The sequence below is a fragment of the Arsenicibacter sp. R0_47 genome (assembly GCF_057652235.1).
Genome location: NZ_JBYFCJ010000006.1, coordinates 1 through 42,146, shown reverse-complemented (window position 1 = coordinate 42,146; position 42,146 = coordinate 1). Strand labels below are relative to the sequence as shown.

Annotated in this window: 19 protein-coding genes; 6 read left to right on the top strand and 13 right to left on the bottom strand. The window is 53.5% G+C overall.

What is annotated here, in order from left to right; genetic code table 11:
- Positions 1–311 precede the first annotated feature (311 nt).
- The 7 genes from AC23NW_RS13235 to AC23NW_RS13205 all read right to left on the bottom strand — a co-directional run bounded on the left by AC23NW_RS13235 (position 312) and on the right by AC23NW_RS13205 (position 19,365).
- Positions 312–3,221 carry a T9SS type B sorting domain-containing protein gene (locus AC23NW_RS13235; RefSeq protein ID WP_487450072.1) on the bottom strand — a complete coding sequence of 970 codons (2,910 nt, stop codon included), beginning with the start codon at positions 3,219–3,221 and terminating at the stop codon, positions 312–314.
- Between the two features lie 61 nt (positions 3,222–3,282).
- Positions 3,283–4,263 (bottom strand): glycosyltransferase family 2 protein, encoded by a 981-nt coding sequence (locus tag AC23NW_RS13230; protein ID WP_487450071.1) that lies wholly within the window; start codon positions 4,261–4,263, stop codon positions 3,283–3,285.
- Positions 4,264–4,589: 326 nt separating this feature from the next.
- Positions 4,590–12,809: an SdrD B-like domain-containing protein gene (locus AC23NW_RS13225; RefSeq protein WP_487450069.1), complete on the bottom strand. Its 8,220-nt coding sequence runs from the start codon at positions 12,807–12,809 to the stop codon at positions 4,590–4,592.
- A 331-nt stretch (positions 12,810–13,140) separates the two neighbouring features.
- Positions 13,141–14,214, bottom strand: coding sequence for a hypothetical protein (locus tag AC23NW_RS13220; protein WP_487450068.1), 1,074 nt, complete (start codon positions 14,212–14,214; stop codon positions 13,141–13,143).
- A gap of 111 nt (positions 14,215–14,325) precedes the next feature.
- A complete protein-coding gene (locus tag AC23NW_RS13215; RefSeq protein WP_487450066.1) occupies positions 14,326–16,233 on the bottom strand; it encodes a glycoside hydrolase family 2 protein in 1,908 nt (635 codons plus the stop codon).
- A gap of 86 nt (positions 16,234–16,319) precedes the next feature.
- Positions 16,320–18,800, bottom strand: a complete 2,481-nt coding sequence (locus AC23NW_RS13210; protein WP_487450064.1) for a glutaminase family protein — start codon at positions 18,798–18,800, stop codon at positions 16,320–16,322.
- 52 nt (positions 18,801–18,852) lie between these two features.
- Positions 18,853–19,365, bottom strand: a complete 513-nt coding sequence (locus tag AC23NW_RS13205; protein ID WP_487450063.1) for an RICIN domain-containing protein — start codon at positions 19,363–19,365, stop codon at positions 18,853–18,855.
- Between the two features lie 540 nt (positions 19,366–19,905).
- Between AC23NW_RS13205 and AC23NW_RS13200 the strand changes: the two genes are divergently transcribed.
- Complete coding sequence (locus AC23NW_RS13200; RefSeq protein ID WP_487450062.1) at positions 19,906–20,556, top strand: RNA polymerase sigma factor; 651 nt, start codon at positions 19,906–19,908, stop codon at positions 20,554–20,556.
- Positions 20,557–20,599: 43 nt separating this feature from the next.
- Here the strand turns inward: AC23NW_RS13200 and AC23NW_RS13195 are convergent, their stop codons facing one another.
- Together AC23NW_RS13195 and AC23NW_RS13190 are read right to left on the bottom strand one after the other, a co-directional pair.
- Positions 20,600–23,890 carry a S41 family peptidase gene (locus AC23NW_RS13195; RefSeq protein ID WP_487450060.1) on the bottom strand — a complete coding sequence of 1,097 codons (3,291 nt, stop codon included), beginning with the start codon at positions 23,888–23,890 and terminating at the stop codon, positions 20,600–20,602.
- 273 nt (positions 23,891–24,163) lie between these two features.
- The gene (locus tag AC23NW_RS13190) at positions 24,164–24,655 is read right to left on the bottom strand and encodes an Lrp/AsnC family transcriptional regulator (protein ID WP_487450059.1); all 492 of its coding nucleotides are present in this window, start codon (positions 24,653–24,655) and stop codon (positions 24,164–24,166) included.
- A 497-nt stretch (positions 24,656–25,152) separates the two neighbouring features.
- Here AC23NW_RS13190 and AC23NW_RS13185 point away from each other — a divergent pair, with 497 nt between their 5' ends.
- From AC23NW_RS13185 to AC23NW_RS13175, 3 genes are all read left to right on the top strand, one after another.
- Complete coding sequence (locus AC23NW_RS13185; protein ID WP_487450057.1) at positions 25,153–31,356, top strand: hypothetical protein; 6,204 nt, start codon at positions 25,153–25,155, stop codon at positions 31,354–31,356.
- A 241-nt stretch (positions 31,357–31,597) separates the two neighbouring features.
- Positions 31,598–34,666 (top strand): amidohydrolase family protein, encoded by a 3,069-nt coding sequence (locus AC23NW_RS13180; RefSeq protein ID WP_487450055.1) that lies wholly within the window; start codon positions 31,598–31,600, stop codon positions 34,664–34,666.
- 42 nt (positions 34,667–34,708) lie between these two features.
- A complete protein-coding gene (locus AC23NW_RS13175) occupies positions 34,709–36,025 on the top strand; it encodes an amidohydrolase family protein (protein WP_487450053.1) in 1,317 nt (438 codons plus the stop codon).
- Between the two features lie 203 nt (positions 36,026–36,228).
- On the opposite strand, the gene AC23NW_RS13170 is transcribed toward AC23NW_RS13175, so the two are convergent.
- The 3 genes from AC23NW_RS13170 to AC23NW_RS13160 form a co-directional block, all read right to left on the bottom strand.
- Complete coding sequence (locus AC23NW_RS13170; protein WP_487450051.1) at positions 36,229–37,155, bottom strand: helix-turn-helix domain-containing protein; 927 nt, start codon at positions 37,153–37,155, stop codon at positions 36,229–36,231.
- A gap of 106 nt (positions 37,156–37,261) precedes the next feature.
- Positions 37,262–39,451 carry a xanthine dehydrogenase family protein molybdopterin-binding subunit gene (locus AC23NW_RS13165; RefSeq protein WP_487450049.1) on the bottom strand — a complete coding sequence of 730 codons (2,190 nt, stop codon included), beginning with the start codon at positions 39,449–39,451 and terminating at the stop codon, positions 37,262–37,264.
- A complete protein-coding gene (locus tag AC23NW_RS13160; protein ID WP_487450047.1) occupies positions 39,435–39,911 on the bottom strand; it encodes a (2Fe-2S)-binding protein in 477 nt (158 codons plus the stop codon). Before AC23NW_RS13160 ends, AC23NW_RS13165 begins: the two co-directional genes overlap by 17 nt.
- Positions 39,912–40,584: 673 nt before the next feature.
- On the opposite strand from AC23NW_RS13160, the gene AC23NW_RS13155 reads away from it, so the two are divergent.
- Both AC23NW_RS13155 and AC23NW_RS13150 read left to right on the top strand, forming a co-directional pair.
- Positions 40,585–41,286, top strand: a complete 702-nt coding sequence (locus tag AC23NW_RS13155; protein ID WP_487450046.1) for a deaminase domain-containing protein — start codon at positions 40,585–40,587, stop codon at positions 41,284–41,286.
- A complete protein-coding gene (locus AC23NW_RS13150) occupies positions 41,270–41,920 on the top strand; it encodes a hypothetical protein (protein ID WP_487450045.1) in 651 nt (216 codons plus the stop codon). The genes AC23NW_RS13155 and AC23NW_RS13150 overlap by 17 nt, the downstream gene beginning before the upstream one ends.
- 13 nt (positions 41,921–41,933) lie before the next feature.
- On the opposite strand, the gene AC23NW_RS13145 is transcribed toward AC23NW_RS13150, so the two are convergent.
- The coding region (locus tag AC23NW_RS13145; protein WP_487450043.1) for a hypothetical protein at positions 41,934–42,146 on the bottom strand (213 nt) is incomplete at its 5' end.

The window sequence follows — 42,146 nt, the reverse complement described above, 5'->3', positions numbered from 1 at the left end:
GATTATAGAATTATCCAATGTCCCGCAGGGACACAACAGCGCAGCGTCGGTAGACGTCGCACAGGGCAGGATTATAGAATTATCCAATGTCCCGTAGGGACACAACAGCGCAGCGTCGGTAGACGTCGCACAGGGCAGGATTAGAGAATTATCCATTGTCCCGTAGGGACATAACAGCAGAGCGTCGGTAGACGTCGGTAGACATCGATTGGGTTTGCCAGAAAATTCGTGCCGTAGGTATGAAACCGGCGAAACAAAAAAGAGCTGCCGGTAAAACCAACAGCTCCTGTAAATGCCACGTTGACAGTTTATTAACCCCCGTTAACCCCCGTTTCGCGGATGATCTCAACCCAGCCACGGATGACAACCGGTGGCGAGTTTGGATCGAGGGTGGCAAACCGGACAGTCACGACGTAATAATAGATACCCGATGGCAGCTGCTGACCGGCATTGGTGCTGCCGTTCCAGTTGATATTGGGATCACTGGTTTCGTATACTTTCGCACCCCACCGGTTAAACGCCTGAAAATCAACCGTTGATACGAAAGCGGGGCATGGCATTGGCGTCAATACGTCGTTTTTGCCGTCACCGTTTGGTGTAAAGACGTTCGGCATCTGGAAGGCCGGACACACATCCTTACACACCCTATTACTTGGCGTACTCTCAAAGCCGGCCCGGTTAACCGCCGTCACATAATAGCAGCCTGCCACCGTAGTCAGGTTCATGTGCTGGTAGGTTGTTGTCGGCGCAATCACATTAGCGATCTTCTGTAGCGGCTGGCTGTCGTTGAACCGGCTGTAGTAAATGTTGTACGAAGCAATGCGCGGATCACACGTGCCACGGCTATCCCGCTCCGGATTTGTCCAGGACAGGTTGTTGGTAAAGGTCGTCTGATTGCAGAACGCCTTAGCATCCAGCGTCGCACAATCGAGCAGATCCAGCGTCAGATTCGGGGCACACGGCCGGGTTGTATCGCCGGCACTGGCACAAACCCCCTGCGAGAAGTTATTCAGCAGGCCAACCTTGATGGACGTTGTCGCCGCATAGGTACCGACGGTTTCAACGCGGTAGCAATAGCTGCTGTCCGGACTCAGCACCGACAGACTCGTATTGCCATCGGCCAGAATGTTGTCGGCACCGCGGTCAATATAGGTGTATGTCGAAGCCCCCTGCACCGGCACATCGGCAATGCGGTTAAACGGACCGTTCGGGCCTGTTTTGCTTCGATAAACACGATGTGTCTGATTGTCGTTCGTCCACGGCGTTGTCGCCTGCCATGTCAGCGTCATCTGGCGGTTACCGGGAGTCGCTGTCAGCCGCACGCTGCTGGCCGGGTCCGAAATATCGGAGCGCACCAGCTGACCCGATGCATCCGTGAAATAAAATTCCAGCTGATAGCGGTATGCATTCTGAACCGTATTCAGGTTACGGTCGCGGAAAACCGTATCGGCTGCCGTAGGGGACAGGTTAGTCGTAATGGCGGCTACCTGCGAATAGCTGCTGCCGTTCTGCCCCGTTGCACGGAACAGGCGGTATTGGAACGGCGCACCGCCGTCGGCCGGATTCAGGCCCAGTGGCCGGGTCCAGCGAACAGTAATAACACCTTTCGTGTCATAAGTAGAGTCAACCGTTACGTTGGTCAGTACCGGTGAGAGCAGCGGAAGATCCAGACAGAATTCGTTGGATGCCACACTGTAGCCACCGGTCGGCAGCGGATACTGGGCAACAACCCTGTAGCTGTATTTCACCCCGCGCTGAATGCTGGTCGTGTCTGTAAAGGTCGAAATCGTTGACGGAACACGGCCAATCTCAACGTACCCCTGATTGGCTGGTATGCCGGTCGTACAGGCAGGAATCGGACCGGATGGACAGCCGACTTTCCGGTAAACAATGATTTTAGTGTCAGGCTGAACGCTGCCCGACGGGAAGCAGACATACGGGTTCCAGGTCAGCTGAATGGCGCGTTTTGAGCCAAACGTCGTCGGCCGCCCGGTCAGGTTCTGCGGACGCGGGCCGATGACCTTAATATCAAAGGTTTCCAGCGTAGCTAACTGAGTGATGTTGCGTGCCGGAAAGTCAATAACGCGCACCAGCACTTGATAAGGGTCTTCACGGATATGCGCGCAGGCCGGTGTCCAGGAAAGCGTACCGGTTGCCGTGCCGCTTTGCGGTTGAGTGGGTGTTGTAAAGGTGGCATATGGCGTTGCAATAATCGGTGGATCATATTGTTTACCATCGGGCTGCCGGTTAAACATCCCCCCATAAACCGAAATTTCAACGCGGTTATTGTCCGGATCCCAGGCCCGGATAATCTGATTTACGGCCTGGCCGGCTTCAACGCAGAGATTGTTAGGGGTCAGCAGCTGAGGACGCTTGTTCGGGTTGTCGACAACGATGACCTGCATATCGCGGACAATTTCCCCGATCAGGACACCGTCCCGCCACTCTTCAATTACAAAAGCGATATTATACTGGCCGGCCACAGCGGGGGCATCCCAGCACAGACTACCGGTGTACGGGTCAATAGACAACGTGGCCGGTCCGTTTTTCAGCTCATTTTGCGCATTCGGATCAATGCCCCGTGCAGGATCACGATAGGCTGTCACATCGATACCCCGGCAGTGGTTGTTCCGTGGGCCTTGCTGCGGAATGGCCATCCGGTAGGCAAGACTGTCACCATCCGAATCAAAGGCGGCGGGGTTGTGGCAGAACTTCTGACCAACGCGGGCCGAGTCAAGCGGCGGATTCAGCAACACCGGCGAGCTGTTGAGGCCAAGGCCGGCATTTACGGTCAGGATGGTTCTGATCCAGAACGTAATGTTATCTGAGTTACCGTTATTAATGTTGATGGTTTGTCCGTTCCGGTTTTCGATGTAGGCTGAAATCTGGTACGTTCCCGGACCCGGATAGGTATAGGTTGTCCGGTAAATATTTATGGATGAAGTACCGCCGTTGATTTTTGTCTGAGAAGTACGTGGTACCAACCGTGAATTACCATCGCCGAAACAGATTTCCACTTCGGTGGTCTGACGGCTGGCTTCGGCTCCCCGGACTTCGTCAAAATAGGTAATCAGGGTGATTTCATACGTAAGCGGGTTGGTGCCGACACGCCGGGTTGTAATTTCACCGGCCCGTACGTGGGTAGCGTGGGATAGAGTCGGCCATAAGGCACCCAACAGAAGCAGGGTAACAGCCAACCATGAGGTATATTTCGATTTCATATAAATGTACGTCAGTAACCTATCAACGTGGAACAGGCCAAAAACTGTATTACGATTTAACTCAAACTTTATAAAATCCCTTTCGGTTTAATAAAGTTCTGGGCAGGAACCGGAGAAAAACGCCGACCTGACCGGCAAACTCTTTCTGGTTCTCTAAGCCTGAAAATATCGAATCCCTATTTCGCAGATTTACGGTGATTTTCCAAATAAAAACGACCGGTACCATTGACAAGTAATGCAGAATCAGGAAAAGGTAAGCTCCGATACCATATTGTTTCCGTATCCAGAGCAGGTTGGATACCTGTGCCTGCGTTTTAAACCGGTTAATATGCGTCACAACATGCTGGCGGTACTCTTCGCTGCTGCCAAATTCAAGGTGTACGACAAAGGCATCGCGTAACATCAGCAAACGACCCTGCTTGCCCAGCCGGTATCCCCATTCCACATCCTCACCGTACATGAAAAAACTTTCGTCGAGCTTACCGGCTTTGGCAATGGTCGAAGGACGGGTCATGATACAGGCTCCCGACAGCCAGTCGACCTGGTTAGGATCTGTATACACATTGTCCGGCACGAATTTATAGAGGAGCTTACGGAAAAAAGGATGCTGTGGAACGATGTAAAAATACCGGCGTATCTTTCCGAACGTGTCAAAAATATCGTAGTGAACCTGTCCTTCCCTGTTGATCTGCATGGCACCGACAGCGGCTACGTCTGGCTGATTATCCAGAACGTCAACAAAGCGGGCCAGCAAGTTTTCGACCATCAGCGTATCTGAATTTAGCAGCAACAGATAACGCCCTTTGGCATAATCCATTCCCAGATTATTCGCCCGCGAAAAACCGGCATTGTAGCCCATGTCAAGCCATTGGACGTCAGGGAATTGACTTAGAACAGTTTCGCGGCTTTGGTCCTTAGAGTCGTTATCGACAACTATAACGTCAAAGGTAATGCCCCTGGTGTGGGTATAGACAGACTGCAGGCAGTTATTAATTAAGTGGGGGGTTTTATAATTGACAATAATAATGCTGACGTCGATCAAAATACAATCAATTTTGTAAGGATAGGGGGCAAAGATAGGAATAACCGCGTTTTCTGGCTTACTCTCATTTTGAGAATTTAGCAATCAACGGTACTATCGGAATGCTGGCAGTGTGGTCTTTATATGGCTAATGAAGTAAATGACGGCAGATGGTAAGAAAGCAAAAAAAGATTCAGTGCCGGTCTTAAGCCTGCATACGAATGTCGCTTTATGTGAGATTCTGTAGCTAATGCGCTTACTGTCAGGTTTATTGTTGTTATGATGCAGCAGTAAGGCATGCCTTACTGCTGCATCATAACAACGTATTTATTTATAGCCTGATCCTGTTATGGTCTGACAATGCGTTTAATCGAAATCGGTACACAGGTAGCTGGCGGGCAGACACAGTTAGCCGTTAGAGTTACCGTACGGTCGGCGTAGCAGCCCAACTGATCGTACACCCGCACGGTGTAGGTCTTCGGTGCTGTCAGCGTCGTGGCAATCACTCCGTTGGCCGGTACCGGCTGCGTTGCCGGGTTGGTGGCCGTGAAGCTGCTGCCCTCGCTGATAGCGTAGCGGTAGCCGCTCAGGTCATTACCCAGTCCGCTCACCGTCAGTACACCGTTATTCTGCGGCGTGAGCGCGATACAGCTCGGGTTGGTGCCCGTTACGGTGAAGGTAGCCGGAATGGCAACTTCTTCGATGATAACCGGACAGCAACTGCCGTCAGGGCAGGTACCGGCTCCGTTGTCAACCACTACCTTATACTCACCGGCGGCGGTGGCGGTGTAGCTGTTGGTCGTGGTTTCGGCGATGAGCTGCGTGCCGTTGTACCACTGGTAGCGGCTGTAACCCGTCGGCCCCAGAATGCGGATCGCATAGCCCGATCCCTGGCAGACGCGGTAGGCCACGCTGACACAAGTCGTTGTGGTATCGCCCGGAATCCGTGCCGTGTTGTAATGCACGCCTTCGGCCAGAATGCTGGCTGAGAGCACCAGTGTGGCGGTCTGACCGGCGGCCAGTGAGGCAATGCTCCAGCTGCTGACCGGTGAGCCGGTGGCGTAGGTGCCGAGGCTGACAGAGGCCGAGTTAGGTACATAAGCCAGTCCTGCCGAGAGGAGATCTTCGACGACCACGTTGGTGGCCGGTGCATTACCGGTGTTGCTCAGGGTGACGGTATAGCTGATGACTTCGCCCAGGTTCGCGCGGTTCCTGCTGACCACTTTAGTAAGTGCCAGATCCGGCAGAAGCGGGATGACGGTTACTGTTACCGACTTAGTATCCAGACAGGTTGGTGTCAGGGCACAGGTGACGGAGTAGGTACTGGTCATCAGGTTAGCGGTTGTGCTGAGGATATTTCCGGTTACGCCGGTGAGGCTCCATGTCAGCTGACCGATGTCACAGCCCAGGGCGGTGATGCTCAGGGGGTCGCCTTCGGTAACAGTGAGGCTGCTGACGGAAAGTGTCAGGCTCGGGGCCGGAACGACGGTAACCTGCGCAACAAGCTCAGTAACGTCGGTGCCGTTGGTACAGGCGACGGTATATGAGGTCGTCTGAGCCGGATTGACGACGATGCTGGTTGTCGTCTGGCCATTGACGCCAGCGCCTGTCCAGTTAAGCGTACCCTGACAGCCGACGGTCGTAAGGGTAGCAGATTGCCCCTGACAGGTAATGGCATCACCGACGGTAAAGTCATTCGGATTGAGATTGCCGATGGTGAGTTTAGCCGACGAAGTACAGCCCAGCGGTGAGGTACAGGTCACGCTGTAGGTTGCGTTCAGATTTGCTGGTACGACAATGAATGAGCTGCCTGTAACACCGGTTGACCAGCTGGTATTGCCATTGCAGCCGCGAACGGACACGGTTACCGACTGCGCATCGGTGATGACGGTACGGCTGATGGTCAGGCTGGCTGGTGTTTCAACGAACGCGGTAGCGACCACGCTGCTGACCGAGCCGGTCGGTGTCGAGCAGGTAGCGGTATAGCTGGTGGTGGCCGTCAGGCTGGCGATGGCCAGTGTAGCGCCGGTGGTGCCGTTAGACCAGGCGATGGAGCCGTTGTTACAGCCCAGCGCAACCAGTGTCGCCGATGAACCCAGACAGACGGTCGTTGTGGTGGCTGTCAGGCTGGCCGGTGGCAGTGCATTGATGGCAATACTTGCCGTGGTAAAGCAGTTGAGTCCCGTGGTACAGGTCGCCGAATAAGTCTGTGTACTGTTGACCGGCGTCACCGAAATGACCGGTGTTGTCTCGGTGGTGTTCCACAGGACATTGCCCACACAACCAATGGCCGACAGGCTGACGGTTGAACCGGCGGTGACGAAGGTCGAGCTGGCGTTGATGTCCAGCACCGGCTGCGGATAGACGGTGACCGTGCCGACCGAAGCGGCGGTTGAGCCGGTTGGCGTCGAGCAGGTGGCCGTATAGCTGGTAGTAGCGGTCAGGCTGGCAAGGGCCAGCGTGGCGCCGGTGGTGCCGTTAGACCAGGCTATGGTACCGCTGCTGCAACCCGAAGCGACGAGCGTGGCTGACGAGCCGTAGCAGATCGTCGCCGACGAAGCGGTGATACTGGCCGGTGGCAGGGTGTTCACGGTGATCGAAGCCGTAGTGAGACAGTTCACGCCCGTGGTACAGGTCGCTGAATAAGTCTGCGTACTGTTGACCGGCGTCACCGAAATGACCGGTGTTGTCTCGGTGGTGCTCCACAGGATATTGCCCACACACCCGATGGCCGACAGGCTGACGGTTGAACCGGCGGTGACGAAAGTCGAGCTGGCGTTGATCGACAATAGGGGTCTTGGATAAACCGTGACAGTACCCACCGACGCGGCGGTCGAGCCGGTTGGCGTCGAGCAGGTGGCGGTATAGCTGGTAGTCGCCGTCAGACTGGCGATGGCCAGCGTGGCGCCGGTGGTGCCGTTAGACCAGCCGATGGTCCCGCTGCTGCAACCCGAAGCGACGAGCGTAGCCGACGACCCGTAGCAGATCGTCGCCGACGAAGCGGTGACGCTGGCCGGTGGCAGGGTATTCACGGTGATCGACGCGGTAGTGAAGCAGCCCGGACCTGTGGTACAGGTGGCTGAGTAGGTCTGGGAGGCGTTCATCGGCGTAACGGAAATGACCGGTGTTGTCTCGGTGGTGCTCCACAGGACATTGCCCACACAACCGATGGCCGAGAGGCTGACGGTTGAACCGGCGGTGACGAAGGTCGAGCTGGCGTTGATGTCCAGCACCGGCTGCGGATAGACGGTGACCGTGCCGACCGAAGCGGCCGTCGAGCCGGTCGGCGTCGAGCAGGTGGCGGTGTAGCTGGTAGTAGCGGTCAGGCTGGCGATGGCCAGTGTGGCGCCGGTGGTACCGTTAGACCATCCGATGGTCCCGCTGCTGCAACCCGACGCGACGAGCGTAGCCGACGACCCGTAGCAGATCGTGGCTGACGAAGCGGTGATACTGGCCGGCGGCAGGGTGTTCACGGTGATCGAAGCCGTAGTGAGACAGTTCACGCCCGTGGTACAGGTCGCTGAATAAGTCTGCGTACTGTTGACCGGCGTCACCGAAATGACCGGTGTTGTCTCGGTGGTGCTCCACAGGATATTGCCCACACACCCGATGGCCGACAGGCTGACGGTTGAACCGGCGGTGACGAAAGTCGAGCTGGCGTTGATCGACAATAGGGGTCTTGGATAAACCGTGACAGTACCCACCGACGCGGCGGTTGAGCCTGTCGGCGTCGAGCAGGTAGCGGTATAGCTGGTGGTGGCCGTCAGACTGGCGATGGCCAGCGTGGCGCCGGTGGTGCCGTTAGACCAGGCTATGGTACCGCTGCTGCAACCCGACGCGACCAGCGTGGCCGATGAGCCGTAGCAGATCGTCGCTGACGAAGCGGTGATACTGGCCGGCGGCAGGGTGTTCACGGTGATCGACGCGGTAGTGAAGCAGCCCGGACCTGTGGTACAGGTGGCTGAGTAGGTCTGGGAGGCGTTCATCGGCGTAACGGAAATGACCGGTGTTGTCTCGGTGGTGCTCCACAGGACATTGCCCACACAACCGATGGCCGAGAGGCTGACGGTTGAACCGGCGGTGACGAAGGTCGAGCTGGCGTTGATGTCCAGCACCGGCTGCGGATAGACGGTGACCGTGCCGACCGAAGCGGCCGTCGAGCCGGTCGGCGTCGAGCAGGTGGCGGTGTAGCTGGTAGTAGCGGTCAGGCTGGCGATGGCCAGTGTGGCGCCGGTGGTACCGTTAGACCAGCCGATGGTCCCGCTGCTGCAACCCGACGCGACGAGCGTAGCCGACGACCCGTAGCAGATCGTGGCTGACGAAGCGGTGATACTGGCCGGCGGCAGGGTGTTCACGGTGATCGAAGCCGTAGTGAGACAGTTCACGCCCGTGGTACAGGTCGCTGAATAAGTCTGCGTACTGTTGACCGGCGTCACCGAAATGACCGGTGTTGTCTCGGTGGTGCTCCACAGGATATTGCCCACACACCCGATGGCCGACAGGCTGACGGTTGAACCGGCGGTGACGAAAGTCGAGCTGGCGTTGATCGACAATAGGGGTCTTGGATAAACCGTGACAGTACCCACCGACGCGGCGGTCGAGCCGGTTGGCGTCGAGCAGGTGGCGGTATAGCTGGTAGTCGCCGTCAGACTGGCGATGGCCAGCGTGGCGCCGGTGGTGCCGTTAGACCAGGCGATGGTACCGCTGCTGCAACCCGAAGCGACGAGCGTAGCCGATGAGCCGTAGCAGATCGTGGCTGACGAAGCGGTGATACTGGCCGGCGGCAGGGTGTTCACGGTGATCGACGCGGTAGTGAAGCAGCCCGGACCCGTGGTACAGGTCGCCGAATAAGTCTGGGAGGCGTTAACCGGCGTGACGGAAATGATTGGCGTGGTCTGACTGGTGCTCCACAGGACATTGCCCACACAACCGATGGCCGAGAGGCTGACGGTTGAACCGGCAGTGACAAAGGTCGAGCTGGCGTTGATAATCAGTACCGGCTGCGGATAGACAGTGACGGTGCCGACCGCAAACGTCGTCTGGGTAACGGTTGTACAGGTCGCCGTATAATTCGTGGTTTGTGTCAGGGCAGGCGTTACCAGGCTGGTGCCCGTTGTCCCGTTTGACCAGCTGACCGTACCGTTACAGCCTGAAGCCGTCAGCGTGGCGCTGCTGCCGTAGCACACCGTTGCCGATGATACCACAATGGTTGCTGCCACCGTACAGGAAGCCGGAGCCAGATACGTCAGCGATGTCGATCCGCAGGCAGTGCCCGAGGAGACAATGGACACCGTATGGGTAATGCCATTGCTGGTCAGTCCGGTAACCGAGAAGGCGACTGACGGCTGTCCGGCGGTGACGCTGACCACCGAGGAGCGGGTACCGTCGGTGACGGTGAAGCTACCGGCCGGCGTATTGGTCAGTGAAATTGTCCCCGAGATTGAATATTGGTTGTTGACCGGATTACACGCACCCGCGGCTACTGTTGCTGCCAGATCGCACGTACAATCAGTGCGGGGGAGGAGGGAGGTTACAACAGCTGTGCAACACGGACCGTTATAGATGATAATGCTGTAGGATGTACCGGTAGTCGCCGTCGGGTTGGCCAGACCGGAGAACGAAGCAACACCGCCGGATACAGTTACGTTGGTAGTGGTGGTATACGAAGGTACAGTACCGCCAAAGGCCACAATAGCAGCCTTGTCGCCGTTAACGATGCCGCTTACGGTGATGCGTCCGTTGCTGTTAGCTGTATTGTTGGTCAGGTTACAGGTCGCCTGGGTGACGCTTATGGTGCCCGAGGTGATGGTCTGGCAGAAGAAGCCGACATCGAAAGTATGATCGGAGGTACCGATGGCATCAGTAGTGAGCGAGATAACCGGCGCGGTAATACCGGCTACGGTGGCCACGGCCGCATCGGAGTCGTTGAGGTCATTGCGGTTACCGCCGGTTGCGTTGGCCGTGGTCAGCAGGTACTTGCCGTTGCTGACGGTGAGCGTACCGCTGGTATACTGGCTGTTGGTGCCGAACACGAGCTGATAGGCCGTATTGGCTGTGAGTGCAGTTTGTGAACCGGCAAAGGTGACACTCGACGGGCTGGCGTAATTCGGGAAATAATACTCGCCGTTGGCATCGGTCAGCGTGCGGGCAATGAGTGTGCTGCCCTGATAGAGGGAAACGAATACGCCGCTGAGGCCTTTTTCGCAGGCATCCTGCTCGCCGTCCTTGTCGTCGTCGAGCCAGACACGGTTGCCGATCTGGAGCAGTTCGATGGTGTTACAGCTCAGTTCGATATCCCCCAGACCGGTGGCTTTGGCAAACGTACCGGGGTTTCCTGGATTACTACTGGTAACATCCGGCCCACGGGTAATGTAAACTGTATAGGCACCCGTCAGTTTGCCGGTGCTGTTATTCATGTACCGGACACCGCCCGCGAAAGGGTGTAAGTCGTTAGGGTCAATGGTTGTAACCACTACTTCGCCTGAACCCGGGCGGAGAGCCAGCCCCCCCATGATATTTTCCGCATGATACAAGGTCGTCCCGTTTTCCTGCACCCAGTTATCATTATAGAACTCCCCGAAGCCCGGGCCTTGGGAGTTGTTTTGTCCATAACCACTTGCCGGACCAGCTTTTGCATTATTTTCCAGCACAAATACACCATTGGCGTAAAACGCACGGAGCAGGTCACCGGCCTGTGAGTTGACTTCGTAGGTAGTGGTATTGTTTGTGGCGGCACCATCCGGGCGATAATTATAGTCACCACCCTGGAAACCGGTCCGGTCGCCGAACGCTAACACCATAGAACCGTCAATGTCGAACTCAATGTCGGTAAAAATCGGTACGGGGTGACGGAGAATGGTTTGCCCGCTTTGTCGTAACTCATCAAAGTTATCGGTCCAGGGATACCAGCCGGTATTGTTGACATCAGCAAATGCCGGGTATCCTTTTGGATAGGTCAGCGGGAAATCAAAAATCTGGGTAAAGGTAGAGCCATTGAACTCATACACAGATGCGCGCAGGTTGGATTTGCTTGCTGACGACTGCGCATCACAGACACCGCCGACATATACTTTCCCATTGTATACTTTAAGCGCCCAGGGACGATAAGCACCGCCTGAACAACTGGCAGGGATTGTGAATGATGCTACATTGGCAGTTGTCGGCGTTGTGCCGGTCAGGTTATACTGGGATATATCAATAGAATACAGCTTTTTGTCGTTCATATTGATAAGCCATAATTTATCCCCGTCTTCCGAAATATCCAGATCGCCGATACCGGTTTTGGCAATCTGTGCAAATGACTGCTGGTCATAACTTGGCAGGGTCTTGTCGCCTGACAGGCCACGGGCCGAGTTAGTGGCCATGGTACCCACATTGATCCCGATCGTCGTTACATTCAGAAACGTACTGGTAACGGGTGCCGCCGGGTTGGAGTAGTTTGTTACGTAAATACCTCCGAGACCCGCAGGACCAAGGCCGGCATGGCGCTTCAACACGGCGCTCTGAAATAAGCGCTTGGTATTTTTGTTGTAGGCTAACCCCCAGACGGTCCCGATTTGAGCAGCGGTAGCAATCGGCTGCTCACCTGTGAAGGTAGTGGCGGCTGTAACCCCGTAAGGGATGGTTACAAGCGCATCCGACAGGGCAGATGAACTGCCGCTGACGAGTGGGTCGCCATATACATAGCAAGGAACGAAGATCTGCGGAGTACTGGAACAGTAATCGATCGGATTATTAACACCTAGATTTACGTCACAGTTTGGTGCGTCAATAATCTGTACACTCGTACGGGAGTCTGAACCATTGATACCAAGATTATAAACGCCCGGAATACTACTGAACTCAACACGAACCGGATATTTAGTAACGGCTACCGGAAGGGTATAGCGTCCATACTGATCGGTTGTTGCTGTATACACCGTACCATCGCAGGCGATGGCTTTCACTACGACGGAGGATATGCCGACACTTTCGCCCGTCTGTTGTAAACCATCATCATTAAAATCCTTAAACACGATACCACCAATGTTGTTCCCTGAACAGCTGGTGGGTAAACAACCCACAGGAGCAGTATATGAGGCAGTGGCTGAGCAGGTTGGCGAGTTAGAAAATGCAGCTGTAATAGTGCCCGTAGTACCGGTCGCATTAATTTCAAACGCCACAACCTGAGGTGACACAATTGTCTGTGTACCGGTAACTGTGTAGCTGACCTGGGGATATACTACAGTAATCGCTCCGGGAGTTATTGTTTTACTCTGGGCGGCTGTCGTAACAACAATGTATCCGTTTGCCGGTGCATTACTCCAGGCAACCTCAACACTTATGGTTGCTTTACTGACTCCGCTGACGGAATAACAGCCAGAGGTAGTTACCTTGTTGATGTTAAGTGTACATTGAGCATAGCTGCCGGCTGCGCCGGCAAGCAGCAAAACGATGGTAAACCACCAGAAGCGGAAGTTCTTTATCCATTCATAAGAATATTGAATTCCGGCGTTCCTGTCAGGACATATCTGACGTTCGTCGGGGACGTCCGTTCCCGAATGGAGACAACAGTATAGTTTTTTCATAACCAGTAAAGGCTACATGCGCTAGAGAGAATAAGCAAGTATGCCTTCATTGGTGGCAAAAAATACGCCATTTATCAATATGTATCCTAATTTGATGAAAAAGTAAGTTGATGTTGTATTTTTTTGCGTTATAGTTGCTTTTGCTACGTTTTAAAAGCAGTAAACAGGTTGTTTTTGGTTTTACTGGTAAATAAGTTTGTTTGCTTATCAATTATTATGCCATAAACGTTAAATTATAGTAAATGCCACGATTTGTTTCCTGAAGTGAATAGAAGGCAGGACCGTATGGCTTGTTTCACTATAAAAAACCGTTTATCAGGCCCGGCCGAAATCATCGCGTTTGGGAATGGTACGACTTTAGAAATGCCTTCATTTGTGCGGGGTTCTTCAGCGCGTTCAGGTCGCTTTTGAGGGTTTTTGTCAGATTTTTGAGGGCCTTGAGGTCGGTGTTAAACCGGAATTCCAGCCCGATTGCCTGACCTGCGGGTCTGTCAGCCTGGCCCGAAATGGCTGACAGATACTGGTGGAGCCCTGACAGTTCCTGCCGGAGTTCATCAACCTGTTGCCGCAGAATGGTGTTGTAATAGGTCAGGGGTTCGTCGGCAAGGTTTTTCAGGTCGGCCTGGCCGATACGTTCAAACTCCAGCTGGAGCCGGAGCAGGGCCAAGAGATCGCTTTTTTCGTAGGCTTCGGTAACACGCTGCATGATGCCGGTTTTACGGACTTTCTCCGCCTCGTCGGGTTCGCGGTCGGGATGAAACGCTTTAACGAGATCCATGTACAGTGTCCGGACCGCCTTTGTGATGTTGCGTGCGGTCAGCTCCTTTCGGGCATCACGCGCCTGTTGCCTGGCCGTTTTGGGCTTTACCTGCCGTTTCCTGGCAGTGCTTTTGTTAACGGAACGTTCCTGCGTTGCCGGCATCAGCTCACCGGGTGCCGGTATAGGGTCGGTTGTGGCCGCTTCCGGTAACCGCTCCGGATCGTCTGCCGGATCAGACTGCTCCGGTTGATGCTGTTCAGTCAGAGCGTCAAATCCGTCGCTGTCGTATTTGTCATAAATGGCCTTTAATTCATCGAGGCCGTGCTGGTCGATAAGGTCAAAGGCAATCGACAGAATCAGGTCCGCCAGTTTTTTACGCTCGGCGGTAGTCGTATCCGGCCGGTCGTATGCCCGGTCAAATGTCCTGACCAGCTCGGCCCTGGCCTGATTATATTTTTGTAAGAGGGGGAGGTAGTCAGCGACGATACGCTGCCGGATCCGGGCGGTTGCCGCGCGGAAAGCCATTATCTCCGCCTCCAGTTCTGCAATTGTTTCCGTAAGCCGGTTAAACTCCTTCTGAGGCTTTGACAATGGCCGGCCAGTGGTTTCGGCAATGCTGATCCGGACAAGTTGTTGTGTCGACATGCTTTGTTACGTCTTGGAAGCGACAAAGATAACAACCTTCCGGACAGCCACCGGACAAACAGGCGTGGGGTGCTGTCCGTCCGGTGGTGTTCGCACTAGTGGTTGCTGCCGCTACTTAAACAGCGGGGCGTGAATCTCCTTCAGGGTTTCGACCGGAATTTTAATAACCTCGCGGTCGTAGGTCAGCAGTCCGTTCACTTCGCCTTCGACATCGGTCGTCTGCGTATAGACCGCCGCCGACAAGCCCAGCTTTTTGTACATCTCTGCAATCTTCGCGTATTTGGTGCGGTAGGCTTTGATGACCGTTTCCTGATCCTGATAGGTCTGGTAGCCCCAGTTGCGTTTGTTGACATCCCACAGGTGGTCTTTTACCGGCCAGCCGATACCGCCGAATTCGCCGACGACGATGACGTGGTTTTTCTTCGCCGCCGGTTCGCGGGGAACTTCTTCGTAGGTGTGAATGTCAAAGAAATCGCCGCCGCCGAGATCGGTCCAGCCGCTGACCGCATTCACCAGCCGGCTCGGGTCAAGGGCTTTCACCCAGTTGCCCATCCGCACGTTGTCGTACTGGCCCCATCCTTCGTTATGAACTACCCACGTTACAATGCTCGGGTGGTTATGCAGGCGGTTCATCATCCGGCGCAGTTCCAGTTCAAACTGTTCTTTGGCCTGTGATCGGCGCGGGGGCTCAATGTACTCGCTCGGCGACAGGTTCTGGCCGTTGAGGAAGCCCGACGGCATATCCTGCCAGACCAGCATGCCCATGCGGTCGCAGAGGTAGTAGTAGCGGTCCGGCTCCACCTTGATGTGTTTCCGCAGCATATTGAAGCCTGATTTTTTCAGGAAATCAATTTCAAACGCCATGCCTTCGTCCGACGGCGGGGTCAGCAAACCGCCCGGCCACCAGCCCTGATCGAGCGGGCCGTTCTGAAACACCGGCTTGTTGTTGAGCAGCATGACCGGCTGGCCCGCTACCGGCCCAGGGCCCATCGAGATTTTCCGCATGGCGAAGTAGCTCGTTACCTGATCAATCGGTGTGCCCGTAACTTCGGCTTTGGCATAGGCAGCCTGTTCGGTGGCATTGTTGCGCGGCCGGTTCCGGTTTTCCACGTTCGGGAACGGATCGGCTACCGTGACGAGTTCAACCTTGAGATTATACAGGAACGGGCTGTCGGGCGTCCAGAGTTTTGGGTTATTCACCGGCAGCGAGGCATGACGACCGGCTTTTACGAGTGTGCTGGCAATGACATTGGTGCCGTCCAGGGCAGTAATCCGGATGCCGGTAGTATTGTTTGTCACCGGTTTGTTCAGCAGCACATCGACGTAGAGGCGGCTGGAATCAAGATTGGGGGTCAGCTTTACCTCATCGATATAGGCAGGGTTCGCGACCGGCTCCAGCCAGACCGTTTGCCAGATGCCCGATACCGGCGTATACCAGATACCGTTCGGGTTCAGGAGCTGCTTGCCGCGCGGCTGTTCGCCTTCTGAGGTAGGGTCGGTAACGCCCAGCACAATTTCGTTCTGACCCGGTTTCAGGTAGTCGGTCAGGTCGAAACTGAACGGATCGTTGCCGCCGGTATGTGAGCCAACCAGGCCACCGTTGACCCACAGGTTCGATTCAAAATCGACGGCCCCGAAGTGAATCAGTACCCGCTGGCCCTGCCACTGCTGTGGGACGGATACCGTCCGGTGGTACCATAGCCGTTCCGAAGGCTTCAGACCCTTGTTGACCTGCGACAGGGTAGATTCGACGCAGAACGGCACCAGAATTTTGCCGTCATAGCTGGCGGGTGCTCCTTCCGTTTTCGGGCGGATGGCGTAGTCCCAGAGGCCGTTGAGGTTTTGCCAGCTGGTCCGGACCAGTTGCGGGCGCGGGTAGTTTTGCCAGGCATTTTCGGGTGTTACGGCTTTTTCCCACTTGCTGAGGATCGTTGCCTTCAGCGGGGTCTGGGCATTGCCCATGGTCAGGCTCAGTACGGCGAGGCTGCCGCTAAGCCAGGAAAAGAGTTGTTTTTTCATGGGAATAGGAATAAATGAAAACCACATAAACCGGCAGCTTACACAGTCTGGCTATGTATACCCGCGGCTTATGTGGTTCGAAAGACTTATTTTTTCAGTTTCTGCTCAAGCACTTTAATGAAATAACCGCCGACAACGCTGCGGGCCTGGAAACCGACCATGCGTCCGTTGGTGGTTTCGTGCCAGTCGTTGAGCGGAACCCGCGACGGGGTTTCGGTAGCGAACTTGTAGATCGGGTTCACCAGCGCATCAAAATCGTTCCGGTTGTCGGCCAGGGTAGCGGTCCACATAATCCAGTCGGATTTAGTGTACGTTTTCCGGCTGTCGAGCGGCAGACCGTACGGTTGCTGTTTGGTCAGGTAGTACTTGATTTCCTTGTCGTAAACAGCTTTCGGAAACAGGTTCAGGCCCAGCAGTTTGTCCCACACAAGGTTGTATTTCTGGCTCCAGGTGCCTTTTTTGTCAAACGTGAGGGCATAGTGGTCGCCGTCCTGAGCCATCTCCATCCAGCGTTTGGCCATATCGGAAGCCATCGCGCGGTACTTTTGGGCGGTAGCTTTTTCGCCGAGCTGATCGGCCAGCATCGCGTAACAGCCGAGGCCGACAATCGCCTTCACCGACAGGTTTGCGTTCCGGGCGAGGTGACCGGCAAAGTCATCCGTGCAGAGCTGGTTGGCCGGATCAAAACCATCCTTGCTCAGGTATTCGGCCCAGGTTGTCAGGGTCTGCCAGTGTTTTTTAGCATAGCCGGCATTGCCTTCTGCTTTGGCAATAGCCCCGGTCAGAATCAGCATGTTGCCCGATTCTTCTACCGGCATATCTTCGCCGTAGGTCTGGCCGTTGGCCAGCGGATACGTACCTAAATCATGGGCCGCAAACGGTTTTTTCCACTTGCCGCTTTCGCTGTAGTAGAAAATGCCGTTCAGCATGCCTTTCAGCAGCTCAGGATTGTAGGCGAGGTACAGCGGCGCCGACGGATAGGTTACGTCGACGGTATTAATCGACCCGTTGCTGTAATTTTCTTTCGACAGATACAGCAGGTCACCCTGCGGGCTTTTCACCAGTTTGTGGGCAGCATTGGCCTGGCGGTAGGCCAGCACACACAGATCCGCGTAGTTTTTGCCACCGGCCTTGAGGGCGTCGTTGTAAAGCTTCTGGTTAAACGCAGCACATTGGGCCAGAACCGATTTATACTCAGTAGCGGCCTGAGCCAGTTGTTTCTCAATGGTTTGTGCCGCATCCAGCCGCCACCATGGTTTCAGGTTGTCGCCGAAATACTGGACCGAATACTGATCGTCGTAGCCCAGCATAAACACCTGCTCTTTCGGGGTGCTGCTGACCTTACCCAGCGAAACGGACGTGTTCAGCACCAGGTGCTTGCCGGTTGTGGTTGCCGCCGGTTTTACATCGGCCGAGAACGATGACAGGGCCTGGTCGTCGCTCGTGGTGTATTGCTGAACACCGGCCTGTTTCGGAACGGCTACGTACATATACCCCCAGTCGATACGCAGGTCATCGCCTTTTTTCCGGAGTACAGGCTGGGCCTGCGAACCGGCTTTCAGAATCGACAGCTGGCCGTTGGTGTATTGTTCGGTTTTCACCGGCTGAACGGCGGTGTTCACCGACAGATCGGTTGAGGCGCCGAGATAGACCGATACGTCGTGGGCGGCACCGTCGGCAGACGTTACTTTATAGGAAACATACGAAACCGGCCGTGCGTAGAGGGCAAGGTTCTGAATCAGCAGCGGTGAGGTAAAGGTCACCGCCAGATTTACCTTACCGGCGGCAAACTGATACGTCGTCTGGGTGGCGTTCAGGTCAACGCTTTTCTGAGTAGCCGACCGGATGCTGGCCACCTCTCCGGCGACCTTTTCAATGGCAAGGCCCGCATCGAGCCAGGCACCGCCGGCGGTGTTGGCGCAGTGAATGGCCAGTACGTTTTCTCCTTTTTTCAGCTTTGCCTTTGCCGCTGCCGGAATAGCATGGTACCGGAACTTGTTCGTCCAGCCAACGTGGCTGTAGACTTTTTCCCCGTTCAGATATACCTCCACATTATCGTCGTGGTGCAGTTTCAGCAGCAGGTTATCAAGGTTGGTATCAGAGAGGGTAAAGGTCCGGCGTACCCAGAGGTTTTTGCTGTTCCACTGCGTTTTTGCGCCACTATTATCGCCGAACGGCGCTGTGGTGGTTTTCCACTGGCTGTCGTTAAAGCCTGGATTTTCCCAGCCGGCGGCCGGTTCTGATTCGGTAAATTTACATTGGTAGTTTTCTTCATCACCGGCGGCCAGAATACTCCGGAAACTTTTGCCGGGCTGGCCCAGAAACCGGTATGTGGTGCCATCGACCTTGATCAGGCCAATCAGGGAGTTGTCGGTGCCGGTCCAGTGTTTAGTGGGCGAGCTATTCAGTGAATCAGAAAATGACCAGACACTGAAATAGGGATCGTGGGTTACGAGCGGGTAAGCCGGAGCAATCCTGCCGGAGGTCTTTTGGGCAACAGAATCGATGGCCGGTGTCAGTAAGGATAAACCAGGCAGTAAAGCAGCGAACAGTCGTTTGCGCAGCATAGATGTTGAAAAACAGGTTAGAAAAAGGGGGTGTAAACGTGAATAAAAAAGGTTAGCCGTCGAAACGATCCGGCTTCGGTAACAGTTTCCAGAGCTGATGATCTGAGTTGGTCCATTTACTGAGCACTACCTTTGCGTTGGTCTGATCGCCGGAGACGGTCAGCACCAGATCGGTACCCGTTGGCTGAATACGGTAATAGCCGCCGGAAACCTTGACGAATTTCCAGGTCTGGGCGCTCAGGTTTTGCTGAATGGTCTGCTGCGAGATAGCATCCCCGTCTTTGGGTTCGGCCGGGGCCTGAATGGTCTTGTTGGAAAAGTAATTCCGGAGCTGAAATTCATCGGCGGCTGTGGCCGGCATCAAATCCCAGGTCAGGCATTTCCAGCGGTACTGATCGTAGGCCACAACCGGAGCATTATCCTGCCGGCTGGCGTTGTAGGGACGTAACAGTAAACCGGTTGCTTTATTCTGAATCTGGTGCGCTTCGGTTGGCTTCGGGTCAGTAAAGCCGGCAAGCAACAACGACACACTACACCAGAGGAGAGAAATGAACAGAGTTCTCATGACTGTAAGGGTTAGTTTAAAACGCGTTATTACCAAGAGAAATTTAAGGAGGCAAACAACTCATTCGTAGCAAAAAAAGTCACTGCCAGTTAAAACTAACTAGCGTGTGACGGACTTTCTACTCCATTATCCTTTTGCACAGGGATAAAGATCTTCTTCTTTATAGCGTGTTAAAATCACTTGCTCCGGGTTCAGAACACCGATGATCGTGACAGGCCCGGGTAACTATCTTTTCCATATAACAGCCCCGTGTAGCATACGCCTGTTTACGGACTGTTGAGCTTTTTTATTTGTAAGTAACTGTATGTCTTGTGATATCTGATTTGAGTAAATAAAAAGTAGTTAATTGATTTTTATGGTTGCTTAATGGCGTTAAAAGTGCCTGAAAAGTGGCTTTTTTTTTCCGGCAAAGCTGGTTTGGCAGGATTGTGGTATCGATTGGCAGGATTGGGTCATTCAAAAGCCAGTACTTTGGGGGTAAATACCAAAACAGTTTTCTGTTTGCAGTTACCTGTAAGCATCTAAAGCCCCCAATATAACATGTACGCTACACTGACTGATGAATTGTTAATCCAGGCTTTTTTAGAAACGCGTAAACCAATCTTTTTTGATGAACTGTACCGGCGATACTTTACCAGAGTAATGCGCATGTGCCAACCCATTGCAGCCACAACGTTTGAGGCAGAAGATATGGCACAAGAAGTCTTTCTGAAAGTACTGGCCCGCCTTGATACCTTTGGTGGACGGGCACAATTCGCGACCTGGCTACGGGTAATCACCCGGAATTATTGCAGCGACCAGCTCCGGAATGCCTCAAAAGAGGAACAGCGGTTCAACGAATATGCCGCATTTCTGACAAAGGAGGCAGGCGTGTCTGGCTATGACGACTATACACAGCAGGAAGAACAGATCCGGTACCTTGATCGGGCACTGGTGTATCTTACAACACAGGAGCAGAAGCTCCTTCATGCCCGATACCAGCTCCAGTTACCCGTTGAGCAGATTGCACTGCAGGAAAAATGTAAGCTCAGTACAATAAAAATGCGGTTGTCCCGGGCAAGAGTACGGCTGCGGAACGCTTATATGCAGGCCGCTCACCGTGACCTTGTTTCAGGCAGCCGGTCGCGGAAACGCTATGTACTCATCGACTATAAACAACTGAACCAACGGTCGGCCTTCATGGTAAACTGACAGAACAAATAACCCCGCCGGGAGACCTGGCGGGGTTTATCAGCTATTTACCACTGATTGCCTTCGTAGACCGTTCATCGTCTACTTGTTTAAGCAATTCCTTTACCGCTACATCGAGCTGTTTGATCTGCGTCGTGTAGCTTTCCCCGATCGGCCGTTTGACGGGAATGTCGACGGGCCGTGGGGCTAATTCCATATTTTTGCCGCTGTTATCGGTAATTTTCGAGAACGGTAACCGGATACTCGATCCGTCAATCAGCTGGGCTGCCGAGGTAAAGATAATCCAGCCTGCCGTTGGCTCGCCTACCACTTTACCCAGTTTCAGCGACCGGTAGCCTTCCGTAAAATCTTCGGCATCCGACAGTGAGTGCTGGTTTGTCAGCAGAATGGTCGGCCGCTCCAGTGCGCGCTGACCAAGCTGTGTACGGGCCGGTGCAGGCGGCAGTCCGCGTGAGGTCATGGTCATGTAGCCTTTCCGCGCAAATACGTCGATGGCGTAGGCATTCACAAACCCTCCGTTATTGTTCCGGACATCCACAATGACCCCGTCGCGGGCGTGATTATCGGCATCCAGATCGATATACAGCTGGTTCAGCGATTCGGCCGACATATCGGGCATGTGCACGTAGCCCAGCCGGCCGTTGCTGGCTTTATCGACGTAATCGCGTTGTTGCTGTACCCATTGTTTATAGAGCAACCCTTTTTCGGTGGCCAGATTAACCGGCAGGATGTTGATTTCCCGTGAGCCGGTGCCTTCAGCCGTAGCGGCAACCGTCAGCGTCACCCGCCGGTTGATTTTATTACTCAGCAACTGATCAATGTTGGTTTGTCCGTTGATGGTTTTTCCGTCAATGGCCAGTACGTAATCACCGGTTTTCAGGCCGTTGGCGAGTGCCGCAGGGCTGAGGGCAATGATTTCGGTGATCCGGAGTTTACCGGTATTTTCGTACGTAACCCGGTCAAAGCGAAGGCCCGTACGGCCGATGGTTGGTTCTGCTGCTCCCTGCGGATAGGATACGCCCGAGTGGGAGGCATTCAGCTCGCCAACCATCAGATTCAGCAGCCGGCGGAGTTCATCGGGTGTACGGGTGCCTGCCACAAACGGCTCATACTCCGATTTAACCGACTGCCAGTTGGTGCCGTGGAAGTTTGCGTCATAAAATCCTTTGTTCTGCACGTCCCAGGCTTGCTGGAACACCTGCATTTTTTCGCTTGCAAAATCAACGTCAAGTTCGGCCGTTGCAGCAATGGCTCTGGGTTCCCGGCGATCCAGCGATACGGACTGGATCCGGCCCTGCTCCAGATAATAGACTTCTTTACCGTCGCTGCTGAACTGTGCACTGCTCTTGACGCCGGGCGTAGATGTCAGCTGACGGGCTACCGGCCGTTCGCCGGTGGATTCGTCCAGCGAATACGTATACAGGTTCTGACGACCACCGACCGTGGCGACCAGCAGAAGGGTTTTGCCGTCTTTACTGATGCTCTGTGCATCCAGATCGACGCCGACCGGTAAAAGGCTCAGGCGCTGGCGGATGTCCTCAAAGACAATCGTTGTGCTGCTGCTGCCCGATGCTTTGGCGGTGGCTGTGGCCGAAGCCAGTACGCTGTCGGCCCTGGCCGGCTTATCGGCCGGTGCGGTTGTCGCCGGTGTTGCCGGACGAAGGGTTTTCGGTAGTTCTTCGTTGAACAGGTCGCGGAACTGATCTTCGCGGAATTTAGGAGTTCGCGGCACCAGATCAATTCGGGCCAGCTGGGCGGTTTCGGTCCGCTGAGTGGTGCCGAAGAGGATGTATTTGCCGTCCGGGCTCCAGCTCAGGTTGCCGCCGAAGGTATTGGCAATGAAACTGACAGCCTTGCTTTCACCACCGGCTGCCGGTACTACCCATACGTTACGGAAGGTTTTTGCCCCGTAGACCGCGAAAGCAACCCACTTGCCGTCGGGCGACCACACGACAGAACCCGAACTGCTGAACGGAGCACGGCCCAGATAACCTTTATACAGTACGCGGTCTTTCTGTGTGGCCAGATCAAGTACCCGCAGTTCCTGCCCGTTGCGGACAAAGGCCATGGATTTGCCGTCCGGCGAGAGCACCGGACCGCTGTCGTCCTGATCACTGCTGGTCAGGCGGGTTTCTTTCCGCGTCGCAAAGTCATACTGGTAGAGGTTGCCCGCGCCCGACCGCGTACTGACGTATATCAGCGCCCGGCTATTGGGTGTCCAGACCAGCTGTGATTCAATGGAGGGCGTATTACTGACCTGAACGGCGTCGCCGCCGTCTTTGGCAGAAGCGGCAAATACCTCGCCATGAGCCGTAAAGGCCACTTTTTTGCCATCCGGCGATACCGCCAGATCACGGAACTGTCCGGTCAGTTTCAGGTGATCGACCGATGAGCCGGCCGCCGCACCGCGCAGTCTGATGCTGACAGGTGTGGTCTGTTTGGTGGCTGTATTGTATGACCAGATGCCAAAATCCCGTTCAAAAACAATGGTTTTGCCGTTCTGGCTGATCGACGGCCACAGGACACGACCTTCTTTGAAGGAGGTGAGCTGAGCGGGTTTGCCACTGAGTGGCTTGGTCCAGATATTTTGCTGACCGCTACGGTCTGAAATGTAGTATATCGTCTGCCCGTCCTGACTCCAGAGCGGCCAGAGTTCTTTGGCTCCGCCTTCGGTAAGTTGTTCATAAACAGGCTTACTGTCTTTGTTACTGATCTGGCAGGTCCAGATTTCGGTCTGGTCGATATGGCTGCTGCCTTTACGCCACCACTGAGCGGCCGAGATGCCGCGTGCCGAGAATGCCAGCAGGCGGCCATCCGGTGAGGGCGTACCGAAAAACTCACTGGCATAGCGGTCGGCAGTGACAGGCATGGGCGTTCCTCCCTGGATATTAACCCGGAACAGGTCGTTCATCCCCGCGATATCTTTCGTGGTTGACTGGAAATAGACCATGCGGCTGTCGTGACTCCAGGCAGTCGGAGACTCGGCACCGTCATCGTACGTCAGGCGGCGGAGTTCACCGGAGTCAAGCGTGAGCAGGTAAACATCGCCGTTTCCGGTGCGGGTTGAGCTAAAAGCAAGGTATTTCCCGTCGGGCGAGTACAGCGGACGGGATTCATAATCGGCATGCGCCACCAGCAGACGGGCATCGCCGCCCGATGCCGGAACGGTCCAGATATCTCCTCCGGAAATAAACGCGATTTCGGTGCCATCCGGCGAAATACCGGGCTCGGCAAAGGCAAATTTCGGAGTCGTCTGCCCGTTGGCAACATACCCGATTGTGGTAGTACAGGCCAATGCTAACGCCAGCAGCCGGGATCGGTTTACGATAAACATGAGCGATACGTATTGATTAGTGAAGCGAAAGACGATCTGAAGCGAGTCGCAGGCTAGTGTACTACATAGCCGGTCAATTTACCGTGTCTACACACGTTGTTGCATAGGAGAAAAGATAAGTCTGTTGATGAAGTATAAATCGAACACTAATTTACGTACAATTTTGCAGAAAAGAGAATACAATTCTGTAAAATTTGCTGAAACAGGCGCAATATTGTAAGTAATCTTAAAAATAACGTATAAAATGGTGGCTACGGAGCCGCTATCATACAATCAGAAGAGCAGATTCAGATCCGGCTGTGCATATTTCAGGATCTTCAGATACATGTCGGTTTTGGTTTGATGAACGCCTTCAATCCGCAGAATCCGGTCGTTGATTATTTCGAGCAGGTGGTTGTTATCCCGGCACATGACGTCGACCTGCAGGTCAAAGTCGCCGGAAGTCAGGGCCAGAAAGCTTACTTCGCGGTATTCCTGTAACTGAGCCGCTACAGATTCAATCAGCTTGGCAGGCCGGATCGAAATTTTAATGTGGGCATAGGCATGAAAGCCAACGCGTTCGGTGTTTACGCGGCCGACAACCTGAATGGTTTTATCGTCGATCAGTTTACTGGCCCGCGTGCGGATGGTACTGACCGAGACACCCAGATGCTCGGCCATGTCGGTAAATGACCGGCGGCCGTCCTGTTGTAGTTGTTCCAGAATGGCGTAGTCAAGTTCATCGAGCGTCGAATGGCCGGTTGGTACTTTTTGTGATACGTGCATGTATGTCAGTGCTTTATCCGGGAGAAGGAAAAAAAGAAAGGCTTTTCAGATCTGATGCCCGGATAAATATGCAGGATTTTCCGGACAGAACAAAAGGGCATTATCTATAAATAGGTTAGCGGACGAGAGGGGATCCCTATCTGCCGGCAGGCTCCCTGCCATCGGGAAAATAGGAGACGCACACCATAAGAGTGATACCGGCCCTAAACTGCTTTTACCCTGTCAAAACAGGCCCTTTGGCAGGATTCGGGTATCGATTGGCAGGATCCTGGTATCGCGGGCAGAATTCTGGTATCGATTGGCAGGATTCGAACTGCCGTGCAGGCGTACTTTGCGCGGTTAGTAAACTTGTATTTTCCCAATCACTTCACAATCCATTTATGGACTTATCCAGTTTACCCTGTAGGCGTCGGGGTACTTTTTCCGCGTTATGGAAACACGTTTATTTTCTTTGGTGCACCGTTCAGCAACACTGGTGTTACCGGCACCGTTTATGGTTGCCCGTCAGTGTTCAGGCGCTGCTATTTGTTCTTTTCAGTAGGGCTGGTGTATACGCGCAGACGCCCTGTACATTGCCGGATGCGGCCATCACTAATACCGGTGCGGCCAATTGCGTAGGGGCTGCCAGCTTGTCCGCCAGTAGTAGTCAGAGTATATCCCGCATCGACTGGTTCCGGGCAGGGACCGTAGTGTCTAGTGTTAATGCGCAGTCGGCCCTTACGGGAAGTACCGTAGCCGGTGGTAACGGGCAAGGTAACAGCCCCGATCAGCTCAATCTGCCCCAGGGTGTTTTTGTGGATGCGTCTGGCGCGGTGTACGTGGCGGATTATGATAACCACCGGGTGCAGAAATGGTTGCCCGGCGCGACCAGCGGCATTACTGTGGCCGGTGGTAACGGGCAGGGGACGAACAATAACCAACTCTCCCGACCGACTGGCATTTTTGTAGATGGATCCGGTGCTGTATATGTTTCCTGCAATGCAAGTGCACGGGTTATGAAATGGGCAGCAGGAGCTACCAGCGGCACCATCGTGGCCGGGACCGGTTTTGCCGGTCCCGCGGCTAACCTGCTGAATGCCCCGGGAGCGTTATATGTCGACGGGACCGGTGCCGTATATGTAGCTGATATAAATAACTTCCGTGTCCAGAAATGGGCGGCAGGCGCCACCAGCGGAACGACTGTGGCCGGTGGTAATGGTCAGGGCAGTAATCCAAATCAGTTTTCGTTTGTGTCGGGTATGTATGTGGACGCGGCCGGTGCGGTGTATGTGGCTGATGGCGGTATGAGCCGCGTGATGAAGTGGGCAAAAGGGGCTACCAGCGGCACCATCGTAGCTGGTGGTAATGGGGCCGGTAATGCGGCCAATCAGCTGAATGGCCCGCGGGGGCTGTTTCTCAATAGCAGCGGCGATCTGTACATCGCCGATATGACCAATCAGCGGGTGCAGAAATGGGCATCCGGTTCCACCAGCGGCACTACCGTGGCTGGTGGCAATGGCTTTAATGTTGAAGGTGGCGCGTTTTTCAACTCACCGATTGCGGTGCACGTCGACGGCGCCGGGTCTGTGTACGTAGCGGACTTTGGCAATAACCGGATTCAGAAATGGCTCTCCACCAATGTTTCGTATGTACCAACGGCGCCGGGGATATATTCGGCGCTCATTACCGGTACGAACGGGTGTACGGCCCTGAGTAACAGCATTACAATAACCTCATCGTTTGCATTGAGCATCTCTGCCAGTCCATCTCTGACGGTAAGTCCTGATCAGCGGGCAACCCTGACCGCCAGCGGGGCTGATAGCTATACCTGGAGTACGGGTGCAACTACGGCTTCCATTTCGGTCAATACCCCGAATATATATTCCGTAACGGGCTTGTCCGGCGGTTGTGTGGCAGTCACCAGTATTACGGTTGTGGCGGCCGCCTGTGTTGCTCCATCAGTGAGTCTGACTAACACGGGGAGCGCGAACTGTGCAGGAACCGCGAGTTTGTCGGTGATCAGCGACCAGATGCTGTGGCGCGTGAACTGGTATAACGGGAACACCCTGATGAGTTCGGCCTATGCCTTTACGGCGACGACGGCGGCGGGTGGTAACGATCAGGGTGCCGGTCTGAATCAGCTTGATTTGCCCCAGGGTATTTATGTGGATGCTGCCGGTGCCGTGTATGTGGCCGATTTTAACAATCACCGTGTTACAAAATGGACGGCCGGGGCCACTACCGGGGTCACCGTTGCCGGTGGTAACGGACAGGGAAGCGGGCTGAACCAGCTGAACAAACCTAATTCCGTCTTTGTGGATGCTGCCGGAGCGGTCTATGTCGGCGATCGTGACAACAATCGGATTATGAAGTGGACAGCGGGAGCGGTCACTGGGGTCGTTGTGGCCGGTGGGAATGGTTCCGGAAGCGCAGCAAACCAGCTGAATGATCCGGAAGGCTTATTTGTCGATGCTGCCGGTGAGGTGTATATCACCGAATTTAACAACTACCGTGTCGTTAAATGGGCACCGGGCGCTACCAGCGGGACAGTCGTTGCCGGTGGTAACGGCAGAGGTAACGCCCTTAATCAGCTCAATAACCCGATTGGTTTATACCTTAATGCAGCCGGAGCCATTTTTGTGAGCGATGCCGCCAATCATCGTGTCGTTAAATGGGCACCTGGCGCTACCAGCGGAACAGTCGTTGCCGGTGGTAACGGGGGGGGGGCATACGCCACACAGTTATATAGCCCGCGCGGCATCTTTGTGGACGCCAGTGATGCTGTCTATGTAGCAGACATGACCAACCAGCGGGTGCAGAAGTGGGCCGCAGGTGCCACCAGCGGCACTACTGTGGCGGGCGGAAATGGCTATGGCACGGATGCCTATGGCTTCAACTCACCGATACATGTGTTTGTGGATGCCGCCGGTTCGGTCTATGTGACAGACTTTGGCAATCACCGTATCCAGAAATGGCGGCCGATTACCATGAATGCCGGGTATACACCGCAAACAAGCGGCAACTACACCGCCCGCGTGACCAGTATGGCCGGATGTACCGCCGTTACGTCGCCACTGACCATTGGAGCAACACCGAATGTGACAGTAATGCCTGCCTCGAAAACCATTACTGAAGGGCAGAGCGTTACGCTTACGGCTTATAATGGCCTGGCATACCGGTGGCCGGATAACTCAACCAGTGCTACGCTGGTCGTTTCACCGGCTGTCGGTACGGCTATCTATACCGTTACAGGGATAACAGGCGGGTGTTCAGGTACAGCCACGGCTACGATTAGTGTGACACCCTGCAATACACCGGTGCTCAGCCTGACCAATACCGGGGCCGCCAGTTGTGTGGGGGTGACCAGCCTTACCCTGTCAAGTAGTCAGCTTATCAGTCAGGCGGATTGGTACAAAGGAACAACACGGGTATACACCACCAAAGCAGAAGCGATAACAGCAGGTGTGACGGTTGCCGGAGATCCGGCTGGTATTCAGGGTGATGATACAGAACACCTGAGCTATCCGGCAGGGGTTTGTCTGGATGCGGCCGGTAATATATACGCAGCCGATTACACGAATAACCGGGTGGTTAAATGGGCGCCCGGTGCTACCAGCGGGACCGTTGTAGCCGGTTTCGGCGGCGCAGCCAGTACCGACGGCGCAGATGAAGTAAGCGGCCCATTCGGTGTTTTTGTCGATGAGGCCGGTAATATATACGTAGCTGATGCTAACAATAGCCGGATTCAGAAATGGGCACCGGGCGCTACCAGCGGAACAACCGTGGCCGGTGGAAACGGATACGGCGAAGACCCCAATCAGCTTAGTATGCCAACCAGTGTATTTGTCGATGCCGCCGGCGCAATATATATCACTGATTTATTGAATAGCCGCGTCGTAAAGTGGGCCGCCGGTGCAACCAGTGGTACGACAGTAGCGGGTGGTAACGGCGATGGCCAGGATGCTAACCAGCTAAGTTTGCCGTCTGGCATCTTTGTGGATGCCGCCGGTACGATGTATATCGCCGATGCGGGAAATCACCGTGTGGTCAAATGGGCGGCCGGTGCTGCCAGCGGGACTCTTGTCGCCGGTCAAAGTGGTTTTCCCGGACCGTCTGCCGAACTGCTTGATTATCCGACAGGTGTGTATGTGAATGCGGCCGGTGCCGTTTATGTCGCCGATCAGAATAACAACCGGATTCAGAAATGGTTGCCGGGCGCTACTGCCGGTGTAACCGTTGCCGGTGGTGTTGGTGGGGCGGACGCCAGTCAGTTACTGTCTCCAGCCAGTCTTGTCTTTGATGCTGCCGGTGCCATGTATATCGCCGACGGAGGAAATAACCGCATCCAGAAATGGGAATCCGGCGAGGCAAAACTGACCTACACACCGGCCGAAACCGGTACGTATAAGGTTATGGTGACAATGCCGAACGGCTGTACGGCCCAAACCAACAATGTACTGATCAGCGGTCCGCCGTCACTGACCATCGTACCGGCCTCGCAGACAATTTCAGTCGGGATGAGTACGACCCTGGCCGTTTCGGGCGGTACGGCCTTTACCTGGAGTTCGGGACAAAGCACATCGGCCATTACCGTGAGCCCGATTAGTACGACGGCGTACTCCGTTACGGTGGCCAATGCTTCGGGATGCGTCTCTGAAACCAGCGCAACCGTTACGGTTGTACCGGCCGTTACGGCGCAGATTGGCGGCAACCTGTCGGTGTGTGCTGGTAGCAGTACCACGCTGACCGCCAGTGATCTGGCTAATCGGCCGAATGTTTCCTGTCACTGGTCAACGGGCGAAAGTACAACCGCTATCTTGGTCTCGCCCGTTAGTACAACCGCGTATTCGGTAACCATTGCCGATGCATTCGGCGGCTATTCATCAACCAGCGTAACTGTTTCGCTGAATCCGGCAGTGACGGTCAGTATGGCCGGCAACCTGTCGGTATGTCCGGGGTTCAGCACAACCCTGAGCGCAACGGACCTGACGGGCGGACAAAGCCTGACCTACAACTGGTCGGACGGAACAAGTCTGTCGGCGATTGTGGTCTCACCGGCCAGTACGACAGCATATTCGGTGACCCTGACCAACGCCTCGGGCTGTGCCTCCTCAACGACGGTGACCGTTACGGTCAATCCGGCAGCAACAGCCACCATCGGCGGTAGCCTGACGATTTGCCCGGGCCAGTCAACCACCCTCACCGCACAGGGCGGCACCAGCTACACATGGTCAACAGGATCAAGCCTGTCGGCGGTGGTGGTTTCACCGGCCAGCACCACGGCCTACTCGCTGACGGTCGTTACGGCTTCCGGCTGTGTGGCATCGGCCTCGGTAACGGTGAGCGTCAACGCTTCGGTGGCGGCGGGTATCAGCGGTAACCTGACGATTTGCCGGGGGCAGTCCACGACGCTGACAGCCTCAGGTGCCCCGACGGTGTTCTGGTCAACGGGGGCCACGTCGGCCGATCTGGTGGTGGCACCGGTGAGTACAACGGCATATTCGGTCACCGTCAGCAGCGGGGCGGGGTGCCAGTCAACCACGAGTGTGACGGTGACGGTCAATCCGGCGGCAACGGCCACTATCGGCGGAACGTTGACCATTTGTCCGGGCCTGAGTACGACGCTGACCGCTACGGGCGGGGAGGGCTATCTGTGGTCGACGGGAGCAAGTTTGTCGGCCATTGTGGTAAGTCCGGCCAGCACCACGGCGTATTCGGTGACGGTGACCAACGCCTCGGGCTGCGCTTCGGTGACAGGTGTGACGGTGTCGGTGAATCCGGCGGCGGTGGCAGCCATCAGCGGCGGTTTAGCCATTTGTACGGCAGGCAGCACGACGCTGACGGCTTCGGACATAGGCGGTGGTCAGGGAACGAACTATCTGTGGTCGACGGGCGAAAACACGGCCGCCGTGACGGTTTCTCCGGTGAGCACGACGGCGTATTCGGTGACGGTGAGCAACGCAACGGGATGCCGGTCGGTGACCAGTGTAACGGTGTCGGTGAATCCGGCCGTGACGGCCACGGTAAGTGGTAACCTGACGATTTGCGCCGGAACCGGAACCCAACTGACGGCCTCGGGTGGTAGCACGTATCTGTGGTCGACGGGCGAAAACACGGCATCGGTGACGGTTTCTCCGGTGAGCACGACGGCCTGGTCCGTGACGGTGAGCAATGGATCAGGCTGCTGGTCGGTTACAGGTGTGACGGTATCGGTGAATCCGGCGGTGACGGCAGCCATCAGCGGTAACCTGACGCTGTGTGCCGGCCAGTCAACGACACTGACAGCGACGGACGGCAGCAGTTACCGTTGGTCGACGGGAGCAACGGGTCCGGTGCTGTCGCTGACGCCAACCATGACGGACGTGTACCGGGTGACGGTAACCAACGGGTCGGGTTGTACGGCGGTAGCCGGTGCGACGGTGATCGTCAACAGCGTGCTGACGGCAGAGGCCACGCAGGCGGTGGTGTCGGGCGTGCTGGGCGCTGGTTCATGTTCGGTGAGGATCACGGGTACGGGCATCGGTGACCGGTTTGAGATTACGGGACCGGGCGGGTATGTGTTCAGCACGGTGTACAGGAATGGCGGTACCCATCCGTTTGCGACCACGGCGACAATTACGAAACCTGGTACGTATACCTACACGGCGTATTACATCAATCCGTGCGGCGGGCTAAGTCAGGACCAGCGCACAGTAATCGTGACGGGTACGGCTTGTCCGTAAATACCTGTCAGCAGGCAGGCTCAACAAAATAATCAGTAGGTTCTAACGGGGAAAGCCCGGGCAAATTGTCCGGGCTTTCCCCGTTATTATACACTATTAACCAGCCTGGTAGAAAATAAGTATAAACTAAGGATAAATTTGTTAATTACAGGGATTTGCCAAATCATCATTGGTATAACAACAATCATTTGGAATCCCTTTTGTATTTTTACCGGAGTACCTATTCATCAAAACTGTTTCTATGAAAAAAGTAGTACTTACGTTGCTGCTTGCTGCTGGTCTGTCGGCTCCCGGATGGGCGCAGACTACGTTCCCTAACAACGGCGTAGCCGACGAGCGGCCTAACCTCTATGCATTCACGAATGCAACCATCGTGGTAGACCCACAAACAACCCTGACCAATGCAACATTACTGATCCGGCAAGGCGTCATTGAAGCTGTAGGCACTAACGTGACCATCCCTGCCGGTACGGTTGTGAAAGACCTGAAAGGCAAACGGATCTATCCGGCCCTGATCGATCTGGATTCTGATTACGGTATGCCGGAGCCGCCGCAGGGCGCTGCCGGTGGCCGTGGCCGTGGTATGGGCGGACCGCCTCAGTATGAATCCAATAAAAAAGGCCCTTACTACTGGAACCAGGCGGTTCAGCCGGAAGTAAGTGCCAGCCTGCTGTTCAAAGCCAACAGCACGAAAGCCGATGAACTCCGGAAACTGGGTTTTGGTACGGTACTGGCCCATCCGCACGATGGCATCGCCCGGGGTAGCGGGGTGCTGGTGACGCTGGCCGATGAGCGGGAAAATTCAATTGTCCTGCGCGAGACCGTTTCATCGCACTATTCATTCAGCAAAGGCACCTCGACACAGGCGTATCCGAACTCGCCGATGGGGTCGGTTGCGTTGCTGCGTCAGGCGTTCTACGATGCCGACTGGTATAAAAAAGGCGGTAATAAAGAGCAGATGAACCTGTCGCTCGAAGCCCTGAATAAGCTGAATGGCCTGCCTGCGTTCTTCGAAGCGCCTGACCGGCTGGGTATTCTGCGCGCTGACAAAATCGGTGACGAATTCGGTGTACAGTTTATTATTAAGGGCGGTGGCGACGAATACCAGCGGATCGACGAGGTAAAAGGTACCAACGCATCACTGCTGATTCCGGTGAGCTTCCCGCAGGCGTTCGATGTAGAAGACGCCTGGGATGCCGACAACGTGTCGCTGGCCGAAATGAAGCACTGGGAAATGGCACCGGCAAACGCAGGTGTGGTAGCTGGCGCAGGTATCAATTTCGCCCTGACAACTGCCGGACTGCGTAACAAAACCGAGTTCTGGGCCAATCTCCGCAAAGCCATCGAATATGGTCTGTCGGAGCAGAAGGCGCTGGAAGCTCTGACTACGGCTCCGGCAAAGCTGATCAAGGCCGACGGACAGATCGGTACGCTGCAAAAAGGCAAGGTGGCTAACTTCATCATTACTTCCGACAACCTGTTCAGCGCAACCAATGCGATTCTGGAAAACTGGATTCAGGGCAAGCAGTACATCGTAACGTCGCAGCCGACGGCCGACCTGCGGGGTACGTATAACCTGACGATTGGTAACCGCTCAAACCTGAAACTGAACATTACCGGTAAATCAGCTGATAAGCTGGAGTATCAGGTAGTAGCCAGCGATACCATTAAAATTACGCCGAAAGTGTCGGTCGCCAATGACCTGATTTCGATGCAGGTACAGCTTGACCGCCGTAATCCGGGCACCACCCGCCTGACCGGCTACCGCGACGGCTCGACCCTGAAAGGTGACGGCGATCTGCCAAACGGTCAGCGCATTAACTGGACGGCGGTTCGTGCCGGCGAAAATGTAGCGAAAGCTGACTCGGCCCGTCCGGCCCGTAAACCGGAACTCGGCAAGGTAATCTATCCGTTCATTGGCTTCGGTAATCCGGAAAAACCAAAGGCGGAGGTGATGCTGATCAAAAACGCGACGGTCTGGACCAACGAAACAGACGGTATCATACAGAATGCCGACGTACTGGTACAGAACGGCAAAATTGCGCAGGTTGGTAAAAACCTGACGGCTCCGGCCGGTGCTAAGGTAATCGACGGTACAGGCAAACACCTGACATCGGGTATTATTGACGAACACTCGCACATTGCCCTGTACTCGATCAACGAAGGCGGTCAGACGTCATCGGCGGAGGTACGGATGAGCGATGTTGTGAACTCAGAAGATGCCAACATCTACCGGCAGCTGGCGGGTGGTGTCACGGCGTCGCAGCTGCTGCACGGCTCGGCCAACTCAATCGGTGGTCAGTCGGCGCTCGTAAAACTGAAGTGGGGTGCGTCGCCGGAAGAAATGCTGATCAAAGGCGCCGATGGCTTCATCAAGTTTGCCCTGGGTGAAAACGTAAAACAGGCGAACTACCCGAACCCGAACCAGCTGACCCGTTTCCCGCAGACGCGGATGGGGGTTGAGCAGGTCTACTTCGATCATTTCTACCGTGCCCGCGAATACGATAACGCCTGGAAGAAATACAACAGCCTGCCGGCGAAGGAAAAAGCAGCTGCCGTGCCGCCACGCCGCGACATCGAGCTGGATGCCCTCGCCGAAATCCTGAACAAAAAGCGGTTTATCACCTGCCACAGCTACGTGCAGTCAGAAATCAACATGCTTTTGAAAGTAGCTGACTCACTGGGCTTCCGTGTAAACACGTTTACTCACATTCTGGAAGGTTATAAAGTAGCCGACAAAATGGCAAAACACGGTGTTGGTGGTTCATCGTTTGCTGACTGGTGGGCGTATAAGATGGAAGTAAAAGACGCGATTCCGTACAACGCGGCGCTGATGCACCGTCAGGGTATCGTGGTATCGATCAACTCGGATGACGCCGAAATGGCCCGCCGACTGAATCAGGAAGCGGCTAAAACGGTTGAGTACGGTGCCCTGAGCGAAGAAGAAGCCTGGAAAATGGTGACCCTGAACCCTGCCAAACTGCTGCACCTCGACAGCCGCATGGGTAGCATCAAGAGCGGCAAAGACGCTGACTTAGTGTTGTGGAACAACAACCCGCTGTCGATTTACGCCCGTCCGGAAAAAACAATCATCGAAGGTACGGTTTACTTTGACTTACAGGACGAAGACCGCAAGCGCGAAGACCTGTCGAAAGAGCGTGCCCGGCTGATCCAGAAAATGCTGACGGCTAAAGCCGGTGGTACACAGACGCAGCGTCCGACATTCCGTCGCCAGCGGATGTTCCATTGCGAAGACATCGAAGGCGTAATGGCCGAAGGGGAAGAACATCAGGAAGCGGAGCAGAAGTAATCGCTGCGCGCAGTTTATCACGCTTTCGCACTTTAATCACAGATGAAAAAGATCGTTTTAACCATATTAACCGTTGCTGCGCTTGGTCGGGCGTATGCACAAAATCCGCCGGCGGCCAAACCGCAGGCAGGGGCGATTGCCCTGACAGGGGCGACCATTCACGTCGGTACCGGTCAGGTCATCAACAACGGCGTCATTGTGTTCGACAAGGGCATCATCACCGCCATCGGCGATGCCAACACGCCGACGACCGGAGCGTCGGTCATCAACGTTTCGGGCAAACACGTGTATCCGGGCCTGATTTCACCGGCCGCAACGGTTGGTTTGCAGGAATACGCATCAGTTCGGGCTACGCTCGACTTCAACGAGGTCGGCGTAATTAACCCGAACATCCGCGCCCTGATTGCCTACAACACCGATTCGGAAGTTATCCCGACAATCCGGAACAACGGCGTTCTGCTGACGCAGGCCATGCCGCTGGGTGGTACGATTTCCGGTAGTTCGTCGATCATGCAGACTGACGGCTGGAACTGGGAAGATGCCGTGCTGAAGAAAGACGACGGTATCTGGCTCAACTGGCCGGGTTACTACAGCCGCGAGTTCAACTTCGAAGATTTCTCGGTAGGCCTGCGGAAAAACAGCCGCCGCGAAGCCGCGATCAACAGCCTGCTGGCGACATTCTCGGAGGCCAAAGCCTATGCGGCCCAGAAAACGGTAACGCCGATCAACCTCAAGTTTGAGGCCATGCGCGGTCTGTTTTCGGGAGCCAGCAACCTGTACATCCGCGCCGACTACGCAAAGGACATCATCGAAGCGGTGAAGTTTGCGAAGGAAGCCGGTGTGCAGAAAATCGTGATGGTCGGTGCCGACGAAGCTCACCGCGTAGCGTCATTCCTGAAAGACAACAGCATCCCGGTCATTCTGAGCCCGCTGCACCGTTTGCCGAACCGGCAGGACGAAGACGTGGATCTGCCCTACAAAATGCCGGGTATCCTCCAGAAAGCCGGTGTAACGGTAGCACTGAGCTACAACGAAGAGTGGTGGCGGACGCGTAACCTGCCGTTCCTGGCGGGTACGGCAGCCGGCTTCGGCGTAACCGACCGTGAAGAGGCCCTGAAAATGATTACGGCCAATGCGGCGAAGATCATGGGTGTCGACAACGTGGTGGGAACGCTGGAAAAAGGCAAACACGCGACCCTTTTTGTGTCAAAAGGCGATGCGCTCGACATGCGTACCAACGTGGTGGAGCAGGTGTATATCCAGGGCCGCACCGTCGACCTTGACAACAAGCACAAGCGTCTGTACAAAATCTACAAAGACAAGTACGAAGGCCAGAAACCACTGGCTGAGAAAAAATAAGGCATCGGCCTGATTTAGCCTGGTATACCTCCCCGAGGGTTCAAAACCCTCGGGGAGTTTTTGTTAGCGAAACCCTCAGCAGGTTCAAAATAGTTGCGGCTGAACGAGTAAAAGGTGTGATTTAGGTCACATTAAACGGGTGAGTTTACCGGGAAAGCGATTGTTCTGTTAAACGGTAAATGATACGCATTTGGCAGGAGGGACTAATTAAAAGACCGTCTGAAATCTAAAGGACTCTGATCGGTTTTGGCTTTAAATAGTTTACTGAAGCTTTGGGAATGCTCGAAACCTAACTCGTACGCAATCTGACTGATTGACAATTCGTTTAAGGCCAGTTTCTCTTTAGCTTTTTCGATTAATTTATCGTGAATGAGTTGCTGTGTACTTTTCCCTGTTAAGGTTTTGAGCAGGCCACGCAAATAGCTTTGCGAAACATTCAGATTATCAGAAATATATTGGACGGTTGGTAATCCCTGTATTGTCAGTGATTCATTATTGAAGTAGTCAGTCAGAAGCTGGTCAAGCCGGTTAAGAATCTGATGGTTATTTATTTTACGCGTAATAAACTGGCGCTGATAAAACCGTTCAGCATAGTTTAACAACGTTTCCAGGTGAGAAATAATAATGTCCTGACTGAATTGATCAATGTTTAGCTGATATTCAGCCCGGATATTGTCGACGATATTATTGATGATTTTTTTCTCTTTATCGGATAGGAATAAGGCTTCGTTGATCGCATAATCAAAGAATTCGTATTTTTTTATTTTGTTTGCCAGCGGTGTGCCCCAGAAAAAATCAGGATGCACAAGCAAAACCCAGCCGGACAGATCATCTCCCGGACTGACGCCGGCACCTCGCAAAACCTGATTTGGCGCAACAAAGTATAACATCCCCTCGTCAAAATCATACGTCTGCTGACCGTAATAAAGTTTGTTCATAAACCCCTTTTTCAGAGAAATATAGTAAAACTCAAACGTTAGCCCCTGATCAATATCTACACTGTTTGTAGCAGACGATTGAAGTACAGTGTAATCAACAATGCTTATAAGCGGATGTTCCGGCCTGGGCAACCCGGTCAGTTGATGGGCTTCGGTAATTGTTTTAATTCGTATCGGTTTATTGGTTGCCATGGTACAAGGCTGTTTTATCTGCTTAAGACGTATGTTAATCCTCACGGTAGCGAATGCCGTTACAATTATGGAAAACTATCTTTTCAGACGCTACGTGCTGATTCGGTTAGTCCTGTTTAATTTCCCGGTAGTGAGCATCCAGAGCACTTTGCAGCGGCAATGACCGCAAGCGTATACCTGTTACGTTAAACACCGCATTGGCAATTGCCGGTGCAACGGGTGAAAGCGGGGATTCGCCAACACCGGATGGAGGCTCTGTACTTTCCTGAATAATAACCTCAATCTGAGGCGTATCCTTAAGAGTAGCTACCTGATAGTTATGAAAATTTGTCTGCACAAACTGACTGTTTTCAATCGCGGCCTCTTCATAAAGTGACGCACTGATTGCCATCATCGTAGCCCCTTCTACCTGTTGCCGCACACCATCCGGATTGACAATGGTACCGGCATCAATAGCCTGTATGACGCGCAGGACCTTTATTTTTTTGTCAACAATCTGCACCTCAGCAATAGCCGCCGAAATAGTGCTCCGGTCTTCACTAACGGCCACGCCTCTGCCAACTGTATCTGCTTTCGAGGCATTCCATCCGGCCTTTTTCCCAAGGGTCAACAGCAGGTTTTTCCGCCGTTTGAGAAGTTTTGTAGCACCGCAATGATCTGCTCTGAATGTCAGCGGGTCAGTGCCGGCTTTCCTGGCCAGTTCATCCATGAAACTTTCGGTCGCGAACGTGTTGGCAAACATACCCACGCCCCGCCATAAACCTGTCTCAAAGGGAAGTTCGCCGTTCCAGATCGTTGTTTTTAGGTTTGGGATAGAATAAGGAATCCGGGCACCATGACCGGCCACCATAAAGTCGGCTCCTAAAACTGGTTTTGCCATTGGCAGGGCCAAAAACGCCATCGAACCGGTCGCAAATTCATGCTGAATGGCAGAAACTTTCCCCTTTTTATCTACCGTCCCGCTGAGGATATGATGGGTATTGGGCCTCACGTAGCCGTTCTGAAACTCTTGCCGTCTGGTGTAGAGCAGATGGACAGGCTTGCCTGCGGCTTGAGATAGTTTAATGGCCTCGACCGCATTATGCTTATAGCCCCTTCTGCCGAATCCACCCCCTAAAAAGGCCGGTATAATGTCGATATCCTCTTCGTTAAAATCGGTTTGTCCGGCAATAGCCTGCCGCATGAACGCTATATTCTGGGTAGAGGTGAAGAGTTTTACTTTGTTGCCTGCCACATCTGCCACCGTAATCCCCGGTTCCATAGACGCGTGAAATCCAATAGGCGTCCGGTATTCGCCGGTCAGTACATCGCCTTTTAGGACATTCGCTGCGTCCCCCTCGTCCTGCATGACAACCGATACGCCCTTGCCAACCGTAATGGCTTCAATCGCATCGTTGGTTGAGTAGCCCGGTTCAAAAGACCAGTCTGCTTTGATTTGGGTCAGGGCTTTTTCGGCAGCAAATCGTGTGGTGGCTACTACGCCGACCCACCGTTTATCCTGCACTACTTTCAGGACACCGGTTGCCTTTTCTGCCAATGATGTGTCGGCGGCTTTTAACTCACCATCAAAATACGGGCTATACAGCACCGCACCGTAAACCATGCCCGGCACTTCCGTATCAATGCCATACATCGCCTTACCCCGTATTTTATCGGCCAGGTCAACCCGTTTGTGTTCCTTACCAATTATTTTAAAGGACGATGCCGGGCGCAGGGGCGGTGTTTTGGCTATCTTCCATGTTTTGATTTGTCCGGCAATACCGGCGTAGCTCGTTTTATGTGTACCGGCATAAACGAAACCGTCGGCAGTTTGTATGTCGGTGACAGGTACTGCCCATAATCCGGATGCAGCAAGCTTCAGCGTTTCCCGTAACGTGGCGGCTACTTCCCTGATGTTAACGTACAAGGAAGCAGTGCTGTTACTCATGCCGGTACCTGCACTGCTTTGCGGACCCGTTATGGTCGAAGCATGAACCACGTTTATGGCATCGACCGCAACATCAAGCTCTTCGGCGGCCAGCATGGCAAAACCGGTAAAAATCCCTTGACCCATTTCAACTTTCGGCGACCGCAGCGTAATGGTATTATCGGCATTCACCGCAAACCATACGGTAGGGTCAAAGTCGGTAATACCGGAGCCGAATGTGGTTTCGGCGGCTAACTGGCTCAACCCGCTGCGTATTTTGGCGCGGCCGAAATAAAGCAGCGCCAGTGAGCCGGCTATGGCAGCGCCTGAACGGGCGAGAAATTTTCTTCTGGAAAATGCTTTTTCGGGCTTCTTACCGGATGGGTTCATTACGTTTCAGTTTAGCCGCCAAACGAATTGCGTGAATGATGCGTGGGTGGGTGCCGCAACGGCAAATATTGGATATACTGTTTTTTATGTCCTCCTCCGTTGGGTTACTGTTCTCTTCCAGAAGATGAGCGGCTGCCATCATAAATCCGGACTGGCAATAGCCACATTGCGGAACCTGAACCTCCAGCCAGGCTTGCTGGATTGGGTGCAGGTGATCCGGGTCTGTTGACAGCCCTTCAATGGTAGTAATCGCCTTTCCCTGTGCCAGTTGTACAGGGTACGAGCAGGAGCGGACCAGATTGCCATCTACGTGAACGGAACAGGCACCGCATAAGGCCATGCCGCAGCCAAATTTGGTTCCTTTCAGGTTAGCCTCGTCCCTGATGAGCCACAACAGAGGTATATCCGGATCGGCGTCAATACTGTAAGACACAGCATTGATTGTGAGTGCTAGTTTCATGGTTCTGACATCGGAATAACAGCGACCGTATCGGAGTCAGGAATCCGGTAGACGGAAACAGGACCTTTGTACGATAAACAAAATGATGATACAAAGGTCCTGTTTATACGTTTGCAGAAGTTAGTCTAAACGACTTTTGTTGTAGCCAAAAGTGAGCAGCCTTGCCGGAAATTCAAGTAGCCCTGCCTCGGGGAGTTCTTCATGACTGCTACTCCGGAAACTTCTTATACACATCCCGATAGGCGACCCCGTTATCCCTCGCATATTGCGAGGGATAACGGAGTTATCTGAAACACCAATTGCATACTTGCCAATCATTGAAGAATCGATCGAGCTACTTGTTCAAAACTCTTCTATTTACGAAGGAGATGTTGATCATAATGAGATCGTATCAAATGGTAAAAAGGCAATAGTTTTAATTGAGCAGTTAAAAGAAAAATCTAACTCTAATTAAGCTAAGCGGTAAAATATAATCTAAAGTCGTATTGTAGATCCTATTATCCCTCGCAATATGCGAGGGATCAATATCAAGAAGGGCCTCTGGACCGAAAGCTGGCTTGTTTAGAACAACCTACGGGCGGGAGCGGTCCGCCGCCGCGGGCCCTTCATAAAAATCCCTCGCCATAAGCGAGCGATAACGGGGCTACAAGCCAAAAAAATCCACTGGGCGTTATTGGCTGTTCAGGTTGCAGCATCAATAGTCGATATTCGCCAAATGAGGCATTTAGCTACTGCTGAAAAAGAAGCAGCAGAAGCGATAAAACAAAGTATTGATAATGGTGTAGTAGATGAAATACATAATGAAATTAGATCCGCTATTAATAGTATACCAGATAGGAACGATTCATTTAGAAAATACATGGAACGATTTTTATTTAAACTTAAAATAGGAAATACTGCTTTTGTGCGCGGGACAGCTGAAGAGGTAGCAGAAGCAGCAGAGAAAATACAAATGCACAGGAAAGAAGTAAAGGCAGGAAAACAAGGCAGTTATGCCTATGGTGAAGGCATTATTTATTGGACTAAAGATAAATTTATTGGGAGTCAGGAAGGTTTTTTAAGATTATATGGTAAAATAGTGAGGAGCGGTGATGACATTAATAAACTCCCTAATATATTCACACCAATTCCGGTCGAAAAAAACCAAATGATTGGCGGTACTTGGCTTAGGGAATCAGATGCTGGGTATAAAGTTTTGAATCAACTTGCACATAGTTTAGGAGCCGTGAAAGGTCAAATATATCGAAATATAAGCGGTGAGCTAAAAATTGTTTCTGAAAGAACATATTGTCCTTCTTGTGCAGGGGTCATCGCACAATTTCATGAGATGTTTCCAAATATAAAACTAACTTTAATCGATGGAATTATCAACTAGTAAACAAGAGACAATTTTTGAAGTAGTAGAGCTCAAAAGATATAAAGTATCATTTGAAGAAGAACTCGATGAATTTTGCCAAAAATATAATAAGGATTTTGAAATAATAAACAAGGAGAAATACGAAAGTTTTAATACCTACACTGTGGTGTATAAGGAAATTCCAATAGAAATCATAAATTCATCTGGCGATGACTTTATATTGAATTATTTATATTTTATATTTAAATTAGGCTTAACATACGGTAGTGCGATTCAATTATTTCAAGAAGATCAAGTATCTGAAAGTTATATTCATAATTTTGACTTCGTGAAATATTTATCAAAAAAAGATGAGTATTTCTGGATAATGGTTTATTCAGAAGATTGTAATCCAGTTGTGGATTCATATAACGATAAATTCAAAACAAACTTCAAATTATTACGCCAAGAAACATATGATGGAACAGAATTTTCTTTTTTAACTTTTAAAAATATTAGTTATTCAGAAATTTTTCAATTAGGGCAATTTTTTGGGTTTAAAATGCAATTCCAAAATAATAAAGATGAATTTTGGATTCAATATAAAAATAAAATTCTTTCAAAGAAAAAAACTACAAATTACATTAAAATCATAAAAAACTTCTTTCGGTAAGGATAGCGCTCAATTATATTGTCACCCCGTTATCGCTCGCATATTGCGAGGGATCAATATCAGGAAGGGTCTCTGGCCCGAAAGTTGGCTTGTTACAAAATAACCTACGGGCGGGACGCCCTTCTGGATAAAAATCACTCGCGGAACGCGAGCGATAACCCTTAGTTTTGCATTGTTGTACAAAACCAGGAAGAACGGTATCTTGTGCAATATGGATGCATCCTAA

What these genes read in the sequence shown, in the direction of transcription:
- AC23NW_RS13225 (WP_487450069.1), bottom strand. Translation starts at nt 12,809, where the DNA reads ATGAAAAAACTATACTGTTGTCTCCATTCGGGAACGGACGTCCCCGAC.
- AC23NW_RS13215 (WP_487450066.1), bottom strand. Translation starts at nt 16,233, where the DNA reads ATGAAAAAACAACTCTTTTCCTGGCTTAGCGGCAGCCTCGCCGTACTG.
- AC23NW_RS13150 (WP_487450045.1), top strand. Translation starts at nt 41,270, where the DNA reads ATGGAATTATCAACTAGTAAACAAGAGACAATTTTTGAAGTAGTAGAG.
- AC23NW_RS13165 (WP_487450049.1), bottom strand. Translation starts at nt 39,451, where the DNA reads ATGAACCCATCCGGTAAGAAGCCCGAAAAAGCATTTTCCAGAAGAAAA.
- AC23NW_RS13205 (WP_487450063.1), bottom strand. Translation starts at nt 19,365, where the DNA reads ATGAGAACTCTGTTCATTTCTCTCCTCTGGTGTAGTGTGTCGTTGTTG.
- AC23NW_RS13170 (WP_487450051.1), bottom strand. Translation starts at nt 37,155, where the DNA reads ATGGCAACCAATAAACCGATACGAATTAAAACAATTACCGAAGCCCAT.
- AC23NW_RS13220 (WP_487450068.1), bottom strand. Translation starts at nt 14,214, where the DNA reads ATGTCGACACAACAACTTGTCCGGATCAGCATTGCCGAAACCACTGGC.
- AC23NW_RS13235 (WP_487450072.1), bottom strand. Translation starts at nt 3,221, where the DNA reads ATGAAATCGAAATATACCTCATGGTTGGCTGTTACCCTGCTTCTGTTG.
- AC23NW_RS13200 (WP_487450062.1), top strand. Translation starts at nt 19,906, where the DNA reads ATGTACGCTACACTGACTGATGAATTGTTAATCCAGGCTTTTTTAGAA.
- AC23NW_RS13195 (WP_487450060.1), bottom strand. Translation starts at nt 23,890, where the DNA reads ATGTTTATCGTAAACCGATCCCGGCTGCTGGCGTTAGCATTGGCCTGT.
- AC23NW_RS13210 (WP_487450064.1), bottom strand. Translation starts at nt 18,800, where the DNA reads ATGCTGCGCAAACGACTGTTCGCTGCTTTACTGCCTGGTTTATCCTTA.
- AC23NW_RS13180 (WP_487450055.1), top strand. Translation starts at nt 31,598, where the DNA reads ATGAAAAAAGTAGTACTTACGTTGCTGCTTGCTGCTGGTCTGTCGGCT.
- AC23NW_RS13160 (WP_487450047.1), bottom strand. Translation starts at nt 39,911, where the DNA reads ATGAAACTAGCACTCACAATCAATGCTGTGTCTTACAGTATTGACGCC.
- AC23NW_RS13175 (WP_487450053.1), top strand. Translation starts at nt 34,709, where the DNA reads ATGAAAAAGATCGTTTTAACCATATTAACCGTTGCTGCGCTTGGTCGG.
- AC23NW_RS13190 (WP_487450059.1), bottom strand. Translation starts at nt 24,655, where the DNA reads ATGCACGTATCACAAAAAGTACCAACCGGCCATTCGACGCTCGATGAA.